Annotated in this window: 53 protein-coding genes, 4 tRNA genes, 1 pseudogene and 1 riboswitch (1 of these 59 cut by a window edge); of the genes and pseudogenes, 28 read left to right on the top strand and 30 right to left on the bottom strand. The window is 71.8% G+C overall.

All coding sequences use genetic code 11. From position 1 onward, the window contains the following. The 7 genes from AB0O28_RS14625 to AB0O28_RS14595 all read left to right on the top strand — a co-directional run. A protein-coding gene (locus AB0O28_RS14625) for a HAMP domain-containing sensor histidine kinase (protein WP_363640106.1) crosses the window boundary here: on the top strand, nt 1-795 show its 3' portion. Its footprint begins 330 nt before the window's first position; 795 of the gene's 1125 nt are visible here — the last part of the coding sequence; the start codon falls outside the window, past its left edge; it ends in the stop codon at nt 793-795. A gap of 261 nt (nt 796-1056) precedes the next feature. Beyond that, nucleotides 1057-1422, top strand: a complete 366-nt coding sequence (locus AB0O28_RS14620) for a dihydrofolate reductase family protein (RefSeq protein WP_363640104.1) — start codon at nt 1057-1059, stop codon at nt 1420-1422. Nucleotides 1423-1573: 151 nt separating this feature from the next. Further along, a complete protein-coding gene (locus AB0O28_RS14615; RefSeq protein WP_363640102.1) occupies nt 1574-2047 on the top strand; it encodes an ATP-binding protein in 474 nt (157 codons plus the stop codon). A gap of 83 nt (nt 2048-2130) precedes the next feature. Then, entirely contained in the window at nt 2131-2490 is a 360-nt protein-coding gene (locus tag AB0O28_RS14610) for a hypothetical protein (RefSeq protein ID WP_363640100.1), read from the top strand. Next, nucleotides 2487-2933 carry a MerR family transcriptional regulator gene (locus AB0O28_RS14605; RefSeq protein ID WP_363640098.1) on the top strand — a complete coding sequence of 149 codons (447 nt, stop codon included), beginning with the start codon at nt 2487-2489 and terminating at the stop codon, nt 2931-2933. The genes AB0O28_RS14610 and AB0O28_RS14605 overlap by 4 nt, the downstream gene beginning before the upstream one ends. 260 nt (nt 2934-3193) lie before the next feature. After that, the gene (locus AB0O28_RS14600) at nt 3194-3526 is read left to right on the top strand and encodes a YnfA family protein (RefSeq protein WP_363640096.1); all 333 of its coding nucleotides are present in this window, start codon (nt 3194-3196) and stop codon (nt 3524-3526) included. A gap of 141 nt (nt 3527-3667) precedes the next feature. Next, on the top strand, nt 3668-4702 hold the full coding sequence (locus AB0O28_RS14595; RefSeq protein ID WP_363640094.1) for a sulfotransferase: 1035 nt from the start codon (nt 3668-3670) through the stop codon (nt 4700-4702). Between the two features lie 112 nt (nt 4703-4814). Here the strand turns inward: AB0O28_RS14595 and AB0O28_RS14590 are convergent, their stop codons facing one another. Further along, nucleotides 4815-5690: a hypothetical protein gene (locus AB0O28_RS14590; RefSeq protein WP_363640092.1), complete on the bottom strand. Its 876-nt coding sequence runs from the start codon at nt 5688-5690 to the stop codon at nt 4815-4817. A gap of 299 nt (nt 5691-5989) precedes the next feature. On the opposite strand from AB0O28_RS14590, the gene gndA reads away from it, so the two are divergent. After that, complete coding sequence (gndA, locus tag AB0O28_RS14585; protein ID WP_363640090.1) at nt 5990-7414, top strand: NADP-dependent phosphogluconate dehydrogenase; 1425 nt, start codon at nt 5990-5992, stop codon at nt 7412-7414. A gap of 66 nt (nt 7415-7480) precedes the next feature. Here the strand turns inward: gndA and AB0O28_RS14580 are convergent, their stop codons facing one another. Continuing rightward, nucleotides 7481-9079, bottom strand: coding sequence for an MDR family MFS transporter (locus tag AB0O28_RS14580; protein WP_363640088.1), 1599 nt, complete (start codon nt 9077-9079; stop codon nt 7481-7483). A gap of 105 nt (nt 9080-9184) precedes the next feature. On the opposite strand from AB0O28_RS14580, the gene AB0O28_RS14575 reads away from it, so the two are divergent. From AB0O28_RS14575 to AB0O28_RS14565, 3 genes are all read left to right on the top strand, one after another. Then, nucleotides 9185-9745, top strand: a complete 561-nt coding sequence (locus AB0O28_RS14575) for a helix-turn-helix domain-containing protein (protein ID WP_363640086.1) — start codon at nt 9185-9187, stop codon at nt 9743-9745. A gap of 28 nt (nt 9746-9773) precedes the next feature. After that, on the top strand, nt 9774-10175 hold the full coding sequence (locus tag AB0O28_RS14570; RefSeq protein ID WP_363640084.1) for a nitroreductase family deazaflavin-dependent oxidoreductase: 402 nt from the start codon (nt 9774-9776) through the stop codon (nt 10173-10175). A 101-nt stretch (nt 10176-10276) separates the two neighbouring features. Beyond that, nucleotides 10277-10954, top strand: coding sequence for a rhomboid family intramembrane serine protease (locus AB0O28_RS14565; RefSeq protein WP_363640082.1), 678 nt, complete (start codon nt 10277-10279; stop codon nt 10952-10954). Nucleotides 10955-11095: 141 nt separating this feature from the next. Here the strand turns inward: AB0O28_RS14565 and AB0O28_RS14560 are convergent, their stop codons facing one another. Next, nucleotides 11096-12244: a histidine kinase gene (locus AB0O28_RS14560; RefSeq protein WP_363640080.1), complete on the bottom strand. Its 1149-nt coding sequence runs from the start codon at nt 12242-12244 to the stop codon at nt 11096-11098. A 138-nt stretch (nt 12245-12382) separates the two neighbouring features. On the opposite strand from AB0O28_RS14560, the gene AB0O28_RS14555 reads away from it, so the two are divergent. Then, nucleotides 12383-14884 (top strand): DUF3516 domain-containing protein, encoded by a 2502-nt coding sequence (locus tag AB0O28_RS14555; protein ID WP_363640457.1) that lies wholly within the window; start codon nt 12383-12385, stop codon nt 14882-14884. A gap of 193 nt (nt 14885-15077) precedes the next feature. Continuing rightward, nucleotides 15078-16616 carry an MFS transporter gene (locus tag AB0O28_RS14550; RefSeq protein WP_363640078.1) on the top strand — a complete coding sequence of 513 codons (1539 nt, stop codon included), beginning with the start codon at nt 15078-15080 and terminating at the stop codon, nt 16614-16616. Here AB0O28_RS14550 and AB0O28_RS14545 read toward each other — a convergent pair. From AB0O28_RS14545 to dusB, 6 genes are all read right to left on the bottom strand, one after another. After that, nucleotides 16607-17569 (bottom strand): TAXI family TRAP transporter solute-binding subunit, encoded by a 963-nt coding sequence (locus tag AB0O28_RS14545; RefSeq protein WP_363640076.1) that lies wholly within the window; start codon nt 17567-17569, stop codon nt 16607-16609. The two genes, AB0O28_RS14550 and AB0O28_RS14545, sit on opposite strands and share 10 nt — an antisense overlap. Continuing rightward, nucleotides 17566-19509, bottom strand: coding sequence for a TRAP transporter fused permease subunit (locus tag AB0O28_RS14540; protein ID WP_363640074.1), 1944 nt, complete (start codon nt 19507-19509; stop codon nt 17566-17568). The genes AB0O28_RS14545 and AB0O28_RS14540 overlap by 4 nt, the downstream gene beginning before the upstream one ends. A gap of 189 nt (nt 19510-19698) precedes the next feature. Then, the gene (locus tag AB0O28_RS14535) at nt 19699-21219 is read right to left on the bottom strand and encodes a DUF6297 family protein (protein ID WP_363640072.1); all 1521 of its coding nucleotides are present in this window, start codon (nt 21217-21219) and stop codon (nt 19699-19701) included. Then, complete coding sequence (ccmA, locus tag AB0O28_RS14530) at nt 21216-21842, bottom strand: heme ABC exporter ATP-binding protein CcmA (protein ID WP_363640070.1); 627 nt, start codon at nt 21840-21842, stop codon at nt 21216-21218. Before ccmA ends, AB0O28_RS14535 begins: the two co-directional genes overlap by 4 nt. 133 nt (nt 21843-21975) lie before the next feature. Then, a complete protein-coding gene (locus AB0O28_RS14525; protein ID WP_363640068.1) occupies nt 21976-22542 on the bottom strand; it encodes a DUF4291 domain-containing protein in 567 nt (188 codons plus the stop codon). 230 nt (nt 22543-22772) lie between these two features. Continuing rightward, nucleotides 22773-23885, bottom strand: coding sequence for a tRNA dihydrouridine synthase DusB (dusB, locus tag AB0O28_RS14520; RefSeq protein WP_363640066.1), 1113 nt, complete (start codon nt 23883-23885; stop codon nt 22773-22775). A gap of 101 nt (nt 23886-23986) precedes the next feature. Here dusB and AB0O28_RS14515 point away from each other — a divergent pair, with 101 nt between their 5' ends. The 4 genes from AB0O28_RS14515 (at nt 23987) to AB0O28_RS14500 (ending at nt 25935) form a co-directional block, all read left to right on the top strand. Further along, nucleotides 23987-24649 (top strand): ACT domain-containing protein, encoded by a 663-nt coding sequence (locus AB0O28_RS14515; protein ID WP_363640064.1) that lies wholly within the window; start codon nt 23987-23989, stop codon nt 24647-24649. An 83-nt stretch (nt 24650-24732) separates the two neighbouring features. Beyond that, nucleotides 24733-24804 (top strand) — tRNA-Gly (locus tag AB0O28_RS14510). Nucleotides 24805-24834: 30 nt separating this feature from the next. Continuing rightward, nucleotides 24835-24905, top strand: a tRNA-Cys gene (locus AB0O28_RS14505). A 292-nt stretch (nt 24906-25197) separates the two neighbouring features. Continuing rightward, the gene (locus AB0O28_RS14500) at nt 25198-25935 is read left to right on the top strand and encodes a hypothetical protein (protein ID WP_363640062.1); all 738 of its coding nucleotides are present in this window, start codon (nt 25198-25200) and stop codon (nt 25933-25935) included. 38 nt (nt 25936-25973) lie between these two features. Here AB0O28_RS14500 and AB0O28_RS14495 read toward each other — a convergent pair whose 3' ends face one another. From AB0O28_RS14495 to AB0O28_RS14470, 6 genes are all read right to left on the bottom strand, one after another. Next, nucleotides 25974-26711: a phosphatase PAP2 family protein gene (locus tag AB0O28_RS14495; RefSeq protein ID WP_363640455.1), complete on the bottom strand. Its 738-nt coding sequence runs from the start codon at nt 26709-26711 to the stop codon at nt 25974-25976. Next, on the bottom strand, nt 26704-27477 hold the full coding sequence (locus AB0O28_RS14490; protein WP_363640060.1) for a phosphatase PAP2 family protein: 774 nt from the start codon (nt 27475-27477) through the stop codon (nt 26704-26706). Before AB0O28_RS14490 ends, AB0O28_RS14495 begins: the two co-directional genes overlap by 8 nt. After that, complete coding sequence (locus AB0O28_RS14485) at nt 27474-28472, bottom strand: YihY/virulence factor BrkB family protein (protein ID WP_363640058.1); 999 nt, start codon at nt 28470-28472, stop codon at nt 27474-27476. The genes AB0O28_RS14490 and AB0O28_RS14485 overlap by 4 nt, the downstream gene beginning before the upstream one ends. A 155-nt stretch (nt 28473-28627) precedes the next feature. Further along, nucleotides 28628-29350 carry a hypothetical protein gene (locus AB0O28_RS14480; protein WP_363640056.1) on the bottom strand — a complete coding sequence of 241 codons (723 nt, stop codon included), beginning with the start codon at nt 29348-29350 and terminating at the stop codon, nt 28628-28630. Between the two features lie 181 nt (nt 29351-29531). Next, a complete protein-coding gene (locus tag AB0O28_RS14475; protein ID WP_363640054.1) occupies nt 29532-30218 on the bottom strand; it encodes a response regulator transcription factor in 687 nt (228 codons plus the stop codon). Further along, complete coding sequence (locus AB0O28_RS14470; RefSeq protein WP_363640052.1) at nt 30215-31381, bottom strand: sensor histidine kinase; 1167 nt, start codon at nt 31379-31381, stop codon at nt 30215-30217. Before AB0O28_RS14470 ends, AB0O28_RS14475 begins: the two co-directional genes overlap by 4 nt. 133 nt (nt 31382-31514) lie before the next feature. Here AB0O28_RS14470 and AB0O28_RS14465 point away from each other — a divergent pair, with 133 nt between their 5' ends. Together AB0O28_RS14465 and AB0O28_RS14460 are read left to right on the top strand one after the other, a co-directional pair. Then, a complete protein-coding gene (locus AB0O28_RS14465) occupies nt 31515-32456 on the top strand; it encodes an ATP-binding cassette domain-containing protein (protein WP_363640050.1) in 942 nt (313 codons plus the stop codon). Continuing rightward, complete coding sequence (locus tag AB0O28_RS14460) at nt 32453-33295, top strand: ABC transporter permease (RefSeq protein ID WP_363640049.1); 843 nt, start codon at nt 32453-32455, stop codon at nt 33293-33295. Before AB0O28_RS14465 ends, AB0O28_RS14460 begins: the two co-directional genes overlap by 4 nt. Nucleotides 33296-33313: 18 nt before the next feature. Here the strand turns inward: AB0O28_RS14460 and AB0O28_RS14455 are convergent, their stop codons facing one another. Further along, nucleotides 33314-33706, bottom strand: coding sequence for a VOC family protein (locus AB0O28_RS14455; RefSeq protein WP_363640047.1), 393 nt, complete (start codon nt 33704-33706; stop codon nt 33314-33316). A gap of 50 nt (nt 33707-33756) precedes the next feature. Between AB0O28_RS14455 and AB0O28_RS14450 the strand changes: the two genes are divergently transcribed. Continuing rightward, nucleotides 33757-34215 (top strand): MarR family transcriptional regulator, encoded by a 459-nt coding sequence (locus tag AB0O28_RS14450; protein ID WP_363640045.1) that lies wholly within the window; start codon nt 33757-33759, stop codon nt 34213-34215. Between the two features lie 14 nt (nt 34216-34229). Here the strand turns inward: AB0O28_RS14450 and pgeF are convergent, their stop codons facing one another. Next, on the bottom strand, nt 34230-34919 hold the full coding sequence (gene pgeF, locus AB0O28_RS14445; RefSeq protein WP_363640453.1) for a peptidoglycan editing factor PgeF: 690 nt from the start codon (nt 34917-34919) through the stop codon (nt 34230-34232). Nucleotides 34920-34976: 57 nt separating this feature from the next. Here pgeF and AB0O28_RS14440 point away from each other — a divergent pair, with 57 nt between their 5' ends. Next, a complete protein-coding gene (locus tag AB0O28_RS14440; protein WP_363640043.1) occupies nt 34977-36020 on the top strand; it encodes a zinc-dependent alcohol dehydrogenase family protein in 1044 nt (347 codons plus the stop codon). On the opposite strand, the gene glgA is transcribed toward AB0O28_RS14440, so the two are convergent. Further along, entirely contained in the window at nt 36004-37188 is a 1185-nt protein-coding gene (gene glgA, locus AB0O28_RS14435) for a glycogen synthase (protein ID WP_363640041.1), read from the bottom strand. The genes AB0O28_RS14440 and glgA overlap by 17 nt on opposite strands. Nucleotides 37189-37273: 85 nt before the next feature. On the opposite strand from glgA, the gene glgC reads away from it, so the two are divergent. Continuing rightward, nucleotides 37274-38500: a glucose-1-phosphate adenylyltransferase gene (gene glgC, locus AB0O28_RS14430; RefSeq protein WP_363640039.1), complete on the top strand. Its 1227-nt coding sequence runs from the start codon at nt 37274-37276 to the stop codon at nt 38498-38500. 21 nt (nt 38501-38521) lie between these two features. Here glgC and AB0O28_RS14425 read toward each other — a convergent pair whose 3' ends face one another. Genes AB0O28_RS14425 through AB0O28_RS14415 form a run of 3 tightly spaced genes read right to left on the bottom strand, consistent with a single transcriptional unit; the run spans nt 38522 to nt 40013 of the window. After that, nucleotides 38522-39112: a hypothetical protein gene (locus AB0O28_RS14425; RefSeq protein ID WP_363640037.1), complete on the bottom strand. Its 591-nt coding sequence runs from the start codon at nt 39110-39112 to the stop codon at nt 38522-38524. A gap of 44 nt (nt 39113-39156) precedes the next feature. Continuing rightward, a complete protein-coding gene (locus tag AB0O28_RS14420) occupies nt 39157-39837 on the bottom strand; it encodes an enoyl-CoA hydratase-related protein (RefSeq protein ID WP_363640035.1) in 681 nt (226 codons plus the stop codon). A gap of 29 nt (nt 39838-39866) precedes the next feature. Further along, complete coding sequence (locus AB0O28_RS14415) at nt 39867-40013, bottom strand: hypothetical protein (protein ID WP_363640033.1); 147 nt, start codon at nt 40011-40013, stop codon at nt 39867-39869. Between the two features lie 196 nt (nt 40014-40209). Between AB0O28_RS14415 and AB0O28_RS14410 the strand changes: the two genes are divergently transcribed. Next, on the top strand, nt 40210-41463 hold the full coding sequence (locus AB0O28_RS14410) for a DUF5685 family protein (protein ID WP_363640031.1): 1254 nt from the start codon (nt 40210-40212) through the stop codon (nt 41461-41463). A gap of 86 nt (nt 41464-41549) precedes the next feature. Then, a complete protein-coding gene (locus AB0O28_RS14405; protein WP_363640029.1) occupies nt 41550-43211 on the top strand; it encodes a hypothetical protein in 1662 nt (553 codons plus the stop codon). A gap of 61 nt (nt 43212-43272) precedes the next feature. On the opposite strand, the gene AB0O28_RS14400 is transcribed toward AB0O28_RS14405, so the two are convergent. The 4 genes from AB0O28_RS14400 to AB0O28_RS14385 all read right to left on the bottom strand — a co-directional run bounded on the left by AB0O28_RS14400 (nt 43273) and on the right by AB0O28_RS14385 (nt 48933). Next, complete coding sequence (locus AB0O28_RS14400) at nt 43273-44328, bottom strand: mechanosensitive ion channel domain-containing protein (protein ID WP_363640027.1); 1056 nt, start codon at nt 44326-44328, stop codon at nt 43273-43275. Nucleotides 44329-44371: 43 nt separating this feature from the next. Continuing rightward, nucleotides 44372-45376, bottom strand: coding sequence for a ribonucleotide-diphosphate reductase subunit beta (locus AB0O28_RS14395; protein ID WP_363640025.1), 1005 nt, complete (start codon nt 45374-45376; stop codon nt 44372-44374). Next, a complete protein-coding gene (locus tag AB0O28_RS14390; protein ID WP_363640023.1) occupies nt 45373-47586 on the bottom strand; it encodes a ribonucleoside-diphosphate reductase subunit alpha in 2214 nt (737 codons plus the stop codon). Before AB0O28_RS14390 ends, AB0O28_RS14395 begins: the two co-directional genes overlap by 4 nt. Before the next feature lie 133 nt (nt 47587-47719). Continuing rightward, nucleotides 47720-47949, bottom strand: a riboswitch (cobalamin riboswitch). Nucleotides 47950-47994: 45 nt separating this feature from the next. After that, complete coding sequence (locus tag AB0O28_RS14385; RefSeq protein ID WP_363640021.1) at nt 47995-48933, bottom strand: tripartite tricarboxylate transporter substrate-binding protein; 939 nt, start codon at nt 48931-48933, stop codon at nt 47995-47997. A gap of 319 nt (nt 48934-49252) precedes the next feature. On the opposite strand from AB0O28_RS14385, the gene AB0O28_RS14380 reads away from it, so the two are divergent. Then, nucleotides 49253-49876: a hypothetical protein gene (locus tag AB0O28_RS14380; protein WP_363640019.1), complete on the top strand. Its 624-nt coding sequence runs from the start codon at nt 49253-49255 to the stop codon at nt 49874-49876. Between the two features lie 376 nt (nt 49877-50252). On the opposite strand, the gene AB0O28_RS14375 is transcribed toward AB0O28_RS14380, so the two are convergent. From AB0O28_RS14375 to AB0O28_RS14360, 4 genes are all read right to left on the bottom strand, one after another. After that, on the bottom strand, nt 50253-50378 hold the full coding sequence (locus AB0O28_RS14375; protein WP_363640017.1) for a hypothetical protein: 126 nt from the start codon (nt 50376-50378) through the stop codon (nt 50253-50255). A 98-nt stretch (nt 50379-50476) separates the two neighbouring features. Continuing rightward, nucleotides 50477-52294 (bottom strand): glutamine--fructose-6-phosphate transaminase (isomerizing), encoded by a 1818-nt coding sequence (gene glmS, locus AB0O28_RS14370; protein WP_363640015.1) that lies wholly within the window; start codon nt 52292-52294, stop codon nt 50477-50479. Between the two features lie 8 nt (nt 52295-52302). Then, the gene (locus tag AB0O28_RS14365) at nt 52303-52578 is read right to left on the bottom strand and encodes a hypothetical protein (protein ID WP_030505148.1); all 276 of its coding nucleotides are present in this window, start codon (nt 52576-52578) and stop codon (nt 52303-52305) included. Nucleotides 52579-52778: 200 nt separating this feature from the next. Next, a complete protein-coding gene (locus AB0O28_RS14360; protein WP_363640013.1) occupies nt 52779-53417 on the bottom strand; it encodes a class I SAM-dependent methyltransferase in 639 nt (212 codons plus the stop codon). Between the two features lie 205 nt (nt 53418-53622). Here AB0O28_RS14360 and AB0O28_RS14355 point away from each other — a divergent pair. The 3 genes from AB0O28_RS14355 to AB0O28_RS14345 all read left to right on the top strand — a co-directional run bounded on the left by AB0O28_RS14355 (nt 53623) and on the right by AB0O28_RS14345 (nt 54275). Then, nucleotides 53623-53694, top strand: a tRNA-Gly gene (locus AB0O28_RS14355). A 25-nt stretch (nt 53695-53719) separates the two neighbouring features. Next, nucleotides 53720-53794, top strand: a tRNA-Val gene (locus AB0O28_RS14350). A 100-nt stretch (nt 53795-53894) separates the two neighbouring features. After that, nucleotides 53895-54275 carry a hypothetical protein gene (locus tag AB0O28_RS14345; protein WP_363640011.1) on the top strand — a complete coding sequence of 127 codons (381 nt, stop codon included), beginning with the start codon at nt 53895-53897 and terminating at the stop codon, nt 54273-54275. A gap of 415 nt (nt 54276-54690) precedes the next feature. On the opposite strand, the pseudogene AB0O28_RS14340 reads toward AB0O28_RS14345, so the two are convergent. Continuing rightward, a pseudogene (locus tag AB0O28_RS14340) lies at nt 54691-55372 on the bottom strand (hypothetical protein); the annotation flags it as partial.

Here is a 55372-nt window from a genome sequence, read left to right as displayed (position 1 = left end):
ATGACCGTGACCGCCCAGGAGATTTCGGCCACCAACCTCAACCGCCGGCTCGGCCTGCGCGGCCCGGACGACGAGCTGACCAAGCTGGGACGCACCCTCGACGACCTGTTCGAGCGGCTGGACTCCTCGTTCGCGGCGCAGCGCAACTTCGTGGCCAACGCCTCACACGAGCTGCGCACCCCGCTGGCCGGTCAACGCGCCGTACTCCAAGTCGCGCTCGCCGACCCCGACGCGAGCGAGGCCAGCCTGCGAGCCGCGTGCGAGGAGGCACTCGGTCTCGGAGAACGGCAGGAACGTCTGATCGACGCCCTGCTCACACTGGCGGAAGGACAGAAGGGCCTCGATCACCGGGAAGTGGTCGACCTGGCTGACGTCACCAAGAAGGTGATGCTGTCGCGCCGTGGGGAGGCCACCCGGCGAACCATCACGGTTCGGGCATCGCTGGATCCGGCACCGATCAGCGGTGACCCCGACCTGATCACCAGCATGATCGGCAACCTGGTCGACAACGCGCTCCACCACAACGGTCCCGGCGGACACGTCACCATCGCCACCGAACTCACGAACGGTCGCGCCCGCCTATCGGTCGGCAACACCGGCCCGACCATACGATCGCAGGACCTACGACGGCTTTTCCAGCCGTTCCAGCGACTCGGTACCCAGCGAACCCACACCGCCGACGGTCACGGACTGGGCCTGGTCATCGTGCAGGCCGTCGCCGAAGCGCACGGCGCGCAGTTGACGGCCCACCCGCGCCCCGGGGGCGGCCTGGACGTGGCGATACTGTTCGGCTGATTCCACCCGGCCTACGCCTCGAAGCGGAAGCCTGCGGCAGCCGTGGGCTCCCTCAGGTGTGAGGTCGGCGATCAGTGCCGCCTCGGAGCCCGCCATGCCGATCTCGCCCATCGACCACGCCACCACCGTGGCCACGTAGTGCCAGGGCCGGGCGGCCGCGCCGGTCAGGGCCAGGCCGAGAGCCACCACGGTCATGGACAGGCCGAGGACCGGCAGCCTGGGCAGGTGCGAGAGCCATGAGACGAGCTCACACAGGTCGCGGTGGCGAGCAGGCCGCCCGGCGACACGTTCGGGCCCGCGCCGGTCAACGGCACCCGTAAGCACGTCGTCACCTCCAGCGCGCCCACCCGGGAATGGGCGAACTCCACCCTGGTCACCACCGCGGCGCACGACTACGTGACCGCCCTGAAGCAGGGATCCGGCGGCGACATCGGCGTTCACGGCAGCATCGAACTGGCCCGCTCACTGCTGCGGGCCGGGCTCGTCGACGAACTGCGACTGGTCGTCGCACCGTCGGTGGTCGGCCACGGCAGGCGGGTGTTCGAGGGTGACGACGTCCAGTCGTGGAAGCTGCTCGAGGTCGGACGGGGAAAGAACGGCACGTTGTTCCTGGACTACAGCCGCTGAGACAGCGGTCGCCGCCCGGATGATGAGGGTGGCGGAGTCGCTTTCCCGGCATAGCGGGGCAAGCACACTCCTACTTTCCCGTGACATCGCGGGCGCCCGGGCGTGCGTCCTCTCCTTCGGCGGCCACGTCGCCCACGCGATGGGAGGGCTCATGGAGATTTCGGGGGACGGCGCGGGAAACCGCGTGGCCCGGCTCGCTGGTGGACGGGACCAGGTGGGACGGGCACGCAGGCTCGTGTCGGCCGCACTCGGCCGCGGCCACCCCCGGCACGACGACTGCGTGCTGCTGACCAGCGAGATCGCGACGAACGCGGTCGTCCACTCCCGTTCCGGGGACGGCGGCACCTTCACCGTCACCGTCTCGTGCCTGCCCGACCGCGTGCGCGTGTGCGTGGAGGACGACGGCTCGGCCGGACCGCCGTGCGCGGGTCATCCGCTTCCGGACGGATCGAGCCAGGGCGGTCGCGGCCTGCCGCTGCTGGACATGCTGGCCGACCGGTGGGGGCTGGTCCGCGAGGGCGGCCGAAACGAGGTGTGGTTCGAGATCTGGTCCGACGGCGGCCGGCGCTCCGCCGCGCTCACCCGCCGCCGCCCGGCCGCGTGGGCCGCCCTCCGGGGACTCTGAGCGCCGGAAGCGGTGGCGTCGCGCCGAAAAGGCCGGTCGCGGTGCTTGCATCCGGCACCGAGGTACAGGCTTACGGTCGAGGCATGACTCACGACATCTCCCTCGACCGGGAATGGGCGCCCTCCGCGTGCACCCTGCCCACCGCCGAGCGGCCGCTGCGGGTGGCCGAGTTCGACGCCTTGTTCGCCGAGGCGGTGCGGGGCCTGTCCCGGCCGGAACGCACGCGTCTGCACCTTGAGCTCGTTTCCGGCCCGGACAATGCCGCCCGCGCCGCCGGGCTGACGGCACGGGAAACCGGCTGCTGCTCGTTCTTCTCCTTCACTCTCAGCATCGCCCGCGGCGGTGTGGCGCTGGAGGTGGCGGTGCCGCCGGAGCGGACCGAGGTGCTGGACGCGCTCCAGGCCCGGGCGGACGCGGCGGTGGCGGCGGGACGGCCGGATTGAGACAGGACGTCGAGGGGCCGTACCTGCGCAGCGGGCAGGTGGCCGAGCGGGCCGGGGTCAACCTCCAGACCTTGCGCTACTACGAGCGGCGCGGGCTGATCGCCGAGCCCGCGCGCAGCCCCGGCGGACACCGCGCCTACCCGCCCGAGACCGTCACCCTGCTGACGGTGATCAAAGCAGCCCAGCGACTGGGCTTCACCCTCCAGGAGGTGGCCGAGCTGATCGGCACCGGCCGGCGCGGCCACCCCACCCCCGACCTGCGCGCCCGCGCCCAGGCCAAGATCGCCGAGGTGGACGAGAAGATCGCCGATCTGACCACCATCCGCCGGGCGCTGACCCAGGTCGTCACCGCCGGCTGCGACAGCCTGACCCACTGCACCTGCCCCGGCTGCCCGTTGCCGTTCGCCGGCCTGGCCGAGGGCCGCGCCCCCGAGGAGAGCTGACCACGACGGCACCGGGCTGCTCACCGGTGCCGGCGCCGCGCTGGCCGGGCGGACCCTGACGGCCGCGGCCGGGCTGCTGATCGCCGCCGCCGCGGGCATGTGGTGGCTGCACCGCCGCCGCGCCTCGCGTGCGACCTCCCCGGGGAGAGGCTGTGGATGCGGCGGGAGCGGCTGCGTATGCTGAACGACCGCCGAGCCGGCACACCCCCGGTGGCGACCCGCGCAGCCCTTCTCCTCCGGAACCCGCTGTACTACCGGACATGACCGTCATCCGTTCACTGCTGTTGTTCGCCCTGGCCGCGCTCGCCGAGATCGGCGGGGCCTGGCTGATCTGGCAGGGCGTACGCGAGCAGCGCGGCCTGCTGTGGGCCGGCGCCGGCGTCATCGCACTGGGCCTGTACGGCTTCGTCGCCACGCTGCAGCCGGATGCGAACTTCGGGCGCATCCTGGCCGCCTACGGCGGTGTCTTCGTGGCCGGTTCCCTGGCCTGGGGCATGGTCGTGGACGGATTCCGGCCCGATCGCTGGGACGTCATCGGCGCGCTGGTCTGCCTGGCGGGTGTGCTGGTGATCATGTACGCGCCACGCGGCTGATCGCGGGTGGGTCAGGGCCAGCCGATCACCCGGATACGGCATCGACGGGCCTTCCGGTGGTACTACACCGACGTCGGGTGATTTTTCAGGCAAGGAAGGGGCAAAACCAACTTAATAAATCGGGAAAGTAGGAGGACTCCCATGGCCCTGCCCGACTTCCTGGTCATCGGGGTGCCGAAGGCCGGCACCACGGCCCTGCACGCGGCGCTCGCCCGCCATCCCCGGCTGTTCATGTCCCCCGTCAAAGAGCCGAAGTTCTTCCTGACCGACGGCCCGCCCCCCGCGAAGGGCGGGCCGGGAGACGCGGAGACCTACCGCGAGCACGTGTGGCGGCCCGCCGACTACGAGGCGCTGTTCGCGGACGCGCCGCCGGGGACGCTGCGCGGCGAGTCCACCCCCTTCTACCTGTACGATCGCGCGGCCCAGCGGCGGATCCGCAAGGCGATTCCGGGCGCGAGGCTCATCGTCTCGCTGCGTGACCCCGTCGAGCGCGCGCACTCGAACTGGACCCACCTGTGGTCGGCCGGACTGGAGCCGATCGGCGACGTCATCGAGGCGTGCGCGGCCGAGAAGCGGCGGATCGCCGACGGCTGGTCGCCGTTCTGGCACTACGTCGGCCTCGGCCGCTACGGCGAGCAGCTGTCGCACCTGTTCACTCTGTTCCCCCGCGAGCAGGTGCTGATCTTCCGCTACCGGGACCTGGTCGACCGCCCCGCCGCCACTCTCGACCGCATCTGCGCCTTCCTCGGGGTGGAGCAGGGCCTCGTCGGCGAGGTGCCCAGGGAGAACGTCACGGCCCATCCCCGGCACAGCCGCACGCACCGGATCCTGGCCCGCCTCGCCCGGCTCGGCGATCCGGTGCTGGGACAGCGGCTCACCGCCCCGGTGGAGCGGATGCTGCAGCGCGACGGGCAGCCCCGCAGGCCTCTCACCTGGGAGCAGCGCCAGGAGCTGCTGGCCTACTTCGCCGCCGACATCGCGCTGCTGCGCGACCTGCTCGGCCGCGACTCCTTCGGCGAGGACTTCGGCGACTGGCTGCGCCCCCGGGATCGTTCGGGCGGCCTGGTGGGAGCCCGGCCGTCCGGCCAGCGGCAGGCCCGCAACGGCAGGCTCAGGAGCGCCGCCGAGCTGGCCGCCCCGCCGCCGGACGCGGACGGCCCGCCCGCCGGGGTGTGATCCCGCCGGAGTCCGAGCCCCCACCCAGGCCCCCACCCGGGCCCCGTTCAAGCCCTCACGGGCCCCCGCCCGGCCCGCTCTGCCCGCGGTGCCGCCGGAGCCGTCCCTCTCGTCAGCGCAGCTCGGTGCGCAGCTCGTGGGCCCCGTCCGCGCGGGTCAGCTCGTAGTACAGGCGGTGGCCGCCGGGCACCGGCACGATCGACAGATAGCGCAGCCCTCCCCCGCCGTGCTCCGACTGCGCGACGGGGGCGGTTCCGGTGGCGGTGAGCGTGGACGGGCCGGGGCCGATGGCCACGCCCGTGCGCTCCTCGTAGTTCTCCTCCGCCGACGCGCGGCCGTCGTAATAGGCGATGACGGTCCCGCCGCTGAACGTGACCGCGCTCACCCGCACGCCGCGCGAGTCCCACTCGCCCGGCCGCCGGTCGAGCGCGGTCCCCTGCCAGACCCACTCGACGCCGTCGGCGCTGGTGGCGTATTCGGTCACCATCTGGTCGGCCTCGGCGGGGTCCTCCAGGGGATGGCAGGACGCCCACAGGTGCCACATGCCGCCGTGATGGAGGATCACCGGATCCTTCACCCCGGTCTTGAGGTCGCCGGGCAGCACCACCCGCGCGTCGGCGGGGTCGAACTCGGCCGGTCCGGCGGCCTCGATCATCTCGACCCGCCAGTGCTTGGTGCCGTAGGTGGCGCAGCTCAGGTAGAGGCGCCACCCGCCCTCCGGCGTCGCCACGAGCGTCGGGCGCTCCAGCGACTCGGTCTTCATCTCCTCCTTGGTGATCGTGAGGATCCGCTCGAACCGCTCGCCGTCGGCCGAGCGGGCGATCTCCACGGCGTACCCGCGCCCCTCGTCGAGCGGGCGGCGCAGCCGGTAGGCCAGGTAGATCCATCCGTCCCGGCTCACGGCGGTGGGCGCGCCCGCCCAGAATCCGGGCCCGTCTCCGGGCGGAGGGACCGCGACGACTGACCGTTCCGGCTTCGGTGCGAACACGTCTCTTCTCCGTAGGTGCGCGACGACGGTGGACGGGGCCGGCTGGATGCCGTCCCTTCTTGGCTGTAGTGAATTACCAGCGGCCCGGCGGGAGGCCAAGCGTCCTCGCCACCGGACGGCCATCTCTATACAAAACCCGCTAGCTTTGCGGGTTTTGTCAGGATAGGGCAGACGCGCCCCTGCTCGCGCGCGTCGCCGGCACACTCGTCCGGCCGCGGCCACGGCCACTGATCAGCGCCGGGTCGCGCACACCCACCCCGCGACCGGACACCCGTCCCCGGAAGCGGTATGACTTAGGCATGAACAAGGCAGACATCGGAGTGACGGGCCTTGCGGTCATGGGCCGCAACCTCGCCCGGAACTTCGCCCACCACGGTCACGTGGTCGCGGTGCACAACCGCTCGGAAAGCCGTACCACCCGCTTCATGGAGGACCACCGGGACGAGGGCGCCTTCATCCCGGCGAGCACGATCGAGGAGTTCGTCGCCTCTCTCGAACGGCCCCGCAAGGCGATCATCATGGTCAAGGCCGGCGCGCCCACGGACGCGGTGATCGAGGAGCTCGCCGCCGTCATGGAGCCGGGCGATATGATCATCGACGGCGGCAACGCCCTCTACACCGACACCCGCCGCAGGGAGGCCGCGCTGCGCGAGCGGGGCATCCACTTCGTCGGCACCGGCATCTCGGGCGGGGAGGAGGGCGCGCTCAACGGCCCGAGCATCATGCCCGGTGGCGCCCCCGAGGCGTACGAGACGCTCGGCCCCCTGCTCGAGGACATCGCGGCGAAGGTGGACGGCGTGCCGTGCTGCGTGCACGTCGGCCCCGACGGCGCCGGCCACTTCGTGAAGATGGTGCACAACGGCATCGAGTACGCCGACATGCAGCTCATCGCGGAGTCGTACGACCTGCTCCGGCAGGCCCTCGGGCTGAGCCCCAAGGAGCTCGCGGACGTCTTCAAGGAGTGGAACCGCGGCGACCTGGAGTCGTACCTCATCGAGATCACCGCCGAGGTGCTCGGTCACGTCGACGCCGCCACCGGCAAGCCCTTCGTGGACGTGGTGGTGGACCAGGCCGAGCAGAAGGGCACCGGCCGCTGGACCGTGCAGAGCGCCCTCGACCTCGGCGTTCCGGTCACCGGCATCGCCGAGGCCGTGTTCGCCCGGGCGCTGTCGGGCCACCCGGAGCAGCGGGCCGCCGCCCGCTCACTCGCCGGCCCCTCCGGCGGCAAGGCGGGCGACTCCGGCCTCGTCGAGGACGTGCGGCGCGCGCTGTACGCCTCCAAGATCGTCGCGTACGCCCAGGGGTTCGACCAGATGGCCGCGGCGAGCGCGGAGTACGGCTGGGACCTGAACCTGGGCGCGGCGGCGACGATCTGGCGCGGCGGCTGCATCATCAGGGCGCGCTTCCTCGACCGGATCAGGGCCGCTTACGACGCGGACCCGAACCTGCCGACGCTGCTGGTCGACCCCACCTTCGCGCAGGCGCTGGAGGACGCGCAGGAGTCGTGGCGGCGGGTCGTGGCGACGGCGGCGACGATCGGGGTGCCCACGCCGGGCTTCTCCTCGGCGCTCGCCTACTACGACGGGCTGCGCCGTGACCGGCTGCCGGCGGCGCTGCTGCAGGGGCTGCGCGACTTCTTCGGCGCGCACACCTACCGCAGGGTCGACCGGGAGGGCTCCTTCCACACCGACTGGTCCGGGGACCGGGCCGAGCGGCCCGCCTGACCATGCCGGAAACGCGGTACGGCGCACGCCCGCGCGGGGCGTGCGCCGTACCGGCGCCGAATCAGGTCACTCGAAGGCGGCGGCCGCCATCGGCTCCGCCTTCTCGCCGCCGGCGGCGCCGGGAGCGCCGCTGCGCAGCGGGACGTGCTTGATGAAGGCGGCGATCACCGGAACCAACGCGGCGAACACGACCGACCACAGGAAGACCGTCCCGATCGTGTTGGCGAGCGCGTCCAGGAACCCCGCTTTGACCGGCGGCGGAAGCTGCTCGAGCACCCTCCGGTCGATCTGGCCGCCGCCGGAGGCCGCCAAGGAGGCCGCCTTCGGGCCGAGCTTGGCGGCGATCTCGTCGGCGAGGCGGTTGTTGAAGATCGCCCCGAACAGCGAGATGCCGAACGAGCCGCCGATGGAGCGGAAGAACGTCGAGGCGCTGCTGGCCACGCCGATGTCCTTCTGCTCGACGCTGTTCTGCGCGATCAGCATGGTCGTCTGCATCAGGAAGCCCATGCCGAGGCCGAGGACGGCGATGTAGACGCCGGTCCGCCAGGCGGGGGTGTGGACGTCCTGCGTCGACAGCAGCCACATGCCGATGGCCATGACCACGCCGCCGATCACCGGGAAGCTCTTGTACTTCCCCGTCTTGGTGATCGCCCTGCCGACGAACAGCGACACGACCATGGACGAGGCCATCATCGGGAGCAGGAGCAGACCGGAGTTGGTGGCCGTGGAGCCCTGGACGATCTGCTGGAACATGGGCAGGAAGGTGATCGCGCCGAACATCGCGAAGCCGAGCAGGAAGCCGAGCACGTTGATCAGCGTGAAGTTGCGGCTGGCGAACACGTGCAGCGGCAGGATCGGCTCCGCCGCGCGCCGCTCGATCGGGATGAACACGGCCAGCGCGACGACCGCCAGTGCGGCCAGCCCGAGGATCTGCCACGAGCCCCACGGGTATCCGTGCTTCTGGCCGCCCCACGAGGTGATCAGCACGATGGCGGTGATGGCCACGGTGAGAACGGCGGCGCCGAGCCAGTCGATGCGGTGCTCGGTGCGGTGCCTGGGCAGGTGCAGCTTGAGGATCAACCAGATCAGCGCCACGCCGCCGAGCGGGAGGTTCACGTAGAACGCCCAGCGCCAGTCGAGGTTGTCGGTGATGAAACCGCCGACCAGAGGCCCCGCGATCATGGCGAGCGACATGATCGCCGCCATGATGCCCTGGTACTGACCGCGCTCACGCGGCGGGACCAGGTCCCCGATGATCGCCATAACGCCGACGATGAGCCCGCCGGCGCCGAGGCCCTGCAGCGCGCGGAAGGCGATCAGCTCGATCATGCCGTCGCCGGGGCCGCCGAAGAGCGACGAGCCCGCCATGCCGCACAGCGCCGAACCGACCAGGAAGATGACGATCGAGCTCAGGAAGACGTTCTTGCGGCCGTAGAGGTCGCCGAGCTTGCCCCAGATCGGCGTCGAGACCGTGGTACCCAGCACGTACGCCGTGGTGACCCAGGTGAAGTAGTCCAGCCCCTTGAGCTCCCCGACGATCCTCGGCATCGCGGTGCCGACGATCATGTTGTCGAGCATCGCCAGCATCATGGCGAGCATCAGGCCGGGTAAGACGACCATCACTTCCCGGGACCGGCCGGGAGGGGCCGCGGTCTCCGTGGTCATTGGTGCCCCCTTTGAAGGATTTTACTTACTTGCCGACAGGCTAGTGCGTAGGGCACGGTATTGTCCTTACTTGCCGGCCGTCAAGTTAATTAGGAACAGCAGGGAATGGGTGCTCAAACCGACACGCGCAGCCGCATCCAGGAGGTCGCGATCAGGCTCTTCACCGAGCAGGGGTACGAGGCGACGTCGCTCCGGGAGATAGCCGAGGCCCTCGGCGTGACCAAGGCGGCACTTTACTACCACTTCCGCACCAAGGAGGACATCGTCGCCAGCTTGATCGAGGACCGCGTCACCGCGCTGGACGAGCTGATCGCGTGGGCGGACGGGCGTCCCCGCACCCCGGAGAACCGCGGGGAACTGATCCGCCGTTACTCCGCCCAGATGAGCAAGGGACGCCACCACGAGGTCATGCAGTTCATGGACCGCAACAAGACGGCGCTGCAGGGCCATGCCAAGGTCGACCTGATGCGCGAGCGCATGGCCGAGCTGATGCAGACGCTGTGCGAGCCGGACGACCCGCTGCCGGTCCGGCTCAGGCGCTCGATGGCGTTGTTCGCGATGCACGCGGCCTGGTTCTTCATCCGCGACGAGTCGGCCACCGAGGAGGAGCGGATCGCGGCGGGACTGCGGGTCGCCCTGGAATTGGCCGACGCCTCGGACGGTTGATCCCCCTCTGAGGGGAAGGTGATCGACCATGCTTTTCGGACAGGAACACGTCAAGCGCTATATCGAGACCGACGGCGAGGAAGGCCACGACTGGGAGGGCACCACCGTGGCCATCCTGACGACCAAGGGCCGCAAGTCGGGACAGCCCCGCAGCACCCCGCTGATCTACCAGCCGTACGGCGACGCCTACCTGGTGGTCGCCTCCAAGGGCGGAGCCGACGAGCACCCGCTGTGGTACCTCAACCTCCAGGCCGACCCCGAGGTGGAGTTCCAGATAAAGGGGGACAGGTTCACGGCGCGCGCCCGTACGGCGACGCCCGAGGAGCGACCGGACATGTGGCGGACGATGGCCGCCACATGGCCCGCCTACGACGAGTACACCACCAAGACCGACCGGGAGATCCCGATCGTCGTCATCGAACGCGCGTAGGCGCACGAGGGCGCGCCGGGCTCCCGGCACCGCCGCCCAGTGACTCGTGCGGCCGTCGGCGGTATCTTCTCCGCGTGATCCTCAGTGACGGGGGAGGTTCCTTGAGCGACGGCCGCACCGCCGAAATCATGCTCGCCGAGGCCCGGAAGGCCTTCTGGGTCATGGTCGGCTTCCTGGCGCTGATATGGGTCGTGCAGGTGGCCAACTGGGCCTCGGCCTACTCGCTCAGCTACAGCTACGGAATCAGGCCATGGGACGTCGGGCGGCTGCCCGGGATCGTCTCCGCGCCGCTCCTCCACTGGAGCTGGGCGCACATCGAGGGCAATTCCGGGCCGCTGTTCATCTTCGGGTTCCTCGCCGCCTACCGGGGCGTGCGGCGCTTCCTCGGCGTGACCGGGCTGATCGCCGTCGCCAGCGGGCTCGGCTCGTGGTTCACCGCCGACTCCTCCACCGTCGGCGCGGGCGCGAGCGGGCTGGTGTTCGGCTACTTCGGGTACGTGCTCGTGCGTGGAGCCTTCGACCGGCACCTGATCGACATCGTCATCGGCCTGGTCATGGGCCTGTGCTTCGCCTACCAGTTCGCCGGGCTGCTGCCGGCCGAGGGCATCGGCTGGCAGGCCCACGTCTTCGGTTTCGCGGGCGGCATCCTCGGCGGCTACCTGTTCCGCGACCGCCGCGCCGCCGTCTCCGGCAAGGGCACCGGCACAGAGGCCGGGGGAAGCGCCCCGGGCGACTCCCGATCCGCGCTCCTCAAGGAGATCGAAGACCTCGGTCTCTGATCCCGCGCGGGGCTGTCGGGGAGGTCGCCGACGTCCCGCGGGAAGGCGCCCGCCGGCCCGTCGTCGTTCAGCAGTGCCGGCCGTACGGCTATCGCGGCGCCCCGCGCGAGCTCAAGGCCCTGCCGGCGTCTGATCGCCGGGTCAGAGTTCGGCCTGGTCGGGCGAGTGGAAGGGAATGTGCGCGGTGAGCGCGAACCCGCCCTCGGCGGTCGGACCGCTGGTGAGCCGCCCGCCCACCAGCGCGACACGCTCGCGCAGGCCGGGCAGTCCGTAGCCGCCGCCCGCGTCGGCCGGCACCCGGACCGGCACGGCCCGGCTCTTGCCGCTGTTGACCACCGACACGTTCAGCATGTCTCCGTGAGCCTCGCAGACCACCTGAACATCGGTCCCCGGCGCGTGTTTGCGCACGTTGTTGAGGCCCTCCTGGACGACGCGGTAGCAGGCGTGGCCGGCCTGCCGCGACAGCGCCTCCTCCGGCACGTCGTAGTGCAGGGCGACGCGCAGGCCGGTGGCCCTGCTCTCCTCGACGAGGCGGGGTATCCCCTCGACGCTCTCCGCCGAGGGCGGCAGGTCCTTGCGCCGCAGCGCCGTGAGCAGCTCACGCAGCTCGGTCAGCGCCCGCACCCCCTTGTCCTCGATGTTCCTGGCCAGCTTGCGGATCTCGTCGAGCTCGTCGGCGTCCTGGATGAGACCGGCGTTGAGGACCATCACCGTGACCGCGTGTGTCACCGTGTCGTGCAGCTCACCCGCGATGCGGCGGCGTTCCTGGGCGGCGGCGCGCTCCTCCCGCGCCCGCACGCCCGCCCGCAGCTCGCGGATCATCGCACGGTAGCGGCACACCCAGGTGCCCACCAGCGCGGGCAGGAAGATCAGCGTGACCGCCCGTATCGCGACGGCGACGGGCAGTCTGTCGGTATAGGGGCTCGCCCAGTCGGTCAGCGCGTAGACCCCCGCCAGCACCGTGGCCGACCACGGCCATCGGCGCACGGTGTTCTGCGCCGTCATCGAGTACGCCGCCAGCATCAGCGGCATGCTCTGGCCCACGAGCACGGCGCAGGCGACGGCGGCCGCGATCATCGGCCAGGCCGCGCTGCGCCGCACCAGCATGGTCGCGGCCGTCGCGCCCGCCGTGGCGATCTGCGCCCACCACGGCACGGCGAGGAACGGCAGGGCCGGGAAGGAGCGGCCGAACACCACCGCAGGCACCGCGAAGGCGAGGACGGCGACGGCGAGCAGCACGTCGGCCGCCGCCTCCCGGCGCGCGGCGAGCCCGGCCCACTTCTCCCCCATACCGCTAGTTTGTGGGTTTGACCTGCGGCTTCATGCAGCGCCACACCCCTTTGACGTAGCTGTGCCACACCTTGCCGTAGGTCGGGGCGGTCGAAACAGTCACCCGTCTTGGGCAGGATAAGAGGCGTGAGCGAAAGCATGAGCCTCCTCCGCCGTCTTCCGTCCGGATCCGAACCCGTCTCCGACCCGGACGCGCTGTTCGACGCGTTCGTGTCCTGGAACGCGGATCGGGGGCTCACGCTCTATCCCGCACAGGAGGAGGCCCTGATCGAGGTCGTCTCCGGCAACAACGTGATCGTGTCCACGCCCACGGGCTCGGGCAAGAGCCTGATCGCCGCCGGAGCGCACTTCGCGGCGCTGGCCCGGGACGAGATCAGCTTCTACACCGCGCCGATCAAGGCTCTGGTGTCGGAGAAGTTCTTCGACCTGTGCGCGCTGTTCGGCACCGAGAACGTCGGCATGATGACCGGCGACGCCACCGTGAACGCCGACGCGCCCGTCATCTGCTGCACCGCCGAGATCCTCGCCCAGATCGCGCTGCGGGACGGCGCGGACGCCGACGTCGGCACCGTGATCATGGACGAGTTCCACTTCTACGCCGAGCCCGACCGCGGCTGGGCCTGGCAGGTGCCGCTGCTGGAGCTGCCGCAGGCGCAGTTCGTGCTGATGTCGGCCACACTGGGAGACGTCGAGCGCTTCCAGACCGACCTCACCCGTCGCACCGGCCGCCCCACGAGCGTCGTCAAGCACGCCGAGCGTCCGGTGCCGCTGATCTACTCCTACCGGACCACTCCCCTGCACGAGACGCTGGAGGAGCTGCTGTCCACGCAGCAGGCCCCGGTGTACGTCGTGCACTTCACGCAGGCCGCGGCGATGGAGCGCGCCCAGGCGCTCATGAGCATCAACATGTGCACCAAGGCCGAGAAGGAGGCCATCGCCGCCCTCATCGGCAACTTCCGCTTCACCACCCGCTTCGGCCGGGCCCTGTCCCGGCTCGTACGGCACGGCATCGGCGTGCACCACGCCGGCATGCTGCCGAAGTATCGCCGCCTGGTGGAACGCCTCGCCCAGGCGGGCCTGCTGAAGGTCATCTGCGGCACCGACACGCTCGGCGTGGGGGTCAACGTCCCGATCCGCACCGTGCTGTTCACCGCGCTGTCGAAGTTCGACGGCACCAAGGTGCGGCGGCTGCGGGCGCGGGAGTTCCACCAGATCGCCGGACGGGCCGGCCGGGCCGGCTTCGACACGGTCGGGTACGTCGTGTGCCAGGCGCCCGACCACGTCATCGAGAACGAGCGGGCGCTGGCGAAGATCGGCGACGACCCCAAACGGCGCCGCGGGTACGCCCGCAAGAAGCCGCCGGAGGGCTTCGTCGGCTGGAGCGAGGACACCTTCGAAAAGCTCCAGACGGCCGAGCCCGAGCCGCTGACCTCCCGGTTCAAGGTCAGCAACGCCATGCTGCTGTCGATCATCAACCGGCCCGGCGACTGCTTCCAGGCGATGAAGCGGCTGCTCACCGACAACCACGAGGACCGCAAGGCCCAGCGCCGCCACATCAGCCACGCCATCGCGATCTACCGTTCGCTGCTGGCCGGCGGCATCGTGGAGAAGCTCGCCGAGCCCGACGAGCACGGCCGGATGGCCCGGCTCACCGTCGACCTGCAGGAGGACTTCGCGCTCAACCAGGCGCTGTCGACCTTCGCGCTGGCGTCCTTCGAGCTGCTCGACCGCGAATCCCCGACGTACGCGCTGGACATGGTCTCGATCGTCGAGTCGACGCTGGACGACCCCCGGCAGATCCTGCACGCCCAGCTCAACAAGGCCAGGGCCGAGGCGGTCGCCCAGATGAAGGCCGACGGCATCGAGTACGAGGAGCGGATGGAGCGCCTCGCCGAGATCACCCACCCCATGCCGCTGGCCGATCTGCTCTTCGGCGCGTACGAGACCTACCGGCGCGGTCACCCGTGGGTCGGCGACCACGTCGTCAGCCCCAAGACCATCGTGCGCGACATGTACGAGCGGGCCATGACCTTCACCGAGTACATCCAGTTCTACGAGCTGGCCCGCTCGGAGGGCACGGTGCTGCGCTACCTGGCCGACGCCTATCGGACGCTGTCGAAGACGGTGCCCGAGCACCTGAAGACCGACGACCTCGTCGACCTCATCGAATGGCTCGGCGAGCTGGTGCGCCAGGTGGACTCCAGCCTCATCGACGAGTGGGAGAAGCTGGCCAACCCCGCCGAGGCGCTGGCGGCCGGGGAGGAGCTGGAGACCAGGACGCGTCCGGTCACCGCCAACGCGCGCGCCTTCCGCGTGCTGGTCCGCAACGCGATGTTCCGGATGGTGGAGCTCGCCGCGCTGGACCGCGAGGAGGAGCTGGTCGAGCTCTACCCCGACGTCGACTGGGGCGCGGGCCTGGACGCCTACTACGAGGAGCACGACGAGGTCCTCACCGGCCCGGCCGCCCGCGGCCCCGCCCTCCTGCTCATCGAGGAGGAGAAGGAGCTGTGGCGGGTGCGTCAGATCATCGACGACCCGGCCGGCAACCACGACTGGGGCATCGGCGCGGAGGTGGACCTGGCCGCCTCCGACGAGGAGGGCCACGCCGTCCTCCACGTCATCGGCCTCACCCGCCTCTGACGCCGGCGCCGCGGGCGGTCCCCTCCGCCCGTGCGCCCGATCACCGGACGAACAGAAGACGAGCCCCGTGCGCCGCTCGGCGCGCGGGGCTCTCGCCTGCCCGCTCATCTTTCGCCCCACGACGGCTCATGCGAACGGAGTGAGTGCTCACTCGGTATTGACGGAGTGAGTACTCACTCCGTAGCTTGAGCGCATGACAATCCGACAACGCGCCGGTCTCCGTGACCGGCCGACGAATGGTTACGACACTCTGTCCGACCGGTGCCGCAGGCTGATCACTGGCGCGGTGCTCGGAACGGTCTTCCTGAGCATGCTGGACGGCACCGTCACCGGCACCGCGATGCCCCGGATCGTGGCGCAACTGGGCGGCACCGACGCCTGGTACGTGTGGGTGGTCACCGCCTACCTGCTCACCTCCACCGTGACCGTCCCGCTGTACGGCCGCTTCTCCGACCTGTACGGCCGGCGCCGCCCGCTGCTGCTCGGTCTGGGCGTTTTCCTGGGCGGGTCGCTGGCCTGCGGCATCGCCGGTTCGATCGCCATGCTGATCGTCTCCCGCGCCGTCCAGGGGATCGGCGCCGGAGCGCTGCTCACCGTCGGCATGTCCGTCGTCCGCGACCTGTACCCGCCCACCCGGATGGCCGCGATGGTCCGCATGCAGTCGGTCGTCGCCGGCATGTTCATCGTCGGGATGATCGGCGGTCCCCTCCTGGGCGGCGTTCTGACCGACCTGGCGAGCTGGCGATGGGCGTTCCTGCTCAACCTTCCCATCGGCCTGGCCGCCGCCGCGCTCCTGGTCGTCCTGCTGCCCCGCTCCCGTCCCGAGGCCACCGGCACGGGCCGGATCGACCTGCCGGGGATCGTGCTGCTCACCGCGGGGCTGTCGCTGGTCCTGCTCGCGCTCAGCCTCAAGGGCAACGGCTCGTCCCGTTCCTGGCTCGACCTATCGGTCGCCGGGCCCCTGCTGGCGGGAGCCGTCCTCCTGGCGATGCTGATCGCCCTCGAACGGCGCGCCCCGGTGCCGATCCTGCCCCTGCACCTGTTCCGCCACCGCGCCTACGCGGCGATCGTCGCCGCCGGCTTCTTCTTCCACGCCGCCAGCCTGCCTTTCGGCATCTTCGTGACCCTCTATCTGCAGCACGTCCGCGGCTACTCCGCCACCGCGTCCGGGTTGCTCCTTCTGCCCATGCTCGTGGGAATGGTCCTCGGCAACCGCCTGACCGCCGCGGCCGTCATGCGCACCGCACGCCCCAAGCCCGCGCTCCTTCTCGGTGCGGCCCTGCTGACCACGGGAAGCCTGCCGTTCCTCACCCTCGGCGCCGGCACCTCCACGCCGCTGATCGCCGCCTGCCTGCTCCTCATCGGTCTCGGAACCGGGCCGGCCATGGGCGGCGCCAGCATCGTCGCCCAGAACAGCGTCCCCCGCTCCGACATCGGCACGGCGACGGCGGGCTCCATGCTCACCAAGCAACTCGGGGGCGCCGTCAGCCTGGCTGTCAGCCAGTCCCTGCTCGCCCACCACCTCGCCCACGGCGGCGAGACACCCCTCACCGGGGGGATCGGCACCACGCTGGCCTCGATCGGCGCCGTCAGCGGCCTGCTCGCCCTGGCCGCCGTGGTCCTCATGCCCGACCTGCGCATAACCGGTCCCGGTGGAGCACCGTCCACCCCGGCGAGTCCCGCGGCCGGCGACGACAGCACCGAACACGAGGCCGTGCGGCGTCAGCCGTAGAACCTCCTGGCACCCTCGTGGAGCGGTACCGGGCCGGTCTTCGGCGCGTCGGCCAGGGTGATCTCCCTGGCCGACACGTGCACCTTCTCCAGATCGGCCTTGTGATCGAAGATCAGCCGGGTGAGGTCCTCCGCGAGCTTCGCGTCCATCGCCGCGTTCACCACGAGGAGGTTCGGCACGACGATGGCCGGCACGTCGGACGGCGTGCCGTACGCCTCCTTGGGGATCACGCCCTCGGTGTAGACGGGGCCGTGGGCGGCGCGCACGGCGGGCAGCACGTCGTTCAGCGGCACGAAGGTCACTTCGTCCCCCATGCTCGTCACGAGGTCGGTGATGCCCGAGGTGGGCAGCCCGCCCGACCACACCAGCGCGTCGAGGGTGCCGTCCTTGAGCCCCTGCACGGTCTCGGGCAGCGACAGCGCCTGACGTTTCACGTCCTTGTCCGGGTCGAGCCCGGCGGCGGCGAGAAGCCGCAGCGCGATCACCTCCGTTCCCGAGTTCGGCGAGCCCGTCGAGACGCGCTTGCCGCGCAGGCCGGCGACGGACGTGATCCCGGCGTCGGTCCGGGCGATCACATGCGTGTAGTTGCCGTACAGCCGGGCGAGCGCGCGGATCGGCTGCGGGGCGGTGAAGGCGCCGGTGCCCTCGACCGCGTCGGCGGCCGTGTCCGCGAGCGTGAAGGCGATGTCCGACTGTCCCCTGATCACACGCTGGATGTTCTCCACCGAAGCGCCGGTGGCCTCCGCGGTCGCCCGATGGCCCGGCAGGTGTTTGTCGATCAACTCGGCGAGCCCGCCGCCGAGCACGTAGTAGACGCCGGTGGTGTTGCCGGTGGCGATCGACAGGCGGGCCCCGCCGCCCGTGCCGCCCTTGGTGGCCGACCGGTCACCGCCGCAGCCACCGGCCAGCAGTGCCGCGGTGACGGCCAGTGCCGTCACGAGCCTGAACCTCACGGGTGCGCCTCCCTGTGTCTGCGGACGAGATGGACGGCCAGCGCCAGGGCCGCGACGCCCAGCCCGGCCAGCACGGGCACCGGCGACAGGACGAGCAGCAGGACCGCGGCCACCGCGCACAGGCCCCGCTCGACCGGCCCCGCGGGGCCGGCGATCCAGCCGCCGGTGGCCACCGCGAGCACGGCCACGGCCAGCGCCGACACGGCCGCGGCGAGCAGGACCTCGCCGATCGGGCCCTGCGCCAGCAGGGCCGCGCCGGACGGCGTGAGCACGAACGCGAACGGCACGAGGAACGCCGGAAGCGTGTATTTCCAGGTGGCCCACATCGTGCGGTGCGCGTTGCCGCCGGTGATCGCCGAGGCGGCGAAGGCCGACAGCGCCGTCGGCGGGCTCACCTCGGACAGCACGGCGTAGTAGAAGATGAACATGTACGCCTCGGCCGGGGTGACGCCGAGGCCGAGCAGCGCGGGACCGATGATCACGGCGGCGATGACGAAGGACGCCGTGACCGGCACGGCCAGCCCGAGCAGCAGCACGGCCAGCGCGCAGGCCACGGCGGTGGCCGCGAGGTTCCCGCCGGACAGGCCGACGATCAGCGAGCCGGCCTTCAGCCCGAGCCCGGTGAGCGTGACCACGCCGACGATCGTCCCCGCCGCCGCGCAGGTGACCGCGACCGGCACCACCCCGGTGGCGCCCGCCGCCAGGGCCCGTACGGCCCGGCGCGGGGTCAGCCGATTCTCGCCGCCGGGAGTGCGGTCCAGGAACGACAGCGCGAAGGCCAGCAGCGTGGCGTACACGACCGCGCGGAACGGCGACTGCCCGATGGCCATCAGGACGATGATCACGAACAGCGAGCTGAAGTGGTAGCCGAAGCGCCTGACCATCGGCCAGGGACCACCGCTGTCCACCGGAGCGGCCCGCGTGCCGTACCTGCGCGCGTCCATCTCGATCGCGAGGAAGACGCCCAGGTAATACAGAACGGTCGGGATCGTGGCGTAGACGAGCACGGTCAGGTAGCTCACCCGCAGGTATTCCGCGATGATGAACGCCGCCGCGCCCAGCGTGGGGGGCGACAGGATCGCGCCGATGCCCGCGGCCGCCAGCACTCCCCCGGCCTGCTCGCGCGGATAACCGGCCCGGCGCAGGATCGGCCAGGCCACGCTGCCCACGCTCACCGTCGTCGCCACGCCGGAACCGCTCACCGTGCCGAGCAGGAACCCCGCGAGCGTGACGGTCCGCCCGGGCGCGGAGCGCGAACGGCGGAAGGCGGCGAAGGAGACGTCGACGAAGAACCTGCCCGCCCCCGAGGCGTCGAGCACGGCTCCGTAGATCGTGAACAGGATGATGTAGGTCGCCGCGACGTCGAGGGGCACGCCGTACACCCCCTCGGTGCCCATCGTGAACGCCGCCACGATCCGGTCCAGGTCGTAGCCCCGGTGGCCCAGCGCCCAGTCGGCGGGCAGGTAGCCGCCGTAGTAGGCGTAGGCGACGAACAGCAGGCACACGACGGGCAGGATCCAGCCGACGGTCCTGCGGCACGCCTCCAGGAGCAGCAGCGTGAGCAGCGCGCCCGCCGCCACGTCGAGCGGCGTCGGCGCGAACGCCCGGCGGATGAGGTCGTCGAAGACGACGAGCGGATACGCGCAGACCGCCAGGGACAGCGCCGCGAGCACCCAGTCGAGCACGCCGGGCCTGTCCCGGCCCCCGCGCCGCGCCTTGTAGCAGACGAAGGCCGACGGCAGCACCGCGGCCAGGAACGCCATCCGGTAGGGCAGGACCGGCCCCGGCCGGAAGGTCTGGTACAGCGCGTAGAGCGACAGGGCCAGCGCGACGATCGTGACGAGTGCCGCCGGGCGGCCGGACAGGCGCCGGGCGGGACGCTCCGCGTCGAACTCGGCGACGAGGTCCTCCGCCGACGTCTCGTGCCGGGTCTCGGTCACGCGTCTCCCCTGCGATGCGACAACCCCTTGACCGCAAGGTACGCCGAAGTTGACTTCGCGGAGTCATCATCCGGATCACAGTCCGGTCACAGACCGTAGTTCCGCTGTCACCGGCCCGCCGCGAGGATGACGCGCGCCGGATTCAGCACCGCGTGGGCCATGACCGATCCAGGGCCCCGCACCCCGCTTTCACGTGCGGTTTCCGCGGCTCGACCGCAGGATGTAGGAGGCGAGCACCACGGCCCCGGCGACGGCCTGCGCCGCGACATACGGCGCGACCAGGGCGGGCCGTGACGCCAGCGCGGCGAGCGCGGGCAGCGACCCGAGCAGCGCGAGGTCCACGCCGGTCGCCGCCCAGAGGAGCGGCCCGGTCGGCACCGGGCCGCCCCCGGTGTCGATGACCGGCATGGAGTGGTCGACCGGCCGCCGCCGCGCCATTCGCAGTGCCCCCGCGGCGAGCGCGGGGGCGGCGGCGGGCCCGAGCGCCCACCAGGCCCCCGGCGGCAGCGCGCCCGTGGCCTGCAGGCCCGCCAGGGCGAGCGCCGACCAGGACGCGGCCAGCAGCGCGGGCAGCACCGACCTGGCCGCCGTCGCGGCCCTGCCGTCCACGGCCAGCATCCGGGCCAGGGCCGGGTCGCCGCCGTCGCGCCGGACCCCTCCGGTGCACATCGCGGCCGCGGTCAGCGCCCCGCACAGCAGCACGCCGGCGGCAGGCCCGATCGCGCCTCCGGTGGCGTCCGCGCAGACGGCGGGCAGCGCCGCCGCGCCGAGCAGCGCCGCCAGGCGGCCCGGCCGCCTGGCCACCCGCAGCCACTCCTGCCAGGCCAGCGCGGGCGCCGGGCCGAGCCGCGACACCAGGCGGGGCCAGGGGCGGGACCGCAACGCCCGGCCGCGCCAGTGGACGTCCTCCGCGACCCAGGTGAGCATCCCCGGATCCAGCAGGGTCGCCGCCGAGGTCACCCGCGCCGTCCGGGTCGAGGAGGCCAGGATCTCGCGGGCGGGGATGCGGTCGAGCGCCGCCCAGGCCCGCCGTACGAGGAAGGCGGCCACGACGGAGGCGAGGCCCGCGACCGCCGCGCCGAGAGACGCGGGCGCCTCGGCGACGGCGGCGAGGATCCGGCGGCCGGGGCCCGCGCCGAGCACGGCCGCGAGCACGGCCACGGAAACGGCCCCGGCGATCAGGAACTGCAGCCGGGCGTCCGACGCCGGGGACTGCTGGCCGAGCACCGCCGTGGCCATGCCGCCCACGCTCGCCGCGACGCCGAGCAGCAGCGCCGCCGCGAGGCGCGCGCCGAGCTGATCGGGGGCTCCGAACACCGACAGCGCGGCCAGGCCGAGCGCCGCCCCGGCGAGCGCCGCCGCCGACAGCAGGAGCAGCACCGTACGGCCGAGCACGGCCCGGCGGGGCAGCGGCGACGTCACCAGCCATGCGGCGTCGGCGGCGGGCAGCACGACGGGGCCGAGCGCCCGCGCCAGGGCGAGCAGTCCCGCGTAGGCCGCCGCGACCAGGGCGAGCCCGGCGCCGAGCCGCGCGGGGTCGGCGTGACGGGCGAGCCCGGCGAGCGCGTCGGCGACGGGGCGGCCGAGCACCGCGGCGGCGACGAGCAGGCCGAAGACCCTGGTGTAGCGGTCCGACCAGGTCGCCGGCCGCCCACGGTGGGCGCGCAGGTAGGCGAGGGCGGGGTGCGCCCGCGCGGTCGCCGGGATCACGACGCCGCCCGCAACGTGATCACTCGGGCTCCCGCGTCCTGTGCCAGGCGCTCGTCGTGGGTGGCCATCACCACCGTGCCGCCCTCGGCGGCGTAGCCGCGCAGGATCTCCGCCAAGCGCTGTCTGAAGCCGGTGTCCAGGCCGCGCTCCGGCTCGTCGAGCAGGAGCAGGCGGCTCGGCCGGAGCAGTGTCATCGCCAGCGACAGCCGCTGCCGCTGGCCCGTGGACAGCGACAACGGGGCGAGATCCGACCGGGCGCTCAGTTCGAAGGTCTCCAGCGCCTCGTCGACCGTCAGGCGGGCGTCCCGCTGGACCGCACTCATCAGCTCCAGGTGTTCGCGGACGCTCAGGCCCGGATACCAGGCGGGCTCGTCGCCGGCCTGCACGACGTGCCGCCAGAACTCCGGAAGGTCGGCGGGCGGCCCGCCGAGGACGTCGATCTCGCCGCGGGGCGAGGAGTGCAGGCCGGCCAGGCAGCGCAGCAGCGTGGACTTCCCGACGCCGTTCTCGCCCATGACGGCGACGATCTCACCCGGAGCCGCGGTGAGATCGACGCCGCGCAGCACGGGCACACCGCCCAGATCCAGCCCGATTCCGCGGGCCGTGATGATCGCGTTCGCCATGGCCCGAGCCTACGCCGCCCGTCCTCGAGCGGCGTGTGGGGCCGATGGGACCGATCGCGACCGTCCGTTCGGGCCTCCTCGAACCGCTGCCCGGCCGGCCGACGCGCCGACGGCCGGCGGGCGCACCGCCTCGTCACCGGCCGATGAGCAGCCGTCGTGCGATCTCCTCGGGCATCGGGTAGACGCGCTCGGGAGGCAGCAGCCGCTGGGCCTTCGCCGCCTGCCCGCTCTGCGCCAGGCTCGCGATCCTGCGGACCCGCGGGGTGAGGTCGGTCAGGTCGACGACCCACTCGTCCGCGAACGTACGGATCAACCCACGACCAATGCCGACCTGGATGCTGTAGTGGTTGAGCGGCGCCCCGCGCAACGAGCGCTCGGGATCCCACTGGACGTGCACCGCCGCCCGGCCGACTGTCAGGGGATCCGCGGTCGTCAGCACCGCCCGGGAGAGTGCCTCGTGCCATCCCTCCCGTGTCATCCGTACGGAAAGAACACGTTCCTGCCCGGCCTTGCGCCCCCAGTTGCTGCGGTGCATGAGCCACAGGAACGACGGTTTGATCCACGTCATGCGGGTGAACGAGAAGGGCGCCACGAACCGCTTGGCCCTCAGGGCCGGGTCGGCCACGGCCGCCGGGTACGCCTGATAGACCACGATCGTCTCGGCGTCGTAGTCGGCCCGGACCTGGTACTGCGGCGACACGCCGAGCACCCTGTCATCGGCCGGCTCCGCGGCGCAAAGCCTTTTCCCGCGCAGTCCGTCAGCCGCGCAGCCTCCCAGCCGCGCAGCCTCCCAGCCGCGCAGTCCGTCAGCCGCGTGGGCGTGACCGTGTCCGCGCGGAGGGGCGCGCGGGCGCGACCGGGGGCCGGCCTCACAGCTCGCCTCCGGCACGACCCCAACGGTCCGCAGGCGCCCGGGCGCACCGGTAGAGATCAGCCGCCGGAGGTGGGGTCCTCCGCTCCCGCGCCGGGGATCGTCATGTCGTCGGGGTCGTCCAGCCAGCCGTGCGGCAGCGACACCTTCGACCTCTCGCCGCTCTTGCCGCGGGGGCCGTCGGCCTCGTCCGGCCAGGGCTGGTCCGCGTCCAGCTCGGCGACCCGCTCGGCCATCTCGGACAGCCGGTCGGCCGAGGTGAGCGCGCGGCGGGTCTCGGCTCCGACGACGAAGCCCTTGAGATACCAGCCGACATGCTTGCGGAAGTCGGCCAGGCCGTGCCGCTCGCTGCCGATGACCTCGCAGAGCAGCTCGGCGTGGCGCAGCATCATCGCGCCGACCTCCCCCAGACGGGGCCGGGTGCGCTCGGCCGAGCCGCGGAAGGCCAGGTCGAGGTCGCGGAACAGCCATGGCCGTCCCAGACAGCCCCGGCCGATCACCACCCCGTCGCAGCCGGTCTCGGCGACCATGCGCAGGGCGTCGTCGGCGCTCCAGATGTCGCCGTTGCCCAGCACCGGAATCTCCGGCACCGCGTCCTTCAACCGTTTGATCGCGTCCCAGTGCGCCGTGCCGCCGTAGTGCTGGCGGGCCGTGCGGGCGTGCAGGGCGACGGCGGCGAGGCCCTCCTCCACCGCGATCCGTCCCGCTTCGACGTAGGTCAGGTGGTCCTCGTCGATGCCCATGCGCATCTTCATCGTGACCGGCAGCGGCCCGGCCCCGGCGACCGCCTCGCGCAGGATGGCGCGCAGCAGGTTCCGCTTGTACGGCAGGGCCGACCCGCCGCCCCTGCGGGTGACCTTGGGCACCGGGCAGCCGAAGTTGAGGTCGATGTGGTCGGCCAGGTCCTCCTCGGCGATCATCCGTGCGGCCTTGCCGATGACGGCGGGGTCGACCCCGTACAGCTGGATGCTCCGGGGCGACTCCTGCGGGCCGAACCGGATCATCTGGAACGTCAGCGGCACCCGCTCGACCAGCGCCCGCGAAGTGATCATCTCGGACACGAACAGGCCGCCGCCCTGTTCCCTGCACAGGGTGCGGAAACCGATGTTCGTGATGCCCGCCATGGGAGCGAGCACCACCGGGGGCCAGACCTCGAGCGCGCCGATTCTCACCCGTTCATTTTCCCCGCTGCCGGCTGTGAGCCGTACAAGATCGTGGACGTACGGCTTTCGCCCCGGTTAATCTGACCTGGACCGGCGGTGGGGAGGTCGTCATGCTGCTGCGGCTGAGAATCGCCTTGCCAGATCGTCCTGGCTCGCTGAGTCAGGTGACCGGGGTCCTGGGATCCGCGGGCGCCGACATCACCCAGCTGACGGTGCTCGACCGGGGCGACGGCCGCGCCCTCGACGACTTCACCGTCTACTGGCCCGACGCCGCCCCCCGCGAAGACCTCGTACGGGCTCTCGAGGACATGGACGGGGTCCGGATCGTGGGCGTCTGGGGCACCAGGGAGGCGCCCGGAACCTACCCCGAGCTGGAGATCCTGAAGTTCCTCACCACGGCGGGCGACCGCGCGCTCGGCACGCTGATCGACTCCATGCCGGTGCTGTTCAGCGCGGGCTGGGCCGCGGCGGCGACCGAGAAGGACCCACGCGTCACCGTGTACGCGAGCTGGCGGGCGCCCGAGGACATTCCGTTCCCGGAGGAGACCCCGTCCCGGCCGACGGCCCTCACGCTGCCGTCCGGCCTGCACGTGATCGTCGCACCGCTGCCGCCGCTGGCGCTGGCGCTGATGCTGGCCAGGGCCGAGGGGCCGGACTTCCACCGCAACGAGGTGCACCGGCTCACCCGGATCCTGGAGATCTTCCTGACCCTGCCCGCGATCGAGCGGGGAGCCGACCGCGCGTTCCGCAGACCGAGCGCCCGCCCGTTCTGAACAGACCACCGCTGAGCACGCGTCGCCGAGTACACACCGCAGGCGAAAACCCGGTACAGTAGCCACGTCGCCGCAAGGCGGACGCGGAAGTGGCTCAGTGGTAGAGCATCACCTTGCCAAGGTGAGGGTCGCGGGTTCGAATCCCGTCTTCCGCTCCGAGAGGTCACGCATACGGGCCTCGCTCTGGTGGAGTGGCCGAGAGGCGAGGCAGCGGCCTGCAAAGCCGCGTACACGGGTTCAAATCCCGTCTCCACCTCTGTTTTTCCGATCCGGCTCCCGGGCGTCGACGCTCCCGGGAGCCGTCGCATGTCACGCGACGCACGCACCAGCCGCCCCGGTGGAGGACACCGCCGGCTGTTCCCGATCCCCGCCACGCCCGTGCCACCGACCGGCGCCGGCCCGTACGCCCGACACTGGTGCGTTCTGTCATCGGGGAGACAAGTCGGCGTAAGGGTCCTTCTCAACGCCCCATGCCGGGCGCACACTGAAAGGGACACCATAGGCGATTTAGCGTGGAGTAGCTCGTGCACGGTCACATGCCCCCAGCGATGCCCATGCTGTCTCGTGGCAAGCATCGCAATCCCAGCAAGGGCGCCTGCTTCATGGAGTTCGCGTCCTACCTCGCAGGTGAGCGGTGGAGCGACCATCCGTCGTGCACGCACCCGCTGCTCGCCGGTCTCGCCCGCCTCGTCAACGACCACACCTCCGACGCCGCCCGGCCCCGGCTGGCCGAGCTGATCCCGTCGGTGATCGGTCTGACGGGCGACGATCCGCGCCTGGACGCGCGGATCGCGCTGTGTTCGGCCTGCGCCGCGCTGCCGGTCGTGGCGCACGAGCGCCAGCTCGCGATGGCGGTCTCGATCCTGTCGGCCGAGCACGTGCTCGCCGAGCTGGAGGGCCGCCCGGCCGGCGACCTGAGCGAGCGCGGCAGGCACGCGCTGGCCCAGGTGCCTGACGCCACCCGCTGGGCCTACACCTTCGGCCGTGGCGTACGGGTATCACCGAAGGGCTTCCGCAGGTACGCCGCGCCGAACACTGTGCAGTTGGCGGTCCGGGGCATCGCCCAGGCATGCGTGCCCGATCCCGACCCGCTGTTGCACGATCTGCTGGCCGACGCGATCGACGACTGCTGGGCCCTGTTGCGTCCCGCCACCGGAAGCACCGCCGGAAGCACCGCCGGGAACGGCGCCGGGGACGCGGCCGCGCCCGCCACCGAGCCCGCCCCGCCCGCGGTCGACCCCGCGCGCTGGGCGGACGCCTGCCGCCTCACCGGCCTGTCGGCCTGACCGCCCGCCACCGCCCGCCCGGCCGTTCCGTGAACCGGTCAGGTCAGCGCGGCGCCGCGTACGACGCGCCTCGGTCTCGCACTCCGCGATCGCGTGATCGGCCGCAGCAGCAGCGCCTGGGCGAGCACGACCACGCAGAAGATCCCGAGCACGTAGCCCCAGCTCACGTCCGTCAGATGGTGCATGCCCCGGTAGAGCCTGGCCAGGCCGACCGCCAGGGCCGCTCCCGCGCCGAGCAGCCACCACAGCGCGTTCAGGATCGTGTGGCGGTGGGTGTGCAGGGTCAGCACGAGCGCGGTGCCGCAGTAGAACGCGACGGCGGCGCTGGTGTGCCCCGACGGATAGCTGGACGTCGGCGGCGCGGGATCCAGGTGCGGCACGTGCGGGCGGGCCCGCTGCGCGAACACGGTCGCGAGCAGGAAGATCGCCGACTGCGCGCAGACGGCGGCCACCAGGAAGACCGACTCCCGCCAGCGCCGGTAGACGACCCGGAAGAGGATCGCCATGATCGTCGTCACCACGATGATCACAGGGGTGTCGGACAGCATCGAGGCGTAGTGGGTCACCTCGTTCCAGAACGGCGTGCGCTCCTGGGCGATCTCACGGCTGACCGCCTCGTCCTGCGCGATGAGCGTCGAGTGCTCCAGGACCCTGGTGAGCAGCAGGCCGAGCCCGAGGGTGACGAGTGCCATGAGCACGAGCGGGAGCAGGACCCGCCGGGCCGCCTCCGCGGCGACGGATGACGACCGGGCACTCCGGGTGTCAGGTTTATGCACGGCGGTCAATTCGTCCTCCTTGGGGGGTGATTGCCCTCTTGGCCTCGGGCCCGACGCCCTCGCGTAACGGCTTGGCGGGCCGGCGGCCCACGTCACGACGGCGCCAGGTCTCGAAGGCGGCCGCCGTGGCGGCCACCACGGCCACGCCGAACACCAGCCCGCCCACCACGTCGCTGAACCAGTGCACGCCGAGCGCGATCCGGCTGAAGCCCACCGCCAGCGGGATCAGCACGGCGAGCGTCCAGGCGAGCACCCGCCCACGCTCCCGCACGAGGGGCAGGACGAGCAGCAGCAGGATCCCGGCGCCGAGCACGGCGTTGACCGTGTGTCCCGAGGGGAACGACGCGCCGGGGGCGATGGCGACGGGGTCCGGCAGGCTGGGCCGGGCCCGCGCGACGACGACCTTCAGGGCGAGGCCGAGCAGGCCGCCGACCGTGATCGTGGTGACCGCCCACAGGGCCAGGTGGTAGGCGCGACGCCAGACCAGCCAGGCGACCGCGGCGCCGACCGCGATCCGCCAGGTCAGCGGCGCGAAGACATCGCTGACCAGGCTCATCAGCCGGGCGAACCCGGGATTGCCGACCGCGTAGGCGTGCAGGTCCCACGCCGCTCCCTTGTCGATCTCGGTGAGCGGGCCGAAGGAGGTCTTGACGAAGACCAGCAGCACCGTGAACGGCACCCCGATCAGTGCCAGCGCCGCCGTCGCCACCGTCAGCCGCAGGCCGAGCCGGTGCTCGCGGTCGAACCGCCTGCGCCACCAGCTCATCGGCCGCTCCCGGCCGCCTGCCGCTCCCGCCGTACGACCGGCGCCGGGCCGGGGTCGGGCTCGGCCGGCTCGCCGCGGCCCGCGCGACAGGCCTCCAGCTGTGCCGAGAACGCCAGGCCGAGGAAGAGCGCCATCGAGCTGAGGAACGACCACAGCAGCAGCGCCATGACCGCCGTGAGCGGGCCGTACGTCGCGCCGAACGTGTGGCTGCCGGCGGTGTAGAGCGCGAGCAGCCAGGTGAAAAGCGTCCACAGCAGCACACCGACCGTCGCGCCGACCGCGAGCCAGGTGTGGCCCGGCTGCTTGCGCCGGGGCGAGGAGCGGAACAGCACCGAGATCGACAGGACGGCGAGCAGGAAGCCGACCGGCCAGCGCAGCCAGCCCCACAACCGCTCGGTGGTGTCGCTCCAGCCGTAGGCGTCCGCCGCCGCCTCGCCGACCGCGCCGCCGCCGACCAGGATGACGAACCCGACGCTCATGAGGAGGCCGGCTGTGACGGCCATCAGCAGCGCCCTGCCGTATTTGGCGATGAAGGGGCGGTCGCGCTCGATGCCGTAGATGCGGTTGGCCCCGCGTTCGAACTGGCCCATGGCGGTGGTCAGCGACACCAGCGCGGTCAGCAGACCGAGCCACAGGGCCAGCTTCCCTCCCGCGCCCGAGGCGTGGTGGCTCTGGCTGAGCGTCTCCTGGATGACCTGCGAACCCGCGCCGGGAGTCAGGCGCCGAAGGGTGAGCTCGAGGAGCCGGCCGAAGCGTTCCTGGTGCAGCACCGAGCTCAGGCCGACAACGGCGATCGCTCCCGGGATGATCGCGAGGCAGGTCTGGAACGCGAGGGCGCGGGCGTTGCTCGTGCCGTCGCCATACCTGAACCGGACATACGCGTCCCGAAAGAGGTGCCAGCCGCCGTACCGCCGCATGGCGGCATAGGCGTCGTCGGCCGACAGTTCGTCGCCGCTCATGCTCCTGGTCTCCGGCACCGGGGTCGCGGTTCCCATGTCAGTCCCTCACACGTCAGGGGGTGGGAACCCGCCGGAGGCCGGGTCGCGGGCCGGTCTCCGGTGGGTTCCCGCTGGCCCCCCGACTACCCCGATCACGCTGATTGGAACCCCGGCCGCCGCACGGCGGTTCTCGGCGCGGCGGCTGCCGGGCCCTACAGGACGGCGCAGCCGACGGTGACCGGGACCTTGGCGGACCAGCGGCCGGAGATCACGTCCTGGGCCTGGGCGTAGGCGTTGGCCGGCTTGCCCCCGCCGGAGCAGTCGAACACGTCCGTCTTCTTGCCGAAGCTCCCGGCGGTGTACCCGGTGTGACGGCTCGCGGTCACCGTGCCGCTCCAGAACACCTTGCCGCTGGTGTAGCGGATGTAGAGCCTGACCTGGCCGAGGTTGAAGTGGTCGCCGTTGATCTTGAGGCGCGGGATGTCGTCGACGGAGGTGCTGCTCGCCGTGCCGTCGCCGTTGTCCACCGGCGGGACGGTGTAACGGGTGACCCACAGCTTGGCCGAGACCACACGGGAGGCGGCGATGCGGTTCTGCACCTCGACATCGATGCGCTCCTTGCCGAAGACGCACACGTCGTCGCCGGGGAACGCGTTGCGCCACTCGAAGTCCTCCGTGCAGGTGTGCGGGCCGTTCGCCCCGGAGACCCAGCGGGACTCCTTGATGGCGTTGTCCTTCTGGACCTGCGCACGCTCCTGCGGGCTGACACAGACGTGGTCACTGGGGCGGGCCTCGCGCCAGACGTAACCCTCCAGGCAGGTGTCCGGGCCGTAGTCGCCGCCCGCGGAGGCCGGCCCGGCCATGAGCGTGACCGGGGCCGTCACCGCCAGACCGGAGATCGCGGCGGTGGCCAGAGCGAGCAGGGGGCGTTTCATTACTGTCTCCTGTGAGTGCGGGCGGAAAGTGCGTCCCGGTCAGGCGGTCGCCGCCGGGTGGTCCGTACGCCCCCAGTGATAGGCGCGCCCGGTTGCACGTCCCTTGATCCACGCTTGCGATCACCCGCTGCAAGCCCCCCGCAAGCCCGATCTCACCTCTGCGACGCCTGCGCCCGGCGATTCAGCCGAGTTTGCGGGAGCTCACTTCGACCAGGCCGGCCTCGTAGGCGGCGATGACAAGCTGGGCTCTGTCCCTTGCGCCGAGTTTCGCCAGCAGGCTGCCGACGTGAGTTTTCACGGTGGCCATGCTGACCTGGAGCTGACGGGCGATCTCGGTGTTGGACAGGCCACGGGCGACGTGCAGCAGCACCTCCCGCTCCCGCTCGGTGACACCGGGCAGGGCACCGCCGCGGGCCGAGGGCGTCGCGGGCCCCGGACGCCGGGCGAACTCGGCGATGAGCCGTCGCGTGACCGCGGGCGAGATGAGCGCGTCCCCGCGCGCGACGACCCGGATCGCGGCGAGCAGATCGACGGGCGGCGTGTCCTTGAGGATGAAACCGCTGGCGCCCGCCCGCAATGCGCCGTACACGTATTCGTCCATGTCGAAGGTGGTCAGGACGAGCACCCGCGCGCTGCTCTCGCGGCTGGCGCAGACCTGGCGGGTGGCCTCGATACCGTCCATGTCCGGCATCTGCACATCCATCAGGATCACGTCGGGATCCTGCAGCGGCAGCAGCGTCAGCACCTCGCGGCCGGTCCCGGCCTCGCCCACGACCTCCATGCCGGGCACCGATTCGAGCAGAACACGCAGGGTGCCGCGGAGCAGCACCTGATCGTCGGCGACAAGCACCCGGATGCGCTCGGTCATGACCCTCCAGCCCTCCGTAACGAGCGGTACGGCAATCTGGCCGCCACCCGGAATCCGCCCTGTTCCCGTGGGCCTGCGGTGAAGTCGCCGTCCTGGAGCAAGGCCCGTTCACGCATGCCGATGAGTCCGTGCCCGCCCGCCCCGGCGGTCGTGACCTTACCCCCTTTCCCGTTGTCGACCACCTCGACGAGAACCTCCCGGGATGTCACTGTCACCGAGATCGTGCAGGACACGCGCTCCCCCGTGCCGTCCGCGGCGTGCTTGATCACGTTGGTGAGCGACTCCTGGACGATGCGGAAGACCGCGCTCTCGACGCCGCGCGGCAGGTCCTGCCAGCCGTCGACGTTCAGGGTCACCTGCAGGCCCGCCTCGCGAGCCCGACCGGCCAACGTCTCCAAACCAGCCGGTCCGGGCACGGGACCCGGCGGGGAGTCCCCCGGATCGCCGGCGCCGGTCGAGCGCAGCACACCCACCATGCGGCGCATCTCGTCGAGCGCGGTACGACTGGTCGCCTGGATCACCTCCAGCGCCGCGACGGTCTCTCCGGGGCGTTCCCCTGCCACGTGCACCGCGACCCCGGATTTCATGGCGATCAGGCTGAGGCTGTGGGCGACGACATCGTGCAGCTCCCGGGCGATGCGAACCCGCTCCTCGGCCACGGCGAGGCGAAGCCGCTGTTCGGCGATCCGAGCCGCGCCGGTCCGCCGTTCCCGCACGGTGAGGCCGAGCAGCCAGGCGGCCGCCATGCCCAGCCAGCTCAGCCCGATCAGCCCGAAGCCGCCCACGAGGCTGGGCTCGTGCGACATCGGCACCAGGACGGCGGCGCCGGCCAGGCCGGCCGCGAGGCCGAGGTAGGCGGGCGGGCCCGAGGTGGCCAGCCCGACCGTGTAGAGCACGAACGCCCACGCCGGCCACGGATTGATCAGCGCGCCGGCCCACACCCCGGCGGCCGCGACGGCCAGCACCAGGGCGAGCGTGGGCAGCGGCCGGAGCCTGCGCAGCGCGGCGGCCAGGCCCAGCCCGGCCCCGAACAGCCAGCCGTACGGCGGCACGGCCACCCGTTCGAGCGCCACCAGGCCGATCGGGACGGCCAGCACCACGTCGAAGGCGAGCAGATGACTGCGGCGTAGGCGCGAAGCCGTCAGCGGACGGAGGCCACCCATGTGATCACCTTACGCAGCGCCCGGCCGGAGGGCATCCGCCCTGGGTCGGAGGCGGCGGCCTCCGCCCCGGGGCGGACAGGTCCAGACCTGGGCTCGATGACTCCGGGCCCGGAGTTTCGCCATCGTGAGGGGCATGATCGAAGTACGGAATCTGACCAAGCGCCACGGACCGAGGACCGCCGTCGACGACCTGTCCATCCACGTGCGGCCGGGTCTGGTGACAGGGTTCCTCGGCCCCAACGGGGCGGGGAAGTCGACCACCATGCGCGCGGTGCTCGGCCTGGTCACTCCCGACTCGGGCGAGACCCTCGTCGGCGGCCGGCCCTTCCGATCGCTGGTCCGTCCGCTCTGCTCTGTCGGCGCGCTGCTGGACGCGGACGCCGCCCACACCGGCCGCTCGGCGTACCACCATCTGTCCGTGCTGGCCCGCGCCGGCGGCATCGGCCGCCGGCGGGTGGCCGAGGTGCTGGACCAGGTCGGCCTGACGGACGTGGCGCACCGGAGGGTGGGCGGTTTCTCGCTCGGCATGCGGCAGCGGCTGGGGATCGCCGCCGCGCTGCTCGGCGACCCCGGCGTGCTCATCCTCGACGAGCCGATCAACGGGCTCGACCCCGAGGGCATCCGGTGGATCCGCGAGCTGCTGCGCACACTGGCGGGCGAGGGCCGGACAATCTTCATCTCCAGCCACGTGATGAGCGAGACGGCGCTGACCGCGGACCGGGTCGTCATCATCGGGCGCGGCCGGCTCATCGCCGAGGCGACCATCGGCGAGCTCCTCGCGCGATTTCACCGGGACGTGCTGGTGCGCGGCCCCCGGGAGGACGAGCTGAAGCGGTTGCTGCTCGCGCACGGCGCCGTGGTGCGCCCCGAGCCGGGAGGCGGACTGGCCGTCGGCGGCGGCCGTCGCGGCGCCGCCCGCCCTCCCGCGCCGGACAACGTGTGGATCTCCGAGCTGGCCGCCGCGCACGGCATCCCGCTGTACGAGATCACGCCACGCAGCGCGTCGCTGGAAGAGGCGTTCATCGAGCTCACCGACAGCAGCACCGATCACAGGACGGGACGGCGGCAGGCATGACAACCGGTGGCACCTATATCGCGAGCAGCCTCGTGGAGTCCGACGGCCGCACGCTGGAACCCTCGCGCGCGCGGCTGATGCGGGATCTGGTCGTGGCGGAGTGGCTCAAGATCCGCTCGCTGCGCTCGACGTACTATCTGCTGGCGGTGCTGCCGCTGCCGATCGTGCTCGGCGGCGGGCTGGCCCTGAGCGCCGCCGGCTCATGGGAGCGTCTGTCCGGACAGGGCCGATCCGGGTTCGACCCGTCGGCGGCGGGCGGGACCGCGCTCCAGGTGACCTACCTGGTGCTGGCCGCCTTCGGCATCCTCGTCATCACCTCGGAGAGCACCACGGGCATGCTGCGCATGACGCTCACCGCCGTGCCACGGCGGCGCAGCCTGCTGACGGCGAAGGCGCTGGTGGTCGGCGTGGTGTCACTCGCGGCCGGCCAGGTCAGCTCGTTCGCCGTCTTCTTCGTCAGCCAGGCCGTGTTCGGCACCCGCGGCATCGGGGTGACGCTCGCGTCGCCGTACGCCCTGGCCACCGTGCTCGGTGCCGGGTTCAGTTGCATGGTGATGGGGCTGGTGGGGCTGGGAGTGGGGACAGTGCTGCGTTCGTCGGCCGGCGCGTTCATCGCGATCTTCGCTCTGCTGTTCGTGGTTCCCGCGCTGATCTCGCTGCTGCCCGCCCCGTGGGACGGGCGGATCGGCTCGCTCACCCTGCCGATGGCCTCCAACCTGCTGCCGGGCCGGATCCCCGGCGCGTGGCTGCCGCCGGCCGGGGCGGTGCTGGTGCTGCTCGGCTACGTCGCGCTCGCGCTCGCAGCCGCATCCGTCGCCATCACCCGCCGGGATCCCTGACTCCGTGCCCGGCTCTTCTCAGTAGGACTGGAGTTCGACGAGGTTGCCGTCGGGGTCGCGCAGGTGGGCGGTGCGGCAGGTCGGTCCCCATTCGGGCCGGTCGCCCGGCGGCACCACGACCCGGCCTCCGCACGCCGCCCCCGCGGCCACCGCCCGTTCGACGTCGTCCACGGTCAGGACCAGCATCGTCGTGTCACCCGGGCCGCCGAGGCCGATGCCCGTTACCCGCTCCAGCATCGACCGGTCGAGCAGCGCGAGCACCGCCTCACCGCCGCGGTCCCAGTTGGCGTACGGCCCGTCCTGGTCGCCCTTGATGAGCCGGGCTCCGGCGACGCCGGTGAGCAGGCCGTCGTAGAAGCGGAAGGACTCGGCGAACCTGGAGGTGAGCACGCGAGGGTAGAGAGCGTCCATGAGAAGTCCTTGGTAGGCACCAACTATTGGTTGTGCCCTATCCTGCCCTCATGACCGAGGTGCCGCAACTGCCCCCGTCCCTGCTCGGGATCACCGCGTTCCTGCTGTCGAAGGTGGGCATCGCCGGGCGACGCCGCATGGGCGACCGGCTGCGCGAACACGGCATCGGCCTGTGGGACATGGCGGTGCTGGCCGCGCTCCGCGACTTCGGCCCCGCGTCCCAGCGCGAGCTCGGCGCCAGGCTGGGCATCGACCCCAGCGACCTGGTGGCGGTGATGGACACGCTCGTGCCGCTTGGCCTGGTGGAGCGCGAGCGCGACCCGGAGGACCGGCGGCGATACCGCGTCGCCGTCAGCCCCGAGGGCCTGGCCACGCTGGAGGCGGCGCTGCGTGAGGCCGGGGAGGTGCGCGACGACCTGCTGGCCGCACTGGACGAGGACGAGCGGGCGTCCCTGCACGCGCTGCTCAGGAAGGCGTACGCCGGTCTGGAGCCGCGGGCACGCGCCTGAGCCGGGTCGGCGGGTCAGCCGGTGGTCAGCCAGACGTATCCGGCGAAGCGCCCGGTGCGCTGCTCACGGCGGTAGGAGTAGAGATCGGCCGTCTCGATCGTGCAGCGGTCGTCGTGCCGGACGTCGGCCACGCCGGCCCGGGCGAGCTGGGCCGCGATCCCGGCCCGGATGTCGAGCGCGGGCGTGCCGTTCCGGGTCCGCGACCAGGTCTCCGGCACGCCGGCGGCGACGCGCTCGCGCAGATCTTCCGGCACCTCGTAGCAGAGCCCGCACGCCGACGGCCCGATCACGGCCGTCATCCGCTCCGGCCGCGCGCCGTTGGCCGCCATCGCCTCGACCAGGGCGGGCACCACGCCCGCCTCCGTGCCCGGCCGTCCCGAGTGCGCGCCGCCGACCAGCCCGGCCTCCGGATCGGCCACCAGCACGGGCGCGCAGTCGGCGACCAGGACCGCCAGGCCGAGCCCGGGACGGTCGGTGAACACCGCGTCCAGCGCGGGCGGGTCGTCCCCGAACGGCCCCTCGGCGTAGGCGACGTCGGTGCCGTGGACCTGGCGCATGAACACCACCTGGCCGAGCCCGAACTCCGCGGCCGTCTTCGCCCGGTTCTCGGCGACCGCCGCGGGGTCGTCCCCCACCGCCCCACCGAGGTTGCGCGTGCCGTACGGCCCGGCGCTCACGCCGCCGTTCCGGTCGGTGAAGGCCATGCGGACCCGATCGATCGCAATCACCCGATTAGCGTACGGCCAGGAAAGGAGCGTGACATGCGTGCGGTGGTGTACGAGGAGTTCGGCGGGCGGGCCGGGGTGCGCGAGGTGGCGGACCCGGTGGCGCCGCCGGACGGTGTGGTGATCAGGGTCGAGGCGACCGGGATGTGCCGCAGCGACTGGCACGGGTGGATGGGCCACGACGCGGACATCACCGTCCTGCCGCACGTGCCCGGCCACGAACTGGCCGGGGTGGTGGAGTCGGCGGGCCCGCAAGTGACCCGCTGGCGGCCGGGCGACCGGGTGATGACGCCGTTCGTCTGCGCCTGCGGGAGCTGCCGCGAGTGCACGACCGGCAACCAGCAGGTGTGCGAACGCCAGACGCAGCCCGGCTTCACCCACTGGGGATCGTTCGCCGAGTTCGTCGCGATCGACCACGCCGACGTGAACCTCGTGCGGCTGCCGGACGGCATGGCGTTCGCCACGGCGGCGAGCCTGGGCTGCCGCTTCGCCACGGCGTTCCGCGCGGTCGTCGACCAGGGGCGGGCGCGGGCGGGCCGGTGGCTGGCCGTGCACGGCTGCGGCGGGGTCGGGCTGTCGGCCGTGATGATCGGCGCCGCCGTGGGCGCGCGGGTCGTCGCGGTGGACGTGTCCCCCGCCGCACTCGACCTGGCCCGGCGGTTCGGCGCGGCCGAGTGCGTCCTGGTCGGCGAGGGCGACTCGCCCGAAGAATCGGCCGCCCGGGTCAGGGCCGCGACCGGGGGCGGCGGCGCCGACGTCTCGCTCGACGCGCTGGGCGCCGGCGCGACCTGCGCCGCCTCGATCGGCAGCCTGCGCAGGCGCGGCCGTCACGTGCAGGTGGGCCTGCTCCCCGGGGAGACCTCCCTGCCGATGGGCCGGGTGATCGCGCACGAGCTGGAGATCGCGGGCAGCCACGGCATGGCCGCCCACGCCTACCCGCCGATGCTGGAGCTGATCGCGGCGGGCGTGCTCCGTCCCGATCTGCTGGTCACCCGCACCGTCGGCCTGGACGACGCGCCGGACGCGCTGACCCAGCCGGGCGCGCATCCGGGCGTCACCATGATCATCCCTGGCCGGTGAGCGACGCGTAGAGCTCGTGAGTCCGCTCGGCGATCCGCCGCCAGGAGAAGTGGTCGATCGCGCGCACGCGCCCGGCCTCGCCCATCGCGGCCGCGAGGCGCGGGTCGCCGAGCACCCCGTTCACCCGCTCGGCCAGCGCCGCGGCGAACGCCTCCGGGTCGTGCGGCTCGCCGTCGGGGCCCTGGTCGATCGGGACGAGCAGGCCCGTCTCGCCGTCGGCGACCACCTCGGGGATGCCTCCGGTCGCGGTCGCCACGACGGCGGTCTCGCACGCCATCGCCTCCAGGTTCACGATGCCCATCGGCTCGTACACCGAGGGGCACACGAACACGGTGGCGTGGGTGAGGATCTGGATCACCTCGGGCCTGGGCAGCATCTCGGAGATCCACACCACGCCCTTGCGGGAGGCCGACAGCTCGCGCACGAGCGCCGTGACCTCCTCGGCGATCTCCGGCGTGTCGGGCGCGCCCGCGCACAGCACGAGCTGCGCCGCCGGGTCGAACGACCGGGCCGCGTGGAGCAGGTGCACCAGGCCCTTCTGCCGGGTGATGCGCCCCACGAAGACGACGTACGGCACGGCCGGGTCGACGCCGTGCTTCACCAGGGCCTCGATGCCCCGCGACGGCGCGTACTCCTCGGTGTCGATCCCGTTGTGGATCACCCGCACGCGCTCGGCGGGGATCTCGGGGTAGGCCGTGAGCACGTCGCGGCGCATACCCTCGGACACCGCGATGATCGCGTCGGCATCGTGGAGCGCGGTCCGCTCCGCCCACGACGACAGCGTGTAGCCGCCGCCGAGCTGCTCGGCCTTCCACGGCCGCAGCGGCTCCAGGCTGTGCGTGGTGGCCACGTGCGGCACGCCGTACAGCATCTTGGCGACGTGGCCGGCGAAGTTCGCGTACCAGGTGTGGCTGTGCACGACGTCGGCGCCCTCGCAGCCGGCGGCCATCTCGACGTCGACGCCGAGCACCTGCAGGGCGGCGTTCGCGCCCGACAGCCCTCCGGGGACCGCGTAGGCCCGCACTCCGGGCTCCTCGCGCGGGGCGCCGAAGCAGCGCACCCGCACGTCGGCCAGCCGGCGAAGCTCCCGCGCGAGGTACTCGACATGGACTCCGGCACCGCCGTACACCTCGGGCGGATACTCACGGCTCAGCAGATCGACACGCATACGAGTGAGCTTAGAGTCCCTGATTGGCACCGATTGCCGGTGTCCCTGGTGTTTGTTAGCCGTTTCGGGGGTTAAGGTCCTGCCTATGAAGGTCCTGGCGATCGTGCTCGCGGGTGGAGAGGGCAAGCGGCTGATGCCGCTGACCGCGGATCGGGCCAAGCCCGCCGTGCCCTTCGGCGGCATTTACCGGCTCATCGACTTCGTCCTGTCGAATCTGGCGAACGCCCACTACTGGCAGATCGTCGTGCTGACGCAGTACAAGAACCACAGCCTGGACCGGCACATCTCCCGGACGTGGCGGCTGTCGTCGATGCTCGGCAACTACGTGACCCCGGTGCCGGCGCAGCAACGGCTCGGGCCGCGCTGGTTCGCCGGATCGGCCGACGCGCTGTTCCAGAATCTCAATCTCATCTACGACGAGATGCCCGATCACGTGATCGTCTTCGGCGCGGACCACATCTACCGGATGGATCCGCGCCAGATGGTCGACCAGCACATCGACTCGGGCGCGGACGTGACCGTCGCCGCGATCCGCCAGCCCCTCGAACTGGCCGACCAGTTCGGGGTCATCGAGGCGGACCCCTCGGGCCGCCGGATCGTCGCGTTCCGCGAGAAGCCGAAGGACGCGGTGGGCCTGCCCGACGCCCCCGACCAGATCTTCGCCTCGATGGGCAACTACGTCTTCAAGACCCAGGCCCTGATCGAGGCCCTGCGCGAGGACGCACTCGACCCAAGCAGCAAGCACGACCTCGGCGGCAACATCATCCCGATGTTCGTCAAGAGCGGCGGCGCCGAGGTGTACGACTTCGCGCACAACGTGGTGCCCGGCTCCACCGAGCGCGACCGGGGCTACTGGCGGGACGTGGGGACGCTCGACGCCTACTACGAGGCCAACATGGACCTCATCTCGGTGCAGCCGGTCTTCAATCTCTACAACGACCGGTGGCCGATCTACACCGGCAACGATCCGCTGCCGCCGGCGAAGTTCGTGCACAACGAGGGCGACCGGGTGGGGCACGCGATGGAATCGCTCGTGTCACCCGGGGTCATCGTCTCGGGCGGCACCGCGCTGCGCTCCATCCTGTCCCCCGGCGTGGTGCTGCACTCCCACTCGCACGTCGAGGACTCGGTGCTGATGGGCAGCGTGAAGGTCGGCAGGGGCGCGATCGTCCGCAAGGCCATCATCGACAAGAACGTGGTCATCCCCGACGGCGCCCGGATCGGCTTCGACCTGGAGTACGACCGCCAGCGCTTCGCGGTGACCCGCAGCGGTGTGGTCGTGATCGGGAAGAACGAGATCGTCGACCGCTGACGCCCGGCGATCGGCGGGCGTTCAACGGCCGTTGATCCGCCACATCGGCTCGACCACGGTCCACTGGGCCTCCCACACCCGGCGGGCCCGGCGCTGGTTGACCAGGCGGGTGCAGGTCACCAGCAGCGCGAGGATCGCGCCGGCGGCCAGCGGCACGCCCGTGCCGACGGTGAGCGCGGCGACCACCGTGGTCTCCCGGTCCTGCGGCCGGGGCGTGATCGCGCCTTTGCCGTCGGTCCAGACGCGCACCGTCTCGCCCGCCTGCCTGCTCGGCGGGACCTCGATGACACCGGCTCTCGCCGTGCCGTCGGGGGCCACCCAGGTGGCCTGGGCGTGCCCGACCGCCGCTCCGGCCACCGACAGCCGGGGCGTCGTCACGTCACCGGTCAGCGTGGCGACGACCTGATGCCGGTTGTGCGCCTGCCGGACCTCGGCTCTCAGGCCGTTGCCGTACTCGCGTATGCCGAGCATCACGCCGGCCACGACCGCGACCACGACTCCCAGCACCGCGGCAAGCCGGACCAGCGCTTCGACCCGGTCGCACCGGCGCCGAAGCGGATTCCTATCAAGTCCCAGCCAGCGGACGAACCTGGCGAATGGCTTCTGCGACATCTCACACCTCACAGGGTCATTACCACTGCGAGTCCCGTTTATGCCTATTTTGCATCCCAAGAGAATCCAGGGGAACGCCTCTCCCGATATGCCTGGACACCTTCGTCCATTTCCCCGCTCTCCCTGGCCTCCCGCTGCCAGGCGCGCACCTCGGTCTCCCCGGCCCGGCCGTCGATGATCTGCTTGGCCGCGGTCAGCGTCAGGCGGGACCGTCCGGCGATCGTGGCGGCCAGGCCGTACACGCGCTCGCGCAGGCTCTCCGGCGGGCAGACCTCGTCGACGAGGCCCGTACGCAACGCCTGATCTGCATCGATGAGCTCGGCCGAGAAGAGCAGCAGCTTCGCGGTGGCGGGCCCGGCGATCTGTGCGAGCCGCCGCGTGGAGCTGAGCGGATAGACGATGCCGAGCTTGGCCGGGGTGACGCCGAAGCGGGCGCCGGAGGCGGCGAGGCGCAGGTCGCAGGCGAGCGCGAGCTGGCATCCGCCGCCGACGCAGTATCCCTCGATCATCGCGATCACGGGTTTGGGAAAGGTCATGAGCGCGTCCTCTGCGACCACGGTGAGACCGGTGTCATCGTCGTTATCGCCAAGCTCATGAATTTCCGAAATATCAGCACCGGAACAGAAAGTCGCACCGGCTCCGGTAAGGATGAGGACGCGTACCTTCATATCGGCGGCCAGGTCCGCCAGGATGCCCGGCAGCGCCCGCCACATCGCGGCGGTCATGGCCCGTGCTCATGGTCGTACTCCCCTCCTCATTCGGCTCCGCGGGCGGCCTCGTCCCTCGGCCCACCGCTCCGCTCACTCCTCGGCTCGCCGCTCATGCGCGTGGCGGGCCGGTCGAGGGTCAGGGTGGCGACGTGCTCGTCGAGGGTCAGTTCGAACCCGTCGGTAGAACGCATCTCTCGATTGTCCAGGTCATCCGCCCGGCTCCCGCGCCAGGGGCCCGGCCGCGACGGCATCGCCCGCGCACCGGGGTGACGCCGCGCGACCGGCCTGCCCGACGGCATCCCGGCTCTTCCCTCAGAATCCCTTTCTGGTGGCATAATCGCCGCGCAGCGGGATGATCCCGTACGCATGACCCCTAGGAGTCTCTGGGTGTTCGGGATCCTCCGGCCGTGTGCCCGCCACTCCTGCCCGTCCGTCCACGAGGCCTGGCGCGCGCACCTGTGCGGGCTGTGCCTGACACTGCGGGACCGGCACGGGCACCTGGCCCGCATGGCGACCAACTACGACGGCCTCATCCTGTCCGTCCTGACCGAGGCGCAGTCGCGGGTTCACTCAGGGGCCCGATCAGGGGCCGGGCCGCGAGCGGGGACGGGGCCGAACCGGCGGTCCGCCGGGCCCTGCGCGCTGCGCGGCTTCCGGCCGGCGCAGGTGCTGCCGTCGGACGACGCGGGCGCCCGGCTGGCCGCCGTGGTCTCGCTGGCCCTCGCCGCGGGCAAGATCCGCGACCACGCGTCCGACGGCGACGGGATCGCGGCCCGGCGCGTGGCCGGCGTCCCGATGCGCGCCACGGCCGCCGCCTGGGCCTCGGCCGCCCGCCGCGGCGCGGAGTCGATCGGATTCGACACGGCCGTCCTGACCGAGGTCTCGGCCCGCCAGGCGCTGCTCGAGGCGTCCCCCGGGCACGCCCTGCTCGACGTCACGGAACCCACCGAGACCGCGGTGGCCGCGGCCTTCGCGCACACGGCCACGCTCGCGGGCCGGCCGGGCAACGCCGAGAGCCTGCGCGAGGCCGGCCGTTTCTTCGGCCGGATCGCCCACCTGATCGACGCGGTCGAGGACCTCGCCGAGGACCGGGCCCGCGGGGCCTACAACCCGCTCGACGCGACCGGCACCTCGCCCGCCGAGGCCCGTCGGGTGTGCGAGGACGCGCTGCACGGGCTGCGCCTCGCCGTGCGCGACCTCGACCTGGAGGAGCGGCACCTGGTCGAGGCGTTGCTGTGCGGCGAGACCCGCCGCGCCGTCGACCGGGCGTTCGGGACACGGGCCCACGGCGCCGCCTGCGCGGCGCGCCGCGCGCCGGCCGGGGACACCTCCCCGGCGCCGTCGGACACCCCGCCCGGCGGCTCCCCCCGGGGTCCCGGCAACCGCCCGGGGCTCGGACTGACGGCGGCGGCCGGGGTGGCGGTCTTCCTGACCTGCGGGCTCTATCGCCCGCCGTGGAGCACCGAGCGGAACGCGCCATGGCACGAACGCTGCTTCTGCGACCAGTGCGACTGCTGCGACTGCTGCGACTGCTGCTCGTCCTGCTCCGACGGAAGCTCGGGCGACGGCGGCTCGGGCGACGGCGGCTGCGGTGACGGATGTTGCTGCGGTGATGGGTGCTGCTGCGACTGCGGTTCCTGACGCCGGACCCCGCCTGCGCGGCGCATCGGCGACCGGGCCGGCCGGAGTGCCGGGCCCCTAGGAAGATCGGCGATATCGTCGTGCCCATGCGGAGATCGCGGCCCCCCTTCCGCCGGCTCACCCCCGCCGAGCGACGGCTGTGGGACGCCTATCCCACCGGCGCCTGGGTCGACCTGCGCCATGGCCGGGCGGTGGACTCCTCCTCCGGCGGCGCGTGGGGCTCGAAAGGCTTGTGGGGCGGCTCACGGGTGGTCCGCGCCGAGGTGATCGCCGCCTTGGTGCTCCACCGGGGCGCCGGCGGATCGCCCTGGGTGCCGGGCGTCCGGCTCGCCGGAGCCCGGATCGTCGGCGACCTCAACCTGTCCGACGCCACGATCGAGGCGAAGCTGCACCTGCTCGACTGCCACATCGCCGGAACGGTCTCGCTCAACGACGCCAGGACCAGGGGCGTACGGCTGCGGCGCTGTGACATCCTGCGCTTCCGAGCCAGCAGGGCCACGATCGACGGGCTGCTCGACCTCGACGGATCGGTCGTCCACGCGGGGGTGCGCCTGGACAACGCCCACGTGACCGGGCAGCTCCGGCTCTCCGGCACGCGCGTGGGCACCCCCGGCGAGGCGCCGTACCGTGAACCGGGGGCGGACCCGGCGGAACCGGGCTCCTGGGGACTGGGTTCCTGGGGACTGGGTTCCCGGGGACTGGGTTCCCGGGGACTGGGTTCCCGGGGACTGAACGGCTGGAACGGGCCGGAGGGATCGGAGGAGCCGCGGACCTGGGAGTCGGTGGCACTGTGGGCCGGCGGGCTCGTGGTGGACGGCAGCGCCTTCCTGCGCGACATGCGGGCCACGGGCGGGCTGCGGCTGATCGGCGCCCGCTTCTCCAGCGGGCTCTATCTCCAGGGCGCCGTCATCACGACGGACGGCACTCCCGCCGTGCACGCCGACCACCTACAGGCCGCCGCGGCCGAACTCGGCGCGGGGTTCACCGCCGACGGGACCGTACGGCTGCGCGGCGCGCGTATCGGCGGGGTCCTGTCGTTCCACGGCGCGGTGCTGCGGGCACCGGGTCGGGTGCTGCACCTGAGCCACATGCAGGCCGACGAGCTCATTCTGCTGCCCGAGTCGATCGAGGGCGAGGTCAACCTCGGCTACTCCCGCCTGGGGGTGCTGTTCGATCGCCCGGAAGGCTACCCGGGCGACGTGCGGCTCAACGGACTGACGTACGAGTCGCTGCGCGGGCCGGCGACCCTGGCGGACCGGCTCTCCTGGCTGCGGCGCGATCCCGGCGGCTACCTGCCCCAGCCGTACGAGCAGCTGGCGGCCTATTACCGGCGGATCGGGCACGAGCCGGACGCGCGGCGGGTGCTGCTGGCCCGGCAGCGGGCCCGGCGGCGGACGCTGCGGCTGCCCGGGCGGCTGTGGGGCCGGCTGCTCGACGGCCTCGTGGGGTACGGCTACCGGCCCTGGCTCGCCGGCCTGTGGGCCGCCCTGCTTCTCGCCACGGGCACGGTGATCTTCACCCAGTGGCCGCCGCATCAGATCGGGCTGGACGAGTCGCGCCACTTCAACGCGTTCGTCTACACGCTCGATCTGCTCGTGCCGGTGAGCGTGTTCGAGCAGCGGGGCGCCTGGGAGCCGGCCGGATGGACCCAGTGGCTGGCGAACGGGCTGGTCGCCGCGGGCTGGATCCTCGCCACCGCGCTCATCGCCGGCGCGAGCAGGCTGCTGCGCCCGTCCAACGCCCCCTGACACCCGCCGCCCGGCTCCCAAGGCCCCAAGCCCCGATGATCAGGCAGGTGATCCGGCGGGGTCAGCGGGCGGGGGTGTCGACGCGCAGGCGGGGAAGGCTCTCGGGGTACTTCTCCCGGATGAACGTCACCAGATGCTCCCGCATGTCGCAGCGCAGGTCGAAGGCGCTGGCCGAGTCGGCCGCGCTCATCAGGGCGCGCAGCTCGACCAGCCCGCCCGGGGTGATGTCGGTGACCTGGAGCGTCCAGTCCTTCTGGTCCCACAGCGGGTTGTCGCGCAGCGCCCGGTAGAGCTCGGCGCGCACCTCCTCGACCGGGACCGACCAGTCCACGCGCAGGTACACGCTGCCGAGGATGCGGCTCTCGTGGCGCGTCCAGTTCTCGAACGGGTTGGTGGTGAAGTAGGACACCGGCAGGATGAGCCGCCGCTCGTCCCACAGGCGCAGCGCCACGTAGGTGAGGGTCAGCTCCTCGATCCGGCCCCACTCGTCCTCCACCACGACCACGTCGTCGAGCCGCAGCGCGTCGCTGAAGGCCAGCTGCAGCCCGGCCAGCATGTTGCCGAGCGTGGACTGGGCCGCGATGCCGCCCACCACACCGGCGATCCCGGCGGAGGCGAGCAGCCCCGCGCCGAGCGCCCGCACCTGCGGGAAGGTGAACAGCATCGCCCCGAGCGCGAGCACCACGACGACCGCCGCCGACACCCGGCGCACCAGCGCGATCTGGGTGCGGATGCGCCGGGCCCTGCGGTTGCGCTCGCCCTCCACCCGCGTGAGCCGGTCGAGGACGACGTCGGTCACCGCGTACGCGGCCTGGATCATCAACCAGGTCACGCAGGCGATCAGCAGCAGCGACAGCACCTGCTGGAAGCCGTGGGAGTCCGACCCCGGCATGTCGGGGTCGTAGGCCGCCTTGACGGTGCCGACCACCGCCGAGGCGAAGCCCGGCCAGGTGCACCGGCGCACGAACGGCCCGGCGAGCGCCCATCGCTCCCCTATCAGGCGTGATTTGAGCACCCGCCGGACCAGTTCCACCGCGGCGATCGCCGTGGCCACCGCGATCGCCAAGGTCGCCCAGTTCCATGCTGCCGCTGTGACGGCGCCCCCTGTCGTCGTCATGGGGTTCCCTTTGCCCTTTATGGGAGCGCCGAAAACAGCGAGATCAGAAGGCTTCGTCGAAGCTGACGTCGCCTTCGACGGCCACCTGGTAAGCCGAGACCCGGCGCTCGAAGAAGTTCGCCAGCTCCTGCACGTCCTGGAACTCCATGAAGGGGAAGGGGTTGTCCGTGCCGTACCGCACGGGCAGGCCGAGCCGGGCGAGCCTGCGGTCGGCGACGTACTCCAGGTAGCGCCGCATGTTGTCGGCGCTCATGACGCCGTGCCCGTCGCCGCACAGGTCGCGGGCGAAGGCGAGCTCGGCGGCGACCGCCTCCTCCATCATCCGCGTCACCTGGGCCGCCAGCTCGGCGTCGAACAGGTCCGGCTCCTCGCGGCGCACGGTGTCCACCACCTCGAAGGCGAACTCCATGTGCATCGACTCGTCGCGGAACACCCAGTTGGTGCCCGTGGCGAGGCCGCCGAGCAGGCCGCGCGAGCGGAACCAGTAGACGTACGCGAAGGCGCCGTAGAAGAACAGTCCCTCGATGCAGGCGGCGAAGCAGATGAGGTTGAGCAGGAAGGCCCGCCGGTCCTCCCGGGTCTCCAGCCGGCTCAGCTCGCTGATCGAGTCGATCCAGCGGAAGCAGAACTCGGCCTTGTCGCGGATCGACGGGATGTGCTCGACGGCGGCGAACGCCTTGACCCGCTCGTCGAGGTCGGGCAGGTAGGTGTCCAGCAGGGTCAGGTAGAACTGGACGTGCACCGCCTCCTCGAACAGCTGGCGGCTCAGGTACAACCGCGCCTCGGGGGCGTTCACGTGCTGGTAGAGGTTCAGCACGAGGTTGTTGGCCACGATCGAGTCGCCGGTCGCGAAGAACGCCACGAGCCGGTTGATCAGGTGCCGCTCCCCCTCGTCCAGGGTCGCGAGGTCGGCGAGATCGGAGGCGAGGTCGACCTCCTCCACCGTCCAGGTGTTCCTGATCGCCGCGCGGTATCTCTCGTAGAACCCGGGGTAGCGCATCGGGCGCAGGGTCAGGTCCATACCGGGGTCGAGCAGCATCGTTCTCATTGGCAGGCCTCGCAGATCTCGGGGTTTTCCAGGGAGCAGGCGACGGCTTCCGCCGGGGCGACCGCGGGCACGGTCGTCTGGGCGATCCTCGTCGCCGGGCGGGAGCGCAGGTAGTAGGTGGTCTTCAGGCCCGACCGCCAGGCGTAGGCGTACATCGAGGAGAGCTTGCCGATGGTGGGGGCGGCCATGAAGAGGTTGAGCGACTGCGACTGGTCGACGTACGGCTGCCGCGCGGCGGCCAGGTCGATGAGGGCCTTCTGCGGAAGCTCCCAGGCGGTGCGGTAGAGCGCCCTGATCTCGTCGGGGATGGTCGTGATGTCCTGGATCGAGCCGTCGTTGAGCTTGATCGCGTCGCGCATCGGCCTGGTCCACAGGCCGAGGGCCTGGAGATCGCGCACGAGATACCGGTTGACCTGGAGGAACTCTCCCGACAGCGTCTCGCGCTTGAAGACGTTGGACACCTGCGGCTCGACGCACTCGTAGCAGCCGGCGATCGAGGCGATCGTGGCCGTCGGCGCGATCGCGACCAGCAGGGAGTTGCGCAGCCCGGTCTCCGCGATCCTGGCCCGCAGCGCGGCCCACTCCTCGGGATGCGCAGGGGCGCACGGGAAGTGGTCGGGGTGCAGCACGCCGCCCGCCGCCCGGGTCTCCTCGTAGGCGGGGTGGCGCCCGCGTTCGACGGCCAGGTCGGCCGAGGTGCCGTACGCCGCGAGCGCGATCTCCTCGGCGATGCGGGTCGACAGCGTGAGCGCCTCGGGCGAGTCGAACGGCAGGCGCAGCGCGAAGAACACGTCGGCGAGGCCCATGACGCCGAGCCCCACGGGCCGCCACCTCCGGTTGGCCGCCTCCGCCTCCGGCGTCGGGTAGAAGCCGAGGTCGATCGTCCGGTCCAGGAACCGCACGGCGGTGCGGACGGTGGCGCGCAGCCTGCCGAAGTCGACGGCGTCACCCTCGGGGGTCAGGTGGGCGGCCAGGTTGACCGAGCCGAGGTTGCACACGGCGGTCTCGCCGTCGCTGGTGACCTCCAGGATCTCGGTGCACAGGTTGGACAGGTGGATGACGTTGCCGGGCAGCGCGGTCTGGTTGGAGGCGCGGTTGGCGGCGTCCTTGAACGTCATCCAGCCGTTGCCGGTCTGGGCGAGGGTGCGCATCATCCGGGCGTACAGGGCCCGGGCGGGCACCTGCCGGACATATCGCCCGGCGGACTCCAGTTCGCGGTAGCGGGCGTCGAACGCCTCGCCCCACAGGTCGGTCAGCTCGGGGACCTCCTTGGGGTCGAACAGCGACCACGTGCCATCCGCCTCGACCCGGCGCATGAACTCGTCGGGCACCCAGTTGGCCAGGTTGAGGTTGTGGGCGCGGCGCGACTCCTCGCCCGTGTTGTCGCGAAGCTCCAGGAACTCCTCGATGTCGGCGTGCCAGGTCTCCAGGTAGACGCAGGCCGCGCCCTTGCGCCTGCCGCCCTGGTTGACCGCCGCCACCGACGCGTCGAGCGTGCGCAGCCACGGCACGATGCCGTTGGACAGGCCGTTGGTGCCCCGGATGAGCGAGCCGCGCGAGCGCACCCGCGTCCAGGCGACGCCGATGCCGCCGGAGTACTTCGACAGCCGCGCCACCTGGCCGTACCGCTCGTAGATGCTCTCCAGCTCGTCGCGCGGCGAGTCGAGCAGGAAGCACGACGACAGCTGCGGCCGGCGGGCGCCCGAATTGAACAGCGTCGGCGAACTGGGCAGGTAGGCCAGGGCGGACATCAGGCCGTACAGCTCGGCCGCCTCCGCCACCGAGGCCGACAGGCCGCAGGCGACCCGCAGCAGGAAGTGCTGCGGGCGTTCCAGCACCCGCCGGGTGACCGGGTGACGCAGCAGGTAGCGGTCGTAGACCGTGCGCAGCCCGAAGTATTCGAAGCGGTCGTCGGCCGCCGGGTCGATCAGCGCGTCGAGCGACTCGGCCTCGTCGGCCACGAACGCGGCGACGACGTCGCCCAGCAGCCCGGCGGCGTGGGCGGCCGCGACCGACTCGGAGAACGTGCGCACCCCCTCGGCCGCCGCCTCCTCCGCGATCAGCCCGTTCAGCAGCCGGGCCGCCCGGCGGGAGTTCTCCGGGTCGGCGATGACCCCGGCCGCCGCCTCCTCGATGGCCTGCCACACGGCCGCCACGTCGCGCGCGCCGTCCGCCCGCGCCAGGCCGGGCGCCGGGTCGGTGATCGTCATCAGATGCCCCCTCCTCGTCGTTCCGTGTCCGGCCGGATCGGAGAAGGGGCATGCCGCGGCGCACGCGCACGGAACAGACGTGCCGTGACGGTGCGGCGAACCCTCCCGCGAGGCCCGGCGCGGGGCGCGCGCCCATGCGCGCGCCGTCACTGGCAGGTCTTCGGACTCGCGGGCGTCCGGCCGGGCTCACGCCCCACCGGTCCTACTGGCCGTCGCTTCCCGGGCGCACCCACGCCCAGTGCTCATACACAGCACAGTGCCATGTGACGGCGGTCGTTCCCGCTCACCGCTGCGGGGCAGTCCCGGATTCGCACCGGGTTCCCTCTTGCCTCACCTAGGTGAACCAGCAACGCGATGGATCCTACATCTTGTGGCCCTGCTCGCAACCGGCCCTACAAGTTGTGTTTTTCAGTGCAATCCGAGATCATTGAGCAGCAGAGCCGTACGGCGCGCCTCGACGGTCAGCCATTGCCGGAAGTCGTCGCCCTCGAGCCACATCGGCGTCCAGTCGTTACGCTCGCACAGGCTCCGCCATCCCGGAGTGCCGGCGACGGCCCGGCACAGATCGAGCAGGGCGTCCCGCCCGGGCGTGCCAGGCGGAGCGATCAGCCCGGTCCAGTCGGCGTACACGATCCGTACGCCCGACTCCGACAGCGTCGGCGCGTCCACTCCGGGCAGCCGCTCGGCGGAGGAGACGGCGAGGGGCCGCAGCCGTCCGGCGCGCACGTGGGGGGCGACCTCGCGCCTGCCGCCGAACCCGAGAGCGATCCGCCCGTCGAGGACCGCGGCGACGGCCTGCGCCCTGGTGTCGAACGCGACGTAGTGGAGCAGGCGCGGGTCGGCTCCCAGGCCCCGCGCGGTCAGGCCGAGCAGCAGGTGCTCCGGACCTCGGTCGGCGCCGCCGCCCACTGCGGGCCCGCCGGGGTCGCGCAGCAGAGCGGCGGCGAAATGCTCGAAGGTGCGGTAGCCCGAGTCGGGAGAGGCGACCAGCACCTCCCACTCCCCCGCCAGCCGAGCGAGCGGGACGGCCCTCGTGACCAGGAGCGGGTCACGGGTCAGCGCGCAGGCGGCGAGCAGCGCCGGGTCGGCGATCACCAGATCGGTCCGCGGCCCGCCCGGCCGGGCGAGCAACTGCCCGCCGTCACCGGTCTCCCGCCTGATCCGTACGGCCCGGGCCCAGCGGCGCCCCTCGATGAGCGCCTTGAACCCGGCGGCGACGCCGTCTCCGCATCCTCCGGGCGGCCCGGGGACCGCGAGAGAGAGCTCCCTCCGGTACGGCGGCGCCTGGACGCCGCACGCGCCCGCGAGGGCCAGGGCTCCCAGCGCGAGGACCGTACGGCGTCGCATGTCGGCACCCTCCTACTCGAAGAGCCCCTTACACGCACAGACTATGAGTAACTACACCATGTCACCACATAACGGACGTTACGGCTGCGGCGATCGGTAGGCGAGCCGCGGCGGTGGCCTGCGGGAGCACAAGGGCCCTGCCGCTTGCTGCCAGAGGACGTGGACATGCGGGAGGGCGGTAGCAGGAAGCTGCAATCACCGGGCAACATGCTGCCGCCGAATTGCCTGGTTCCGGGGCTGAAGGCACAGTTGATTGTGCGAGGACGAAACAGCCCACGGAGAAGCCCGCGCCTCGCGCTCACACCCCTACCCTGTCCGGATGGGCACCGACATCTACGGATTCATAGAGATGCGTCACCCGCACGCCGACGAGGACTGGTACGAGGGAGACGCGTGGAGCGTTTCCCTGCCTCTTTACCCGCTCTATGGCGTCAATGACTACGCGTCGCTCGGTTGCCTCTTCGGCATTCGCAACCGGCTTGACTGGGCCCCTGTCGCTGCCGGCCGTGGCCTGCCGACGGACGTTTCGGGACCCGTCCGTACCCACTATGAGAACTGCGCGCGGTTGGATGCCGCCATTCATGGCAGCACGTGGGTCTCATGGGCGGAGCTTCGTGATCTGGACATGACCGTCCGCCCTGCCGCCCGAGGAGTGCTCGATGTGCACTCGGAAGGCGGCTACTCGATCACGCGGTATCGGATCGACGACCGGTGGCCCGATGAGGTCGTCGAGCGGTACGGCATGCCGCCCTTGGGCATCTCGCCCGTTGGGGCCCCCGCGGGCCGCTGGGAGATCTCGGGACAGACCCTCGAGTACGGCCCGGTGACGCGACTGGACGTGCTGGGACCGGGCACCGGGTGGGAGCACGTCTTCGCGGTGATGCGGGCGCTGGCGCAGCGGTTCGGGCCCGAAGGCGTGCGTCTGGTCGTCTGGTTCGACTGAGGGCGTCGTCCCGCTTTCGGGCGGGTTCCGCTTGCTGTCAGGGGCGCGGGCACGCAGGACGCGATCGTCTCGCCGCCACTATTGGAATCGGCGGGATGCAGGCCGCGGCGGGCGGCACCACTTGGGAGGCCCCAAGAGTTCGTCAACCCGGCACCCGTACAAGACCGCGGCGCCCCTTCACCGGCTCGTCACGCCGCGCCGGACTCCGCCGGCCCTCCCCTTCCCCTCACTTGCCGAGCAGGGCGTCGCCTATGAGTTGGACGGCGTATCCGATCACCGCGCCAAGGAGCAACTGGGCCCACTGCGTCCGGTTGAGACGCGCCTGGAGAAGGTTCACCAGCTCCTCCAGCTCGGTCCGCTGCGGCGCCGACTCGGGCTACTGCTGCCGGGCGATCTGCCGTACGCGCCCGAACTGCTCACGGCTCCGGCGTGCGGCCCGCACCAGGGTGAACACGAGTACGGCGACGACGGGCAGCGCCATCACGAAGTAGGTCACATGCATACCCGTACATCGGCGCCGGGCCGCCCGGCATTGCGCCGAACCCCGGACCGTACTGCTCGCGCCGACGCGCGGCGCGAGCAGTACGGGAGGAAGGGGTTCTACTCGACCGTCACGCTCTTGGCGAGGTTGCGCGGGCGGTCGACGTCGCGGTCCAAAGCGACGGCGGCGTGGTAGGCGAACAGCTGCAGCGGGATCGTCAGCAGGATGGGGTCGAGCTCGACCTCGTTCTTGGGCACCACGATGCAGTCGTCGGCCGCCTCGGAGGTGCGGTGGCCGACCATGAGGATGCGCCCGTGCCGGGCCCGGATCTCGCCCAGCGTGGTGAGGTTCTTGTCCAGCAGCTCGTCGTCGGGGACGATCGCGACGGTCGGCAGCTCGGGGCTGATCAGCGCGAGCGGGCCGTGCTTGAGCTCGCTCGCCGGATACGCCTCGGCGTGGACGTAGGAGATCTCCTTGAGCTTCTGGGCGCCCTCGCGGGCCACCGGGTAGCCGCGCACCCGGCCGACGAACATCATGCCGGGCGCGTCGGCGTACTTCTTGGCCAGCTCCTTGATCCGATCCTCCAGCGTGAGGATCTCCTCGATCTGCTCGGGCAGCCGGCGCAGGCCCTCGCAGATCCTGCGGCCGTCGGCCGGCGACAGGTCGCGTACGCGGCCGAGATGCAGGGCGAGCAGCGCGAACGCCACGGCCGTCGAGGTGAACGCCTTGGTGGAGGCCACCGAGACCTCGGGACCGGCGTGCAGGTAGATGCCGCCGTCGGTCTCCCTGGCGATGGCGCTGCCGACGGTGTTGACGATGCCGAGCACCCGGCCGCCCTTGCGCTTGAGCTCCTGCACGGCGGCGAGGGTGTCGTACGTCTCGCCCGACTGGCTGATCGCGACGTACAGGGTGTCGGGCTCGACGACGGGGCTGCGGTAGCGGAACTCCGACGCCGGCTCGGCGTCGGCGGGGATGCGGGCCAGCTCCTCGATGAGCTGCGCGCCCATCTGGCCGGAGTAGTACGCGGACCCGCAGCCGATGATCTTCACGCGACGGAACGAGCGGGTCTCGCGGGCGTCCATGTTGAGGCCGCCGAGGTGGGCGATGTGGAACCGGTCGTCCATCCGGCCGCGCAACGTGCGGGCGACCGTTTCGGGCTGTTCGGAGATCTCCTTGAGCAGGTAGTGCTCGTAGCCGCCGTTGTCGTAGTGGCCGGCGTCCCAGTCGACCGTGAACGGCTCCTTGGCCGTCTCCCTCGCGTCGCTGGTGAACGTGGTGAACCCGTCGGCCTTGATGACCGCGAGCTCGCCGTCCTCCAGGTGGACGACCTGCCGGGTGTAGCGGATGAGCGCGGCGACGTCGGAGGCGGCGAACATCTCCTTCTCGCCGAGGCCGAGCACGATCGGGCTGCCGTTGCGGGCCACCACGATCTCCCCGGGGCGCTGCGCGTCGACGACGGCGATGCCGTACGTGCCGACCACGCTCTTCAGTGCCCGCAGGACGGCCTCCCGCAGCGAGTCGGTGTCCTTGACCATGCGCCCGATGAGGTGCGAGAGCACCTCGCTGTCGGTCTCGCTTTCGAACTTCACGCCCTCGCCTTCGAGGCGGCGGCGCAGCTCGTCGGCGTTCTCGATGATGCCGTTGTGCACGACGGCGATCCGCTGCTCCTGGTCGAGGTGCGGGTGCGCGTTCACGTCACTGGGCGCGCCGTGCGTGGCCCACCGGGTGTGCCCGATGCCGATCGTGCCCTTGAACTTCGCGGGTACCGCCGCCGCCAGGTCGGCGACCCTGCCCTTGACCTTGCGCGTCCTGAGGCTCTTGGCGTTCACGACGGCGAGGCCGGCCGAGTCGTAGCCGCGGTACTCCAGCCGCTGGAGACCTTCGAGCAGGATGGGCGCCGCATCCTTCGGCCCGACATAAGCGACGATTCCGCACATAACCGCTCCTATCCGTAAACGATCCGCCGGAGTTGGCGCAGGGTCAGCTCCGGTGCCGCGACACGCCTTCCCGCGAGCTCGGCGGAGATCCTGGGGAAGATCTGGTCGTTGGTCAGCCCCCTCGACTTGAGTTCGCCGTGGCGGCGCCGCACGTACTCTTCCGCGGGCTCGCCGAAGTACGCCAGAACGTCGGCCACCACGCGGGCCGCCTCACCCGGCCCCAGCGACGTGGTCCGGGTGAGGTGGCCGATCAGGTCCTCGAAGGGATGCCGTGCCGTGGACACAGAGCAGGACCCTAACGCAATGCAGATGCCGACTAACAAGTTTCCTGCCCGTTTTCGGGCAGGATCAAGCCGGAGACGCCCCCTGGCCCCCTCCCCGGTCTCCCGGTCGCCGGCGATTCGCCCGCCGCACGGACGCCCGGAGCGCCCCACGTCGCTCTCGCCGGGAGTGCTGCTCGCTTCGGGCGCGTGGGTGGCGGCCGCTATCGTCTGCGCATCAGCAGGCGGCCCTGGCGGAACCGCTCGCCCTCCAGAGGCTCACGGAGCATCCGTCCGATCTCGGTGAAACCCGCCTCGCGGGCCAGCCCGGCGAGGTCGTCGATCGGCCATCGGTACGCCGGCGCCGCCTTGTGGTCGAATTCCGACACCGGATCGCCCTCGGATTCGTAGAAGCCGAGCAGGAGGTGCCCGCCGGGGGCCAGGACGCGGCGGAACTCGGCGAAGTACGGCGGCAGTTCCCGCGGCGGGGTGTGGATTACCGAGTACCAGGACAGGATGCCGCCCAGCTCGCCGTCGCCGAGGTCCAGCGCGTCCATGGATCCGAGCTCGAAGCGCAGATCGGGATAGGCCTCGCGGGCGATCTCGATCATCTTGGGCGACAGGTCGACGCCGAAGACGTCCAGTCCCAGGTCTCGCAGGTGCGCCGTCACGGCGCCGGGGCCGCATCCCAGCTCGGCCACGGGCCCGGAGCCGGCGGCCCGTACGGACTCGGCGAACGCGGCGAGCAGCGCGCGGTCCAGCGGCAGGCGGTCGAGCACGTCCCGGAAGAGCTCGGCGTAGAGGACGGCGACGGCGTCGTACGCCTCAGCCGTCGCGGTGAGATAGGGAGGGGTTTCGGTCATGCCGGACGACTGTAGTGTCCCTCCCGCCGATCTTCGCCCCGTCGCGGCCTCATCCTGCGCACGGCCTCCGCCGCGGGTCAACGTCCCGCCCCACTTCGGTCACGCGGCGCGTCGGGCCACGGGATCGGCGGCAGTTGGCACCGGCACCCCCCGGGATCCGCTAGAGTAAGTGACGCGTCGCCGGGGAAAACCCCGAGCGATGGCTGCGGAAGTGGCTCAGTGGTAGAGCATCACCTTGCCAAGGTGAGGGTCGCGGGTTCGAATCCCGTCTTCCGCTCGGAGCCCGGACGGCATCCGGGCACGGACGATTAGCTCAGCGGGAGAGCGCTTCCCTGACACGGAAGAGGTCACTGGTTCAATCCCAGTATCGTCCACCATGATTCGAAGGCCGGATTCCCGATCGAGGAGGTCCGGCCTTCGGCATTTCCACTGCCGGCCCCAGGCGCCGAGTCGATCACACCGGAGGACGGCGCGTCCGTGAACGAGACGGTTCGCGCCCTGCTGACGGAGATCCTGGACGAGGGCCTGGACGACTGGGTCACCCTGGGTCACGTCGTTCATCGCTCAGCGGTTCTGTCCCGCGGGACAGCGGCCGAATCGAGAAGAGTGGCGCTGACCGCCATGCGAACGCTTCTCGCCCGAGGACTGGCCGTCGCCGGAAACATCGGCGACTCGGGATTCGAGGCCTGGGCCCTGGAGCCAGAAGACGCTTTCGCGCGGATCACCGGCGAATGCGAGAAACGCGGCTGGACGCTCGGACTGACGGATGTCTGGCTCGCCAACACCGATGAGGGCGACCGCGTGGCCCGCTCGACGAAGGCGGGGGGAGCGGTCATACCGCACCGTTTGATCCGCTGATGTCGCGCCCCGGTCACCGCGGAGCCCGACAACCATTCGGTATACCACCGGGCATGGCGTGATTCATCTCGATATTAGGCCCTGGCCCTCCACGTCGGCGCCGGCCGCTCATTGCGACCGGCGCCGCCGGAGAAATCGCGGCACGGCGCCCGCCTCACCGGCAAAGCGTTCCCGCCGCCACCGGCACGCCCCCGCCATGAGCACCGGTATCACGATCGGCGCGGCCGGTCCCCACCGGCCTCCAGCACCGAGATAATCTTCTACCAATTTCCCCCGTGCCCACACAATCTATTTCGTCCGAAATCATACTGGGCACGTCTAGATTTCCTCTTAATGACGGGCTTTGTCGCCATTTTCCGCACGCAGCGGATGCCATGAACGGCAGGCGGCCGGGCCGTGTCCGCGACCGGAGGAACTACCAGGACGGGACGACCAGAACCTGCGGCGCGGCCCGGTGCATCCGGGTACGCAGCCAGAGCAGCTGCAGGGCCGTCTCGGGGGCGCAATGGCGGGCGAGGCCGAGCAGATCGTCGTCCCTGAGCCCGCGGGCGGCCTGCGCGACCACGCTCCAGGACAGGTCGCACTCGGTGGCGAGGAGGTACAGCCCGTGCAGGTCCCGCAGAAGCGCGAGACCCCCGCCGCCGTCCCCGCCCCCGGGCGTCACGGGCGGGAGCCGCGCCGCCCCGGAGGCCGCGCCCTCGACGCTCCCCCTCTCCCGTTCCGGGGCCCCGCGAACCACCCGCCGCAGGTCGGCCGTATCCAGGCCCGCCGCGTCGAACCCCCCGCCGCCGAACCCCCCGCCGTTGAACCCCCCGGCATCGAAACCGGCGCCGTCGAAAGCCACGCTGTCGAACCCGCCGGCGTCGAATCCCGCGGTCTCCAGGCGCGGCGCCCCCGGGACCGGCGGTCTCACCCCGGGCGACCCAGGCTCGGCGGGACGTGGCTCCCCTGCTCTCGACCACGCGAGACGCGGATCGCGGGGGCTCGGCTCGCGGGGACCGGGCTCGCGGGGACCGGGCTCGCGGGGACCGGGCTCGCGGGGACCGGGCTCGCGGGGACCGGGCTCGCGGGGACCGGGCTCGCGGGGACCGGGCTCG

The sequence above is a fragment of the Microbispora sp. NPDC088329 genome, assembly GCF_040685655.1.
In the GTDB taxonomy this organism is placed as follows: domain Bacteria; phylum Actinomycetota; class Actinomycetes; order Streptosporangiales; family Streptosporangiaceae; genus Microbispora.
This window is presented reverse-complemented; position numbering and strand designations above follow the sequence as displayed.

Excerpts from the sequence above, each read along its gene's own strand:
- AB0O28_RS14400 (WP_363640027.1), bottom strand. The coding sequence starts at position 44,328 with ATGACGACGACAGGGGGCGCCGTCACAGCGGCAGCATGGAACTGGGCG.
- pgeF (WP_363640453.1), bottom strand. The coding sequence starts at position 34,919 with ATGGCCTTCACCGACCGGAACGGCGGCGTGAGCGCCGGGCCGTACGGC.
- AB0O28_RS14600 (WP_363640096.1), top strand. The coding sequence starts at position 3,194 with ATGACCGTCATCCGTTCACTGCTGTTGTTCGCCCTGGCCGCGCTCGCC.
- AB0O28_RS14475 (WP_363640054.1), bottom strand. The coding sequence starts at position 30,218 with ATGACCGAGCGCATCCGGGTGCTTGTCGCCGACGATCAGGTGCTGCTC.
- AB0O28_RS14385 (WP_363640021.1), bottom strand. The coding sequence starts at position 48,933 with ATGCGACGCCGTACGGTCCTCGCGCTGGGAGCCCTGGCCCTCGCGGGC.
- AB0O28_RS14375 (WP_363640017.1), bottom strand. The coding sequence starts at position 50,378 with ATGCATGTGACCTACTTCGTGATGGCGCTGCCCGTCGTCGCCGTACTC.
- AB0O28_RS14550 (WP_363640078.1), top strand. The coding sequence starts at position 15,078 with ATGACAATCCGACAACGCGCCGGTCTCCGTGACCGGCCGACGAATGGT.
- AB0O28_RS14485 (WP_363640058.1), bottom strand. The coding sequence starts at position 28,472 with ATGGGAACCGCGACCCCGGTGCCGGAGACCAGGAGCATGAGCGGCGAC.
- glgC (WP_363640039.1), top strand. The coding sequence starts at position 37,274 with ATGAAGGTCCTGGCGATCGTGCTCGCGGGTGGAGAGGGCAAGCGGCTG.
- AB0O28_RS14560 (WP_363640080.1), bottom strand. The coding sequence starts at position 12,244 with ATGGGGGAGAAGTGGGCCGGGCTCGCCGCGCGCCGGGAGGCGGCGGCC.
- AB0O28_RS14425 (WP_363640037.1), bottom strand. The coding sequence starts at position 39,112 with ATGTCGCAGAAGCCATTCGCCAGGTTCGTCCGCTGGCTGGGACTTGAT.
- AB0O28_RS14595 (WP_363640094.1), top strand. The coding sequence starts at position 3,668 with ATGGCCCTGCCCGACTTCCTGGTCATCGGGGTGCCGAAGGCCGGCACC.
- AB0O28_RS14500 (WP_363640062.1), top strand. The coding sequence starts at position 25,198 with ATGCCCATGCTGTCTCGTGGCAAGCATCGCAATCCCAGCAAGGGCGCC.
- AB0O28_RS14570 (WP_363640084.1), top strand. The coding sequence starts at position 9,774 with ATGCTTTTCGGACAGGAACACGTCAAGCGCTATATCGAGACCGACGGC.
- AB0O28_RS14465 (WP_363640050.1), top strand. The coding sequence starts at position 31,515 with ATGATCGAAGTACGGAATCTGACCAAGCGCCACGGACCGAGGACCGCC.
- AB0O28_RS14360 (WP_363640013.1), bottom strand. The coding sequence starts at position 53,417 with ATGACCGAAACCCCTCCCTATCTCACCGCGACGGCTGAGGCGTACGAC.
- AB0O28_RS14615 (WP_363640102.1), top strand. The coding sequence starts at position 1,574 with ATGGAGATTTCGGGGGACGGCGCGGGAAACCGCGTGGCCCGGCTCGCT.
- AB0O28_RS14610 (WP_363640100.1), top strand. The coding sequence starts at position 2,131 with ATGACTCACGACATCTCCCTCGACCGGGAATGGGCGCCCTCCGCGTGC.
- AB0O28_RS14580 (WP_363640088.1), bottom strand. The coding sequence starts at position 9,079 with ATGACCACGGAGACCGCGGCCCCTCCCGGCCGGTCCCGGGAAGTGATG.
- AB0O28_RS14380 (WP_363640019.1), top strand. The coding sequence starts at position 49,253 with ATGGGCACCGACATCTACGGATTCATAGAGATGCGTCACCCGCACGCC.
- AB0O28_RS14415 (WP_363640033.1), bottom strand. The coding sequence starts at position 40,013 with ATGCGTTCTACCGACGGGTTCGAACTGACCCTCGACGAGCACGTCGCC.
- AB0O28_RS14450 (WP_363640045.1), top strand. The coding sequence starts at position 33,757 with ATGACCGAGGTGCCGCAACTGCCCCCGTCCCTGCTCGGGATCACCGCG.
- AB0O28_RS14405 (WP_363640029.1), top strand. The coding sequence starts at position 41,550 with ATGCGGAGATCGCGGCCCCCCTTCCGCCGGCTCACCCCCGCCGAGCGA.
- AB0O28_RS14455 (WP_363640047.1), bottom strand. The coding sequence starts at position 33,706 with ATGGACGCTCTCTACCCTCGCGTGCTCACCTCCAGGTTCGCCGAGTCC.
- AB0O28_RS14575 (WP_363640086.1), top strand. The coding sequence starts at position 9,185 with ATGGGTGCTCAAACCGACACGCGCAGCCGCATCCAGGAGGTCGCGATC.
- AB0O28_RS14515 (WP_363640064.1), top strand. The coding sequence starts at position 23,987 with ATGCTGCTGCGGCTGAGAATCGCCTTGCCAGATCGTCCTGGCTCGCTG.
- AB0O28_RS14480 (WP_363640056.1), bottom strand. The coding sequence starts at position 29,350 with ATGAAACGCCCCCTGCTCGCTCTGGCCACCGCCGCGATCTCCGGTCTG.
- AB0O28_RS14395 (WP_363640025.1), bottom strand. The coding sequence starts at position 45,376 with ATGAGAACGATGCTGCTCGACCCCGGTATGGACCTGACCCTGCGCCCG.
- AB0O28_RS14460 (WP_363640049.1), top strand. The coding sequence starts at position 32,453 with ATGACAACCGGTGGCACCTATATCGCGAGCAGCCTCGTGGAGTCCGAC.
- AB0O28_RS14555 (WP_363640457.1), top strand. The coding sequence starts at position 12,383 with ATGAGCCTCCTCCGCCGTCTTCCGTCCGGATCCGAACCCGTCTCCGAC.
- AB0O28_RS14470 (WP_363640052.1), bottom strand. The coding sequence starts at position 31,381 with ATGGGTGGCCTCCGTCCGCTGACGGCTTCGCGCCTACGCCGCAGTCAT.
- glmS (WP_363640015.1), bottom strand. The coding sequence starts at position 52,294 with ATGTGCGGAATCGTCGCTTATGTCGGGCCGAAGGATGCGGCGCCCATC.
- ccmA (WP_363640070.1), bottom strand. The coding sequence starts at position 21,842 with ATGGCGAACGCGATCATCACGGCCCGCGGAATCGGGCTGGATCTGGGC.
- AB0O28_RS14390 (WP_363640023.1), bottom strand. The coding sequence starts at position 47,586 with ATGACGATCACCGACCCGGCGCCCGGCCTGGCGCGGGCGGACGGCGCG.
- AB0O28_RS14420 (WP_363640035.1), bottom strand. The coding sequence starts at position 39,837 with ATGACCGCCGCGATGTGGCGGGCGCTGCCGGGCATCCTGGCGGACCTG.
- AB0O28_RS14490 (WP_363640060.1), bottom strand. The coding sequence starts at position 27,477 with ATGAGCTGGTGGCGCAGGCGGTTCGACCGCGAGCACCGGCTCGGCCTG.
- AB0O28_RS14440 (WP_363640043.1), top strand. The coding sequence starts at position 34,977 with ATGCGTGCGGTGGTGTACGAGGAGTTCGGCGGGCGGGCCGGGGTGCGC.
- gndA (WP_363640090.1), top strand. The coding sequence starts at position 5,990 with ATGAACAAGGCAGACATCGGAGTGACGGGCCTTGCGGTCATGGGCCGC.
- glgA (WP_363640041.1), bottom strand. The coding sequence starts at position 37,188 with ATGCGTGTCGATCTGCTGAGCCGTGAGTATCCGCCCGAGGTGTACGGC.